We start from the raw sequence: 56,968 nt of genomic DNA on the forward strand, positions 1-56,968 counted from the left end.
GCTGGGCTTCTGCCTCGGCTTCCCGCTGGCGCTGGGCTTCTGCCTCGGCTTCCCGTTGGCGCTGAGCTTCTGCCTCGGCTTCACGTTGGCGCTGGGCTTCTGCCTCGGCTTCCCGCTGGCGCTGGGCTTCTGCCTCGGCTTCACGTTGGCGCTGAGCTTCTGCCTCGGCTTCCCGCTGGCGCTGGGCTTCTGCCTCGGCTTCACGTTGGCGCTGGGCTTCTGCCTCAGCTTCCCGCTGAGCCTCTTCTCTGGCTTGAGCTGCTACTTCTTGCTGTTCGGCTAGACGTTGCGCTTCTTCTTCTCGTCGCTGTGCCTCGGCTTCGGCCTGAGCTTGAGCTTCTTGCAGCTCGCGAGCTTGCTCTTCTGCTCGTGCTTGAGCTTGAGCTTCTTCTCTCGCAGCGGCCTCGTCTGCCTGCTGCTGCAATGCTTCTTGCTCACTTGCATCAGGCTCTGGTGCTGGCTCAGCCTCATCGGGGTCGGTTGAACTATTGAGAGCTGCTTGTTGATCCGTTGTTTGCTGTGCTTGGTCAGTGAATGTTTCAGTACTGACGAAGGTCGCTTGCACAATAGAGGACGAGTCTGGCTCTGCCGTAGAACTTGGCAGACTAACCAAACTAAAAAGCACAACTAATAGATGCACCGCAACCGCCAGGACAGTAGGCCAAGTATAGCCAACATCCTGTGGGTCACGGGGTGGTTTGATTGCCATTTGCGCGCTACGTTTAACCATCTTGTGGCGGCTCAGATAACAGACCTACATTAGCGACACCCGAGCGTTGCAGTGTGCTCATCAATACGACTATTTGTCCGTACGCAACGTTGCGATCGCCGCGAACCATGACAGGTGTTTCAGGTCGTCGCTGTAATATCGCTGTTACTCGCTCTGCCATTTGCTCAAGAGAAACAGCCGTTGAGTCTTCGCCAAGCGTGATGAAATAGCCTCCATCCTGATCGACCGAGATAATAATCGGATCGCTATCGTCTTGGCTTTCGATAGGCTCTGATGTGACTTGAGGTAGATCGACTTGCACCCCTTGAGTGAGCATTGGTGCGGTGATCATAAAGATCACCAGCAAGACCAGCATGACGTCAATAAAGGGGACTACGTTGATTTCAGCCATCGGCTTTTTATTGCCGCTGCGATTAAACGGGCCTTGCATAGCGTACTCCCTTAGCTAGCGCTGGACTTACTTTCACGACCTTGCAAATTACGGTGCAAGATAGCGTGAAATTCCTCGGCAAAGTCTTCATATTTGCCCAACAAACGAGCGGCATCATTCGATAGACGGTTATAGAAAATTACCGCGGGAATAGCTGCAAACAGGCCCATAGCCGTTGCAATTAACGCTTCAGCAATCCAAGGCGCAACGGTTGCCAATGTAGCTTGCTGGGTCATAGAAAGGGATTGAAATGAACCCATAATTCCCCAAACCGTTCCGAACAAGCCAATGTAAGGGCTCGCGGATGCCACCGTTGCGAGAAATACAAGATGCTGCGTTAGGCGGTCTTCTTCCCGAGACCAGGCGACTCGCATACTCCGCTGCACACCTTCTAAGATTGTGTCGGGGTTGCGTGTTTTTGGCATTAAACGATTAAATTCGCGAAAGCCCGCCTGGAAAATATGCTCTGCTCCATAGCGTGGGTCGTCAGCAGGAATTTCTCGGTATAACTCGTTTAAATCGACACCCGACCAAAAGGATTCTTCAAATTGGTTGTATTCCTGTTTTGCCCTGCGTAGGGCAATGCTGCGTTGGAAAATAACCACCCATGAGAGGATTGACCCCACCACCAGCAGTAACATCACCAGCTGAACAACCGTGCTGGCACTCATTATCAAGTGGGGGATGGACATGGTGTTATCGTTCACAGTTACCCTCATCAAGCTATTAATGTCGGAATTTCCGAACAGTGGTGGTATATAAAGGCCATGAAGTACGCACGCTACATCGCGCTATTACTCCATAGGTTTACACATGCCATAGGTTTACACATATCACAGATTTATGCGTGTTCTCGGTGTTCGCCTTAAACGAATCAACCCAGCACCTGCAATGTTTTTGGCCATGCTTTTGGCCGCATCTTATGCGCGCATAAGCAGGCTATCTCGACTGTAGCAGCGCATAAGAGTTCCTCATCTCGCTGCACTTGCTGCAAAAAAGTCATCCGGCATCGACCAACATTCTCAATATTTGTACTGACAATAAGTGAGTCATCCAAGCGTGCCGGCTTGCTGTAGTGACAGGCCAAGCGATATACCACTAGCTGGGTGCCATCGTCTAGCAAAGTTTGCTGATTAAGGCCTAGCGTACGTAACCATTCGCTGCGGGCGCGCTCCATAAACTTCAAGTAGTTAACGTAGTAGACAATTCCACCGGCGTCAGTATCTTCCATATAGACGCGCACCGGCATCGTGAACCCATTATTCATGGGCGCCGCTCTCCTTCTGGATCAATAGCATGTTCGTGAGGCGTTTTGTTGAAGTGTAGCCACGCTTGTCGCGTCACTACGCGCCCCCTTGGCGTGCGCATCATCAGCCCCTGCTGTATTAGGTAAGGTTCAATGACGTCTTCAATGGTACCGCGTTCTTCACTAATAGCGGCTGAGATTGAGTCAATCCCAACAGGTCCGCCATCAAATTTATCGATCATTGCCAACAAGAGCCGCCGGTCCATATGATCCAGCCCATGGTGATCGACATTTAGCATGTTGAGTGCCGCATCGGCGAGAGTAACATCAACAATGCCATTGCCCTTTATTTCTGCATAGTCACGTACGCGACGCAGCAGCCTATTGGCAATACGCGGGGTGCCTCTGGAGCGCTTGGCAACCTCTATAGCACCTTCATGGCTCGTTTCAACACCTAGCAAGCGGGCTGAGCGAGTGACAATCTCAGTCAGCTCTTCAAGGTTGTAAAACTCCAAGCGTTGCACAATGCCAAAGCGATCACGTAATGGAGAGGTTAGTAAGCCTGCGCGCGTTGTCGCACCTACCAAGGTAAAGCGAGGCAAATCTAGTTTGATTGAGCGGGCAGCGGGCCCTTCACCGATCATAATATCCAGCTGGAAATCTTCCATTGCCGGATAAAGCACCTCTTCTACCACGGGGGACAGCCGGTGAATTTCATCAATAAACAGCACGTCACCTGGCTCAAGGTTCGTCAGCATGGCGGCTAAATCACCTGCACGCTCAAGCACTGGGCCAGAAGTTGACTTCAGCCCTACCCCCATCTCGGTAGCAATAATATTCGCAAGCGTTGTTTTACCAAGCCCAGGGGGCCCAAATACCAAGGTATGATCTAGGCTTTCCTGCCGTAGCTTTGCGGCTCCCATGAAAATTTCAAGCTGCTCGCGTACTCGCGGTTGCCCAATATAATCCTTTAAATGTTTGGGACGAATAGCATGATCAATACGCCCTTCCCCTTGTTCGGGCTCAGCCGCGATTAATCGGTCATGTTCTAACATAAAGTGCGCACTATCAGTCGTTCCATGAAATAACCCACGTTGTTACCCAGTCATGCGTTTTGTCAGCGCGGCTTTAATAATCGCCTCTGTTGACTGCTTGGGATTAATGTCAGCCAGCATTTTTGAGGCTTCAGTAAGCTTATAGCCCAAGCTCACCAAGGCAGCTTCCGCATCTGCTAACGAGTCACGGGGAGCAGGCTCTCCATTCGCCGCTTCTAACGCGAGGGGCGCATCCGCCGCGTTCTCCCATTCAGGGAAACGGTCACGCATTTCAATAATTAACCGCTCGGCAGTTTTTTTACCAACGCCCGGAAGCTTCGTCAGTGCTTTACTATCGTCGTCACGGACGCAGCGCATAAAGGCGGCTTCATCCATTCCGGAAAGGATGGCTAGTGCAAGCTTTGGCCCTACGCCGTTGACTTTGATTAGGGCGCGAAACAGTGCACGCTCTTGTTCACGGCCAAAGCCGTAAAGCAAATGGGCATCATCACGAATTGTAAGATGCGTATACATGGATACGCTCTCTCCTACGGCTGGAAGTGCCACTAGGGTGTTCATAGAGGCTTCAAGCTCGTAACCGACACCATGCACATCAACCACAATCCAAGGGGGGTGCTTTTCTAACAAAAAGCCATTAATACGACCGATCATAGGTATGCTCGCAATAATAAAAAGCAGTCATTTACTATAAAGACACTCTGTACAAATGACCAGTAAGCAACTAAAGCCGCCACCGCCCTGTGCTGCGCCGACGACTGCCCTTAGCGGGTGTGGCAAGTAAGCCATGTCCTGCATACGCATGGGTAAGCGCGATAGCTAGCGCATCCGCGGCGTCCGCCTGTGGCGTTGAAGAGAGCTGCAGAATAGCGGTGACCATATGCTGCACCTGGCTTTTCTCCGCGCCTCCCTGGCCCGTAACGGCTTGTTTGATCTGCCTTGCTGCGTATTCTGCAATGTTCAGACCGTGATTCGCGATGCAGACGAGAGCCGTGCCCCGTGCTTGGCCAAGCTTCAATGCTGAATCGGGGTTTTTAGCCATAAAGACTCGCTCAACGGCGACGGCATTGGGCCGATGCAGCCCCACTACTTCGCTTAAACCTGCATAAATTTGCGCCAAACGCTGCTCTAAAGGGCCATCGGTCGTTCTAATGCAGCCACTGGCGACATAATGAGGCTTAGCACCTATTAAATCGATGACCCCATAGCCCGTGATACGCGAACCAGGGTCGATACCCAAAATCCTAATCGCGGGAGCGGGCTGTTTTTCATCCATGGCAGCTGTCCTATTGGTAGCGAGCGGTTCAAACAAAAACACCGACGCCTAAACGTCGGTGCTGAACTACTAGTTGGCGAACTTCTCGTTGCTGAGCTACAAAGCAGAGCTGAGCAATTATTCGCTGGCGGTCTCTGCTTTCGCTTTTTGGCGCAGACGGATGTTCAAGTCTTTCAACTGATCCGCGCTGACTTCACCTGGTGCATCAGTCAGTAAACAGCCGGCGCTTTGGGTTTTCGGGAAGGCAATCACTTCACGAATTGTCTTAGCTCCAGCCATCAGCATCACTAAACGATCCAAGCCGAACGCTAGGCCGCCATGGGGAGGCGCGCCGTATTGCAACGCATCCAGCAGGAAGCCAAACTTCTCTTGCGCTTCCTCTTGGCCAATGCCCAAAATTTCAAACACAGTGCTTTGCATGGTTTGATCGTGAATACGAATGGAACCACCACCAAGCTCGGTTCCGTTAAGCACCATGTCGTAGGCACGCGACAAGGCTTTTGCTGGGTCAGCTTTAAGCGCTTCTGGCGAGCAAGAAGGTGCAGTAAACGGGTGATGTAACGGGCTGAGGCGACCGTTGTCGTCCGCTTCAAACATCGGGAAATCGACAACCCATAGCGGCGCCCACGCCTGGGTATAAAGCTCAAGGTCGGCACCTAGCTTGACGCGTAATGCACCAATGGCTTCATTGACGATGCGCGCTTTATCCGCACCAAAGAAAATGATATCGCCATCTTCAGCGCCTACGCGATCAAGCAGCTCTTCAACCACATTTTCCATGAACTTAACAATGGGTGATTGAAGACCTTCAAGCCCTTTGGCACGCTCATTGACCTTAATCCACGCCAGCCCTTTGGCACCGTAAATACCAACGAACTTAGTATATTCGTCGATTTCTTTACGAGACAATTTGGCGCCACCTGGCACTTTCAATGCTGCTACGCGGCCGTCTTCCGCACTTGCAGGGCCCGAGAAGACCTTGAAATCAACCTGCTGCATCAGGTCATCAACATCGGTCAATTCTAACGGAATGCGCAGATCAGGCTTATCAGAGCCAAAGCGATCCATTGCTTCCTGCCAGGTCATGCGTGGGAACTCAGGCAGCTCAACGCTCAGCACTTCCTGGAAGAGTTGACGAATCATGGCTTCGGTAATGCCCATGATATCGTCTTCTTCCACAAAAGAGGCTTCGATATCGATTTGCGTGAATTCAGGCTGGCGATCAGCCCGCAGATCTTCATCACGGAAGCATTTAGCAATCTGGTAGTAGCGATCGAAACCGGCCACCATTAACAGCTGCTTAAACAACTGTGGCGACTGCGGTAGTGCAAAGAAGCTGCCTGCATGTGTCCGGCTAGGAACGAGGTAGTCGCGGGCACCTTCAGGTGTTGCGCGAGTCAATACCGGCGTCTCGATATCCAGGAAGCCTTGGTTTTCCAAGTAAGCGCGGACGTTGTGAGAAATACGCGAACGCAAGCGCAGCTTCTCAATCATATCTGGGCGTCGAAGGTCGATATAGCGATGCTTTAAGCGAACTTCCTCGCCTACTTTGTTGTGCTCATCCAACTGAAAAGGTGGTGTGGCAGCTGTGTTGAGCACCTCCACCTCTTTAGCTAATACCTCAATCATGCCCGTTGGCATGTTAGGATTTTGCGTTCCTTCAGGGCGCAGCCGGACACGGCCAGTAATACGAAGCACGTACTCACTGCGAGCACGGTCAGCATTAGCAAATGCCTCGGCGGTATCTGGGTCGACAACGAACTGAGCGATGCCATCGCGATCGCGCATATCCAGAAAGATGACCCCACCATGATCACGGCGGCGATGTACCCAACCGCAGACAGTGACCGTTTGTTCCACCAAAGTTTCGTTAAGCTGGCCGCAATAATGGCTGCGCATGTCTAATCCTGTTCTGTTACGTGGCAATGAGATTGTCGTGGGCCGTTGTGACCCTGACAACCGCGGCTAAGCCGCGGCGCCCTTTTTCGTTGATGCGCTACTGGTATCGCTTGTGGCACCAGTGCTAGAAGTAGATTGGCCTTCTGCTGCCAAGTTTTTCTTACTTCCTGTTTTAAAATCGGTTTCATACCAACCGCCGCCAGCAAGGCGGAAACCAGCCGCCGAGACCAAACGCTCAAGACTGGCTCGCTGGCACGCGGGGCAATCCTTCAGCGGATCCGCACTGATTTTCTGCAATTTTTCCATGCGATGACCGCAGGCCTTGCACTCGTACTCATAGATGGGCATGTTGATAACTCCTGAAAAGCTCAACTCCGACAGGCTAAGTTTGTATAAACTAGTGGCAAAACAACGCTTGCCAGGCAAAGAATATGTGGCCTGCTGGGATAAATTCCAAGACTGCGGTTGATAGAGCGACACATTATACCCTTTTGTGCCCCCTGCTGAGCAAGGCCAAGTGCCTTTCGGCAGATAATGGAGAAAAGAAAAATGCCCAATGCGGTAATGCTGGATGCCGAGAGCTTAGGCGCGGATATCGATCTAACAGCAATTCGAGACCTTGTTAGTCATTTAGAGGTGTACCAGCAAAGCACTGCCGAACAGGCAAGTGAGCGCTTGTCGGATGCGGACATAGCGATCGTCAACAAGGTTGTACTGAACGCAGAAACACTATCAGCCTTACCTAAACTCAAGCTTATATGTGTGCTGGCGACAGGGCTTAACAATATTGATCTCGACACAGCTAAAGCCCAAAACATTCTTGTAAAGAACGTCTCCGCCTACGGAACAGCAAGCGTTTCTCAGCATACATTACTGCTTATGCTGGCATTAGCAAACCGTTTGCCTCGCTATCAAGCTGACATCGCACAAGGCGAATGGCAGCGCAGCGATTTCTTTTGCTTACAAGCTCACTCGACGCTGCAGCTTTCCAATAAGCATCTGGTGATGGTGGGGCAAGGAGAGCTTGGCTCAGAAGTGGCACGTCTAGCTGAAGCATTTGGAATGAAGGTTACATTTGCTGCTCGCCCTGGCAATGAATCAAACGATAAACGGCCCTCTCTCGACGATTTATTACCGACGGCAGATATTATTAGCTTGCATTGCCCGCTTAACGAAACAACCAAGCACCTTATTAATCGCACACGCTTGGCAAACGCAAAGTCATCACTGCTATTAGTCAACTGTGCCCGGGGCGGCATCATCGATGAAGAAGCGGCACTTGAGGCGCTTCGTGCTGGCAAGATTGGAGGGTTAGCAGTTGATGTGCTGCCCACTGAGCCGCCGAAAGACGGACACCCTTTATTAACAGCATTAGCAGAAGGCGAGGCAGTTAATTTGATAGTGACCCCTCACAATGCCTGGATCACGCCTGAGGCTCGCCAGAACATTGTGGCGCTCACTGCTGATAATATTAAGCAATGGCAAACTGAGGCGAACGTATTGAGCACTGATTAATAGGTCGCAAAGTGATCGGGAGCGCGGTGGCCATCCAGCACTTCAATAGTGACATGGGTTACCTGCGCTCCTTCGGGCCCCTGCCATAACCATTCAGTTAGCGTAGATACGGCAGTGGAATTGCCACATAGCAACACCTCTACCCGCCCATCGGGTAAGTTTTTGGCGTAACCTGTTAGCCCTCGTTGAAGCGCTTGTTCCTGTGTTGAACGCCGAAACCATACTCCCTGCACTTTTCCTGTTACATAGGCACGTACACAACAAGTAGGCATAAACTGTCCTCTCAGTGTTTATACAATAGCGTTTATAGACTTCAGCCTGATAAATCGACAGGCTGAAATCTGTTGATATTCGCTCTTTTCAAAAGAGCCCTATAGAGGGCTCTTTCTACCACCTTTTTTAAACCAATTCTTGTCTTACACTAACTCTCTCTTCACCAGCACGGCACTATTACGTGGCACCAATGGCCGCCCACGACGAAGTAGCAAGGAGCGAGTAAAAGCGGCGCCAAATAGTAGAATTAATGAACTGTAATATACCCATAACAAAATCATCACAACAGACCCCGCTGCACCATAGGTCGACGCTGTGGCGGTATATGCTAAATAAATAGCAATAACGCTGCGCCCAATTGTAAACAACACAGCAGTTACTATCGCGCCAATCAGCACATCTTGCCAACGGAGAACAACATCCGGCAACACTTTGAAAATAGTAGCGAATAACAATGCCACCATCGCCAGTGAGATTAATGACTCAAGCGATGTCGTTAATAAACTGGCATAGGGTAATAAGTTACCGGCTCCGTGGAGCATCCCTCGCAAGACAACCCCCAGCACTAACGATACGAGTAGAATGAAGCCAATAGACAACACGACGGTTAAGGAAAGCAAACGATTTTTTATAAAGATAAGAGCACTGTTGGAGGTGGGTTTTGCAGTGACGCCCCAAATGGTATTGAGCGAAAATTGCATCTGCGCAAACACGGTTGTGGCACCCACTAACAAGGCTACAAAGCCAAGCACTGTTGGTAAGATACCTGACTCTTCGATACGTGACTGAGCAACAGCCTGCTCAATCGCAAGTGCTGCGTCAGCGCCTAACGTGTCCTGAAGCTGAGCAACTATTTGACCTTGAGCGGCATCTTCACCCAGCACCACGCCAATCACTGTTACCGCGATAATAACGGTAGGCGCCAAGGAGAAGAGTGTGTAGAACGCTAATGATCCGGCATAGCTGAAGGCATTTCGTTCAAGCCATAACGCCGTCGCATCTTGAACCACGTTCCACCAAAAAGTGATCGTTTTTTTCAGCATATTCATTCCCTTAACAAAAGAGTGTCCCTATCTAGCACTAGCGCAAGATACATCTAACAATCATACCGAACTAAAACGTTGAGCGCAGGCGGAGGCGCATTGCGCACCTTAACTGCCCACTTCATAATGGCTCTCTTTTCTCTGTTACTTTCTCACCCACGACCAAGGAAGCGTTATGAATTCGGATGCTGTTAAATCTACTACGGCTTACGACTTTGATTGCTTGGTGTTTATTGGTCGTTTTCAGCCTCCCCATCTTGGCCACCTTGCCATTATCCGAGAGGCGTTAAAACAGGCACGTCAAGTCATTGTATTAGTGGGATCTGCTTGGCAGGCTCGCTCTTTACGCAACCCGTGGACGTTCGATGAGCGACAGGCAATGATTCGTTCTGGGTTTGATGATCAAGACAATCAACGCCTGGAAATCACGCCACTACTTGATGCGCTTTATAACGATGATGTGTGGGTACGAGATGTGCAGCGCAAAGTGCGTGATTTGACGTCCCCTGCCAACGCTCGCTTACCCCGTATTGGTTTGATTGGCGCAAGCAGAGGACAATCAAGCTACTATTTATCGCTTTTCCCCCAATGGGAGTCCATTAGTGTGCCACTCGTTGAAGGTATTTCAGCGAGTCAAATACGTGAGCGGTTGTTTCGCTCGCCTGGTTCTACCGATGACTATTTGAGTACAGGTGCATACCACGACTTACCACCAGAAGTCGTCAAAAGCGTTGACAAGTTTTGCAAAGGTATTGCCTACCACGGCCTACTGGAAGAGCAGCAGCTACTCGATCAATACAAACAAGCCTGGGCACAAGCTCCCTATCCGCCCATTTTTGTGACTGTTAATGCGGTTGTCGTCCAATCAGGCCATATTTTGTTGGTAAAGCGAATGGCTGCGCCGGGTAAAGGGCTTCTTGCTTTACCCGGAGGTTTCATCAACCCTCATGAGCGCTTACTAGATGCTTGCTTAAGGGAGCTCCGTGAACGTTTAAGGCTTAAAGTGCCCGAACCCGTTTTAAAGGGCTCGTTACGTGGACAGCGCTTGTTTGATGAACCTCATCGCAGTTGGCGTGGACGAACGTTAGCAGAAGCCTTCTATTTTGCTCTCAGACCTGAGCAGCAGTTGCCCCGTTTAAAGCCAGTCAAGGGCGGCGATCATGCTCGCTGGGTCGCCCTTGCTGATCTAGAACCAGAAAGCTTGTTTGAAGATCACTTCTTTATTATTCAAAATTTTCTTGGATTACCGGCAGATTTAGGCACATTTTAAAATCTAAGGCTTTTTTCTAGTCGCTCTGCAGGCTAAGCCTGCAGAAAATCGCGTGGCAATTTCATCATTTGACGCCAGAGACGCTCAACGCCGGGTTTATGGACTAACGAACAGCGGTAAAGTCTAATTTCTAGAGGGATATCCCAATTTTCATCGCCAGCTCTTACTAATTTGCCGGTTTTGAGCTCTTCACGAATGCAAAAATCAGGAATCCAAGCAACCCCCACTCCTTGAAGCACCATGCCTTTTAATCCTTCCGCCATGGCCGTTTCATAAACCGTACGCAGCTTTAGTCGTAATGGATCGTTTTTGAGCAGCATGCGTACACTTCGTCCCAGAAATGCCCCCTGCGTATAAGCTAAATAGGGAATTGAACTGTCATTTTGAATCGAGAAAAGCGGTTTGCCGTCTTCATCTGGTAGTGAAACCGGCAACATTTTTACTTGGCCAATCGAGAAAGAGGGAAAGACTTCTGCGTCCAGCTGCATAGTGGCAAAGGGGTCATAATATGCCAGCATCAGATCACAGTTACCTTCGCGCAGAACATGGATAGCCTCCCCAACGTTCATGGCGACCAATCGTGTAGGCAGTTCACCCAAGCCTTTTTGTAAACGAGAAATCCAAGGTGGGAAAAAGCTTAATGCCAGCGAGTGTGCCGCGACGATATCAAGCGCTTCATTCGCAATAGAAACTCCCCGGAGATGGCTTAATGACTCGTTCAATTGCTCCACTAGGTTGCGTGCGGTGATCAAAAACAATTGGCCCTCTGAGGTCAGGCCAATCGGTGTTGTCGAACGATCTACTAAGATGACCCCTACCGCTTGCTCTAGCGCACGAATACGGCGACTGAATGCAGGCTGAGTAACATGGCGCTGCCTTGCAGATGCCGAAAAACTTCGTGTATTGGCTAATGCAACGAAATCCTCGAGCCATTTTGTTTCTAAATTCACCCAAAACTCCTTTTGCCTAATCGTTGTTAGCGGCGTGCAGGGTTATTATTGATTACTGAATAGGTGCGGTTAAATATGCCGCACGAGAAACTACTTTCTTCCACATTGGGCGCTGGCTAATTTCGTCAATTGTAACGCGTCGGCACTGAGCAAAATCTTGCTCTAACATGGCATGTACTTTACTAGCAAATGCGGCACTGGGTATGAAAGCCGTTATTTCAAAGTTGAGCCTAAAAGATCGATTATCCAGGTTTATTGTGCCGACAGTTGCTGCGTTGCTGTCAATAAGCATGACCTTTTGGTGTAAAAAACCAGGAAGATAACGGTATATTTTTACACCTGCTCTTAACATATCAGGCAGAAATGAAAATGCAGATAGAAACACCAATAAATGATCGGGGCGCTCGGGAATCATAACCCGTACATCTACGCCCCGCATTGCTGCTAACCTAAGCGCATCCTGTACTCCTTGATCTGGCACGAAGTACGGGCTGGTTACCCAGAGCCTTTCATTAGCACTATGAATTAACTGTTGGATTAAAAGGCTAGCCGTGTCCTGTTTATCGGCCGGGCCGGAGGGCACGATAACCACATGATGATCATCTTGCGGATGACTCTCGGCATGCCAGTTTAAGGTAATGACTTCCCCTGTTGCCCAGTGCCAATCTTCCCAAAAAGCTTCCTGTAAACCCAGCACACACGGGCCACCAAGCGCTAAATGGGTATCACGCCAGGGGCCATGCCGTGGATTTTGCCCAAGGTATTCTACACCAACATTAAAACCACCTACCCAGCCCTGCTTACCATCTACGACGGCTATTTTACGATGGTTGCGAAAATTAAGCTGAAAGCGATGTTTGAAGCCACGAGAAGAACGAAATGCTTTTACTTCGATGCCTTCTTTGATCATCTCATTTAAAAAGCCATCGTTTAGTTTCCGGCTACCCACTTCATCGTATAGAAAATAAACACGCACACCCCGCTGTGCAGCTTTAATCAAATGATGCTGCAATCGTTTGCCTAAAGCATCGTTACGTACAATGAAAAACTGCAGCAGAAGGTAATCTTTTGCCTGATCAATACCCTCAAAAAGGCTTGTGAAAGTGGCTTCACCATCGATCAACAAGTCGGCACTATTACCTTTAGTCAACGGCATCATTGCCAGCTGCTCCACTGCCTGAATATCAGTGCTAGTCGGCGATGAAAGGTGCGGCTTAATGTTATGGCGATAACGTACCAACACTCGACGTAATACGTTATCTCGTTCCCCTCTTGCTGTTACATAGCCATAGAAACGCGGGCGTCCGAAAAACCAATACGCAGGCAGCGCAACATAAGGAAACGTTAATAGTGAAATAATCCAGGCGATAGCCCCCTGGGACGTTCTGCTCGACATAAGCGCCATGACCGCTGACACGATACCCAATAGGTGTATCAGCATAATGCTGGTCCCTAGCAACCATGAGGTCATTGCCTGTTCCTCGCTATCAAGTGAGCTGTTGATCAGATTATTGCACTGCTAATGCACAAAAGCCCCGCGAGAGACGGGGCTTATTTGTCACTGACTGCGGTTCTACGCCATCAGTATGCTACGCCTTTTGAGCGATGATCTCCTTCCATTTGGCCGGGCCTGTCTGGTGGACGGAAGTTCCTTGGCTGTCGACAGCGACCGTGACCGGCATATCTTCAACTTCAAATTCGTAGATAGCTTCCATTCCTAGGTCTTCAAAACCAACAACACGTGACTTCTTAATTGCTTGGGCAACAAGGTAAGCAGAGCCGCCAACAGCCATCAAATAAACCGCCTGGTTATCGCGAATGGCATCAATGGCGACCTGACCACGTTCCGCTTTACCAACCATGCCAAGCAAGCCGGTCTCTTCAAGCATGGTGCGGGTGAATTTGTCCATTCGAGTCGCGGTGGTCGGACCAGCGGGGCCAACGACTTCGTCACCTACCGGATCAACAGGACCCACGTAGTAAATAAAGCGGCCTTTCATATCAACTGGTAATGGCTCGCCTTTGGCAATCATGTCCACCATGCGCTTATGCGCCGCGTCACGGCCGGTTAATAGCTTACCGTTTAACAGCAGCGTATCACCCGGCTGCCACGTTTTGACTTCTTCGGGAGTGACGCTATCCAGGTTAACGCGCTTGACGTTATCGCCTGCTTCGCGGGTGATTTCTGGCCAGTCTTCAAGCTTAGGAGCAGGAAGCGCCACGGGGCCACTGCCATCAAGCGTGAAATGCGCGTGACGCGTGGCTGCACAGTTGGGAATGATTGCCACAGGCTTATTGGCCGCATGGGTTGGATAGTCTTTAACTTTAATATCCAACACCGTGGTTAACCCACCTAAGCCTTGAGCGCCGATACCGCTCTTATTCACTTTATCGAACAGTTCCAGACGCAGCTCTTCAGCGCGGTTGCTAGGTCCTCGCGCCTGCAAATCTTGTATATCAATAGGGTCGAGCAGCGCTTCTTTGGCAATTATCATCGCCTTCTCAGCGGTGCCGCCAATACCAATTCCCAACATACCCGGCGGGCACCAGCCTGCGCCCATTTTGGGCAACTGCTCCATCACCCAGTCCACAACACTATCGGATGGGTTTAGCATCGCAAACTTAGATTTAGCTTCGCTACCACCGCCCTTCGCGGCGACGTGGATATCGACCTTATCGCCAGGCACAAGCGAATGGTGAATAATCGCGGGGGTATTGTCTTTGGTATTGGCTCGCTTACCGTCGGGATCAGCAAGAACAGAAGCACGCAGCACGTTATCAGGCAACTGATACGCGCGGCGCACACCTTCGTTAATCATGTCATCGAGGCTTAGCTCGGCGTCCCAGGTGACGTTCATACCCACGTGAACGAACACCGTCACAATGCCCGTATCCTGGCAAATTGGACGATGTCCCGTAGCACACATTCTTGAGTTAATTAAGATTTGTGCAATCGCGTCTTTCGCCGCGGGGTTCTCTTCACGCTCGTAAGCGGCTGACATTGCATCAATGAAATCTTTAGGATGGTAGTAAGAGATGTACTGTAGAGCATCGGCAACGCTCTGAATGACGTCGTCCTGGCGAATCACGGTCATGGACAAACAGCTCCTCGGTTATCGTCTTGGCTGCGGCCTTTTTAATGGCCGTCTAGATGTACCGGTAGTATACCGTATTGGTCTTATATGCGGCAGCCACAACCACGGCTAACCTACATCTGATAACTAGGGCATTAGTCTGATTTTCATCAGCGCATACAAGATAACGGTATAAATTATGGAGATTGGCACGTTGGGCATAAATATAAACGGCGAGAGCCAACCATTATGCGTTCGATTACTGAGCCGCAGCGGTGGCAGGAAAGGCCAGCGCGTTCAAACACACTAAAGCGCCATTGTCGGCGTGGCTCACCGGAGGCAATGGCTTGTTTAATCCAGGCCTCACGATTAGTAACACCCGCTTCCAAATACGCCTGACGCGTCGTTTCCACAATCATAGTGGCGAGAAGGTCTAACTGATTTTCAGTTAAGTCACATGGGCGCTTCTTAGGGTGAACGTTAGATAAAAAAAGAATTTCAGAGCGCAAGTAATTTCCTAACCCAGCGACAAGCCCTTGATCAAGTAACAATGCACCCAGGCTTCTGCGCATAAACGCTGAACCAGTCAGGCGTTGTTTCACATCATCAGGCGATACGTTTTGACTTAATAAATCAGGCCCCAAGCGAGACAAGAAAGGGTGATGGCTCAACTCACTCTCATGCCAGAGCGAAATATCAGACGCGCTATAAAGACTAGCCACCCTGCCCTCAGCAACCAGCCGAACTCGTAATGACCTTTTCGTGCTTGGCGGCCTATTCTCGCTATGTAGCTTCCATACGCCATAAAGCTGATTGTGGGAATACAGCACACGATGGTCTGCAAAACGGACGAGCATGGCCTTGCCCCACGTATCAACTGCCTGAACCCGTTGACCAATCAATGAATCCGCTTGCACGGCGAGTTCAGGAAATGCAAACCACGCATCATCAAGATGTTTGCCACCTATCTGCTGCTCAATTCTGTCTGCTGCACGGCGGATTTCAGGGCCTTCAGGCATCGATTACCCCAGCGCCAGCTGTTTTTCTTGCATTTGATGAAGCTGATCACGAAGTCTCGCCGCCTCTTCAAACTCCAGGTTCTGCGCGGCTTCAAACATGGCGTCCTCTAGCTTGCTGATAGCCGCCATTAGATCGTGCTTGCTCATCGTGGCCACATCATACTCAGCAGCACTCTCTGCCACTTTGCGCTCGCTGCCACGGCGACGGCTGCTCTTCTTGCCTGGTGCCTGGGCGGCTTCAAGAATATCCGCCACGGAGCGCGTCACGGTAGTTGGCGTGATACCATGCTCTTCGTTGTGAGCGGTCTGCTTGGCGCGGCGACGTTCGGTTTCATCGATGGCTTTGCGCATTGAGTCGGTGATTTTGTCACCATACAGAATAGCTTTACCATGGGCGTTACGGGCTGCACGGCCAATGGTTTGAATCAGTGAGCGCTCAGCACGTAAAAAGCCCTCTTTATCCGCGTCCAAGATGGCAACAAGCGACACTTCAGGAATATCTAAGCCTTCTCGAAGTAAGTTAATTCCCACTAAAACATCGAACTTACCAAGACGCAGGTCGCGGATGATTTCTACCCGCTCAACGGTATCAATATCCGAATGTAAATAACGTACACGGATACCGTGCTCATCAAAATATTCGGTCAAATCTTCCGCCATGCGTTTAGTCAACGTCGTCACCAGAACACGTTCACCTACGGCGGTACGTAAGCCAATTTCTGAGAGCAGGTCATCAACCTGTGTACTGGCGGGGCGCACTTCTATTTCTGGATCTAACAACCCCGTTGGGCGCACTACCTGTTCGACAATTTGACTGGCATGTTCTGCTTCATACTTGCCTGGCGTTGCCGACACAAAGATGGTTTGTGGCGAAATAGATTCCCACTCTTCAAATTTCATTGGGCGGTTATCTAGCGCTGAGGGTAGCCGAAATCCATACTCAACCAGGGTCTCTTTTCTAGAACGGTCGCCCTTATACATACCGCCAACCTGGGGTACGCTCACATGAGACTCATCAATAAACAGTAACGCGTCATCCGGCAGATAGTCGAAGAACGTCGGGGGTGGCTCGCCAGGTGCGCGGCCTGAAAGGTAGCGCGAGTAGTTCTCAATGCCGTTGCAGTAGCCAAGCTCTAGCATCATTTCAATATCGTAAAGGGTTCGTTGTTCTAAGCGCTGCGCTTCAACTAAACGCTCGTGCTTACGCATCCAGTCAAGACGCTCCTTAAGCTCTGCCTTGATCGCATCAATAGCACCTAAAATAGTTTCTCGCGGAGTAACATAGTGAGATTTAGGATAGATGGTCATGCGAGGCACATGGGTACGCACCTCGCCAGTTAATGGATCAAATAGGCGAATAGAATCAACTTCGTTGTCAAACAACTCCACCCGCACCGCTTCTTCGTCAGAGTCCGCGGGGAAAATATCGATCACATCGCCCCGCACCCGGTAGGTGCCTCGACGAAAATCCATATCGTTGCGGGTATATTGCAACTCGGCCAAGCGGCGTAAAAAAGCACGCTGATCAATTAGCTCACCACGGGTGAAGTGCAATCGCATCTTAAGATACTGATCCGGATCACCGAGACCATAGATTGCCGATACCGAGACAACGATAAGCGCATCACGGCGCTCGAGCAGCGCTTTCGTAGCAGATAAGCGCATTTGCTCGATATGGTCATTTATCGAGGCATCTTTCTCAATAAAGGTATCTGAAGAAGGGACATAGGCTTCCGGCTGATAATAATCGTAGTAAGAGACAAAATACTCGACAGCGTTATCCGGAAAAAACGATTTGAACTCACCATATAGCTGGGCAGCGAGCGTTTTATTGGGCGCCATTACAATCGTTGGGCGCTGCTGCTGCTGCACAACATTTGCCATCGTGAACGTTTTACCCGAGCCAGTCACCCCTAACAAGGTCTGATGGGCAAGCCCCGACTCAAGCCCACCAATCAGACTGCGTATCGCGGCGGGCTGATCACCAGCAGGCTTAAATTTGGACTGCAGCCGGAATTCCTTGCTCATCATTACTCCTTAAAAAGGAAGTGTACTACTCGGTAAACGTGGAAATTTCTACCGTCGCCTGGGTCATCAACCGCTGTATCGGGCAGCGATGGCTAATGTCTTCTAGCTTTGCCCGCTGTTCAGGATCATCAATACCGTGGAAAGTCATCGTCACGGCTAACTTATAGACGCCTTTTCTTTCCTCACTATCATCGCGCTGCACTTTAACGGTGATGCCTTCCAGCGGCCACTCTTTGCGCCTGGCATACATTTGCACGGTAATCGCTTTGCAGGTACCTAGGGCAATATCAAAGTAATCATGCGGGTCTGGTGCACTACCGTCTCCTCCAACTACCGGCGGTACGTCACCATAGAGGTCTTCCAAACCATCGACTTCAATACGCTGACGAAATGTATGGTTACGCTCACTAATAATCGTGATTGGCTTATGCATCAGGAAACCTTTATACCGAGGTTTAACTTCTCGACAGCTTTTATAAGCGCTTCACGCTTAGCTCGCCCTTCTACTTCTGCTCCGTGGCGCCCTACCTCAGCACTATCGACACCATCCAGCATCATCAGCGCCGTGGTAATCTTATTCACCTGATCGACTGTTGTGACACCTTGGAACGTTAATGATTGATATGCCATTCCTTGCCCTTTTCTACGCTGAATTGAAGTGAGTACGCTATTGAAAGCTATGCAAAACTGATACAGGCAAAGCAGTCTAGCATGCGCCAGGGCCCTTGCAATCTACTCGCAGTGCCCGCACCTTTGATACAAATGCGATTACGTTACGTTTACCCTATCTTCCCATATGGAGTCTATATGGCGACTGTCTCTTCGTTACTCAAGATAAATGGCTGCGTCCGTTTGCCTCACCTCGCCGCCTTAGATGTCAAAGGTGCAGATGCTGAGAAATTCCTGCAAGGGCAAACAAGCGCACAAGTTAGTTTAGCCAATGGTTTTTTTGCGCCTCTTACCTGCTTTTGCACACCAAAGGGAAGAATGCTGGCCAATGCTCAATTACTGAAAATCAGCAACGACCATTATAGGCTACTGTTGAGTACCTCATTGATCGATATGCTCGCCAGTCATTTAGCCAAATTTGCCGCTTTTTATCGCGTCGAATTGCAGGCTCAGTCATCGATGCTTATCGTAGGCGCCAGCGAAAGTGCCAACGAGGTTGCTCAGGCGTTTGGTTTAGCGCTTCCTGATCAACCTTATACCCATCACAGCAATGCCCAAGCAACAGCCCTATGCCAGCCAGGTGGCGGGCGTTGGTTAATCAGTATAGAAAATTCTGCTGAACAGAACACCATTGCAATAAATGATGATGAAGATGCGCTTAACACGTGGCAATTAGCAGATATCCGCAGTGGTTTGGCGTGGTTAACAGCCCCACAGCAAGATCACTTCCTCCCACAAATGCTGAACTGGGAAGCACTTGGGGGAATTAGCTTTAAGAAAGGTTGCTATACAGGACAAGAAGTCGTCGCACGGGCGCATTTCCGGGGCCAAGTGAAAAAACGCTTAGTGCGCGTTACCGCCAGTGTTAACAGCTTACCCCAGATCGGTGACACGTTAGTGGATGAGCAGGATAAAACCGTAGGTGAAGTCGTTAGCAGCGCATTTAGTGGCGACCAGCAAATTGAAATGCTCGCCGTTGCGAATACTAAAGCGATTGAAGCGCTCTCGCCCCTTTATTGGCAAGGTCACCTGATAACGCTCTGCGACCTGCCCTATACCGTTGAGCGTCTGGATCCTGAACAGCTGGCCAGCAGCCTAACCGCCTAGTAAGCTGAAATATGGGAGTTGAAATAAGCGAATAGCATTCGCACTGCTTAGTGCCGCTATTGTTTCAAATGGCTGATGCCGGAGTGCTGCCACCACGCCAGCCACCTTTGCCACCCTGCATGGTTCATTACGTTGCCCCTGATAGCCGCTAAGCGGCATATCGGGGCTGTCAGTTTCTAACACAAAGCCATCGTCAGGTAAGCGTGACACCACGCTACGAAGTCGTTGCGCGCGCTCGTAGGTAATCGCCCCTCCCAATCCCAGGGTATAGCCTAGATCGAGAAACTTAGCGGCCTGCTCATAAGAACCTGAGAACGCATGGATAAGCCCGCCACTGGGAAGCGCCAGCTGGCGTAGGCGTTTGCCTACCTGATCATTGGCTTTTACGCAGTGCACCACAACAGGTAAAGCGAACTGCTTTGCTAGACCGAGCTGCGCATCGAAATAGGCCCACTGTTTATCTAATGACACCGTAAAGCGGCCATCGATACCACACTCACCTATTGCCACAACGCGTTTTTCGGTTTCGACTTTCTGCTCAGCTAAAAGCTGCTCCAAGGCGACTAAATCGTGGTTAACGTGTTGATCAATGAAGTAAGGGTGAAGGCCAACACAGCTACTTACCTCCTTACGCGCGCCAAGCGTCAACACATTTGGCCATAGGGAGCGCGTCGTTGATGGCACAACAAAGTGTTCGACGCCCACCGCCTTGGCATTTTCGATGACCGCATCGCGATCATCGTCAAATGCCTCGAAATCCAGGTGGCAGTGGGCATCAATCAACATAGCAAGGCAGTCAACATAGTAAGGAAGACTCGATCAGTGCTCGCGAGTGGGCTGGAAACGAATATCCGGCCAGCGCTCTTGGGTCATCTGCAGGTTGACCCGCGTTGGTGCGATATACGTCAGGTAGCCGCCACCATCGATAGCAAGGTTGGAGCTCGCTTTACGCTTAAACTCTTCCAGCATCTTGGCGTCTTCGCAATAGACCCAGCGTGCGGTTTGTACATTGACCCCTTCATATAGACAGTCAACTTTGTACTCTTCCTTTAAGCGGTGGGCAACAACGTCAAACTGCAGCGTACCGACAGCACCAAGAATCAGGTCGTTGTTATCCATCGGCATAAAGACCTGCGTAGCGCCCTCTTCAGAGAGCTGCTGGAGCCCTTTTTGTAGCGCTTTCATTTTTAACGGGTCTTTTAAACGAACACGCTTGAACAACTCTGGCGCAAAGTGAGGAATGCCGGTAAAGCGCATATCTTCACCAACGGTGAAGGTATCACCAATCTGAATCGTGCCGTGGTTGTGTAAGCCGATAATATCGCCTGGCCAGGCTTCCTCTACCTGAGAACGGTCTGACGCCATAAACGTTAGGGCGTCGGCAATTTTCACATCCTTGCCTATCCGCACGTGGCGCATCTTCATATTCTTTTCGTACTTACCGGAACAGACACGCAAAAAAGCAATACGGTCACGATGGTTCGGATCCATATTCGCCTGAATTTTAAACACAAACCCCGTAAAGCGATCATCTTGAGCGGTTACTTCACGGATATCTGTCTCGCGTGGCTGGGGCGGAGGCGCGTACTCAACAAACCCATCCATCATCTCTCGTACGCCGAAGTTACCCATTGCGGTACCAAAGTACACGGGCGACAGCTCACCACGGCGATAGGCATCAAGATCAAACTCATGGGAAGCACCGCGCACCAATTCGACTTCCATGCGCAACTCTTCGGCCTGCTCTTCGCCAAGTACAGCGTCAACTTCCGGGTTATCTAAACCCTCAATTCGCTTGTCATCTGGAATACGGCTGCCTTGCCCCTGGGTATACAGATGAATGACATCGTTATAGAGGTGATACACACCCTTAAAGTGCCGTCCCATGCCAATCGGCCATGTCATCGGCGCACACTGGATGTTGAGTACTGTCTCGACCTCGTCCATGACCTCGATGGGGTCGCGGATATCGCGGTCCATCTTGTTGATGAACGTTAATATAGGCGTGGTGCGCAAACGGCAGACTTCCATCAGCTTAATGGTACGATCCTCAACACCTTTTGCACCATCAATCACCATTAACGCGGAATCCACCGCGGTTAATGTACGGTAAGTATCTTCAGAAAAGTCTTCGTGCCCCGGCGTATCCAGCAAGTTCACGATACGCCCACCATAAGGGAACTGCATCACCGACGTCGTGACCGAGATCCCGCGCTCTTGCTCCATCTTCATCCAGTCTGATGTGGCATGGCGATCATTACGCTTGCTCTTAACAGAGCCCGCTAACTGAATAGCATTCCCAAATAACAGCATTTTTTCGGTGATGGTGGTTTTACCAGCGTCGGGGTGCGAAATGATAGCGAACGTCCTTCTAAGTTCCGCCTCACGAGCTAACTGTGTATCTTTCATCTTACCTCTACAGAGATTTGTACTCAGCTATGCACTTAACCTAAAGGTCACCGACGCTGAGATGTTCAGAATGGGGCAGATTGTAACGTTATGAGGGGTTTGGTGCTATGTTCATTGAGTCAGCGCAGTGGTATGCCTAGCAAGTGTTTCTCAATTGCTTCAATCATAGATTTGGTGAGCGGCAAATGGGCTTTTTCTTTCGCCCATACTTCATGGAAACCAGCTACGGTTTGCTTGGCCGTATCCAACACCAACTTTTCTGGCAACATGGCTTTGGCCGCTAAATGCGATAGTTCATCCAGATTGAACTCACTGAACTTTTTGCTGCGGCTAACCTTTAACGCGGCACTATCATCAGCAATGTAGGGAATGGTCGAGACAAAGTCATATGCCGGTGCAATTGATGCAGAGCGCTTGTCTTTGTAAATCACAGACCAATTTTTCAAATGCATATCTGCATTGCCAATTAACGTATTGAATACCAACCTGCGAGTAAATTCAGCAATGTCTTCCTCTTGACCTTCTATGCCGATAACCTGCGCGATATTACGCATACTAGCCTTTTTGTATTTATCTTGAGGATACACGCCAAAGACTTGCGCAAAATCTTCAATATGTACTGCTTGCCCATCAGCACGGTCAAAACGCTTGATCACAAAGGCCTGAGCATTTTTAAACGAGCCGCCATACTTTTCGATTCCTTCCGGAATGTTGGCAATCTGGTTAATGGGTAGCAGCTGAATTTCTGGCACATCCATTCCTAACATTCGTGCCAATTCCATCATCGAATATTCATTTTCCGGCACGCCTTCAAAGCGAGGTGATGGCAATTTCACAATCCATGAGCCACCTCTACCCGTAGCTGGAATCGTCAAGCCTCTATTGGCATGTTGTACTGCTGAAAATTTCAACTGCACACCCGCTAATGAGAAGCGCATCGCTGCTTCACATTTGGTTCCATCTTCTATTTCTTGATGCACACTAGGCGGCAGCGTTTCACCATCGGCAGTTTCAACAGTGATCGCTCCCGCTAAGTCCTGCCCTAACACCCACAATAGGAAAAACTCCCGCGCTGGGTTCACGCCAGCACGCTCTGCCAGGTAGTTACGCATCGTTTCTTCTGGCAGTAGATTGGAGAAAAAAGGCGTTAATTTGGTTTGGGTAGGTTTGAAGTTAGTGAGCAAACCACCAAGTGAATCTTTAAAGCCAAGCCCTAACACAGGCCGAGATGCATCACTCGCGTAAGCATCCGTAAAGGCAAATAGCGTTCTGTCATTGCCGACGTTGGTGATCGTTGCGATAGGCTCGCCGTAGAGCAAAACGTTTAGAGTGGACACATTGTTAATCATCGCTGTCACCATCTAAATGGTATGCGGGTGACACCTCTTCACCCTCATCCTGATTACCTTTGCTACTTCGAATGATCGACTTTATCGCTGGCACAGATTTTTTAGGCGCGACAAATAACTCCAGGTCGAGTACACGCGCAAGTGCAATCAAGCTGGAAACCCTTAGGTCAACGCCTCCAGACTCGATTTTCGAGATATGGCTTTGAGGCACACCCGATCGAGCGCTCAGCTCTCTCTGGCTAAACCCCTTACGTGCGCGAGCCTCTCGAAGGCTCTCCAGTATTTGCTCTGTTGCGTAACTCATGCTTGATCTTCTTTAACATATCATTAACCATAAAATATATGTAAAAACATATCAAAAAACGCGAAACAACACAAGTTTGATCTACCATAGCACATCAATGCAGTACTATTGATATGCTATAGCAGATAAACAACGGTACATCGCGTTTGCCGACCAGGAATGCTTTTTAGCTCAATCTCAAGAAGAGTTACGGCATCCACTAGGAAAGTAGTTAAGGGAAATTTAAAAAAAAAGCGCCGAACATGTCGGCGCTTTTTTAGTACTGACGTTTACTTGGCTAGGCGTAAGTATTGACCTGAGTCCCAACGCTGCCCTCTTGGGCAAGGCTTGGCTGAGCGCCCATGTTAGCAGAGGCAAGCACTTCCGACACTTGCTGTGCTTGCATATCAAGAGCCTGCTTAAAAAGCTGCATCTGTGCTTGTTCAGCAGATTGTGCTTGATTCATATAGAGTGCGGTGCTCACTGCGTTGCTTACGGCAACATCCATCTTCCACCTCACGATTGCGATATGTTGCATCAAGATAGCAAACATCATGCTTTACTACCAAGCACCTCTCCCATTAAGTACTTAGTCAGCAGTACTAAGCCAACAGTACAAAGCCAACAGCTACCCACTGATTTAGAAACGGTCAGCCCTGAAAGGCGCCATATCAATCTCAGTCGGCTTACCTTCTATCATATCCGCCAGCAATTGCCCGGTAGCAGGACCTAGGGTAAATCCCTGATGCCCATGTCCAAAAGCTAACCACAGGCCACGATGCTTGGGAGCCGGCCCTATAACAGGCTTCATGTCAGGCAAACATGGTCGTGCGCCTTTCCAAGCAGAGGCGTCGCGACGCTCAGCGAGGGGGAATATCGTGCGCGCAACTTTTTCTGCAGCAGCTAACTGCTGCTCATCTGCTGGCGACTCAAGCCGGTCAAGCTCAGCCCCGGTGGTTAACCGAACGCCTGCATTCATAGGCGCAAGCAAGTAACCCACCTCCGCATCCATTAACCAGTAATGAAGCTTTTTAGAAGGCTGTGTGGCGTAGTGCATGTGATAGCCACGCTTAACAAAGGTCGGGAAATGATAGCCTAAGCCTTTCAGCCAGCTACCTGCCCATGGCCCTAGCGCAACGACAACCTCATCTGCTTCTAAGCACTCAGCAGCCGTATCGACTTGCCAGCGCTCTCCTTGTTGCTTCAACCCCTCAATATCAGTTTGCAAGATACGTCCACCCTGCTGGACAAAAGCATCGGCATAAGCGGCAACCAGCCCACCTGGGTCGGCAACTGTCCAAGGGTCAAGCCAGTGAATAGCACCAATAATATCGCTACCTAAATCTGGCTCTTTAGCCTCTAATGCAGCGCGGTCCAAAACGTCAAACTGAACACCAAAATTGTCACGGGCGTCCTGTGCTTCTTTTACACGTTTTGCTAGCTCTCCGGGCGTGCGATAAATTTCCAACCAGCCTTCCCGGCGAACCAAATGATCAGCCTTTGCCGCTTCAATCATGGGGCCGTGAGTCTTCAAGCAGAGCTGTATCAATGACGCATACTCAGGCACTATTTTTTTATAGTGTCGGCTGGAAGAGTTATGCCAGTAGCTCAACAGCGGCGAAGCAGCATTAATCATGCCGGCAGGCCGATAACGAATATCAACACGCTTGTTTGGCAGCACGCTCAGGATGGTTTTCATATCCCGCGGGAAAGCATAAGGACGAACCGCTTCGCGCTGGATAATGCCAGCATTGCCGAAAGAGGTTTCACGACCAGGTTGGCGGCGATCAACCAGCGTTACTTGATGACCACGCTGCTGCAAGTGCCATGCAATGCTGACACCGACCATACCTGCCCCTAACACCACCGTTTGACGCGCCATTGCGTTGCACTCCGTAAAAGAAAATACTGCCTACAGTTCAAATGATTATTTTCAACGAACAACTCGTTAAAAAATATCACTATCTAAACAGCATTAACATAGCTTAAAAAACTGTTTTAAGACCAAAAAGCAGCAACAAATATCGCATTAAAAAATAATATAGATGACTTCACTGCACGTATCGCCAAAGCCATCAAAATGCACCAGCGCTTCTTACTAAAGACCTTTTTAAGCGGTTCATCAAGCGCAGGCCTGCCCCCTACTAAGGCGGCATCGCGATAATAAGCCTAGGAAAATTTCGCAGCAATTTCAGGTAGAGAGACATTTTTCGGGCAGGAAATGAATCAAAGGCAAAACCCAGGAAAGGCATTGCGTAGCCAAATAAGGTGAAAGAGGCTTAAAACACGAGCGACCAAAACGCAAAAAAGCCGAACATAGGTCAGCTTGGTTTCAAACCAAATAATTAATAAAGGGGAAAAGTAATAATAACGCGAGAGGATTTTTTTAAGGATAACATCAAGGTTAATGGGGTGGATGATGGGGATCGAACCCACGACCACCGGAGCCACAATCCGGGGCTCTACCACTGAGCTACATCCACCACAACCTAAAACTAGAATTGCATATAATTAATACGAGTCATCAAATGGGGTGGATGATGGGGATCGAACCCACGACCACCGGAGCCACAATCCGGGGCTCTACCACTGAGCTACATCCACCATTGATGAAGTACTGACTTACATGTCTTACCGAATGCGTCCACCAAAAAGCCTTAATGGCACGCCCAGCAGGACTCGAACCCGCAACCTACGGCTTAGAAGGCCGTTGCTCTATCCGGTTGAGCTATGGGCGCACATAAAGCATTCTAAGAGACTGAATACTGATGAGCACTTGACCACAACCAATGTTCGGAAAAGCAAATTACCACCTTCCGCGCTAGGTATGTGGTCGGGATGGAGGGATTCGAACCCCCGACATCCTGCTCCCAAAGCAGGCGCGCTACCAGACTGCGCTACATCCCGATTTCTTACCTTAGACGCTGCTGCATGTCCCGTCTCAAGCGAGGCATATATTACTATTTCTGAGTTTAAAGTCAACACCTAAAGTGATTGATTCGTTAGAAGCTTTGCCTTGTCGCCCTAGCATGCGAAAATCAGCCCTTCTCGAAAGCCAGTGACCTCCTGCGCTCAGCCACACAATTCTAGGTGCTGAGTTATAGATAGCGAGGTTTAAGTATCGGTGTTCAACAGAGGTTCGGGGACGATGCTCACGCGCGGCCCTCCCATACTTTAAACGCCACGGCCTAGACATAGTCACTCAGCTTCGTTTCTAACCTTCACAGGGATTCTATTACATGACCGCCCAACTTATCGATGGCAAGGCCATCGCCGCTAATGTCCGCCAGCAAGTTGCCGAGAAAATCAGCGCGCGCCAGCAAGCTGGCGCTCGGGCACCTGGACTAGCTGTTGTTGTGGTCGGGGAAGACCCAGCCTCCCATGTTTATGTCAGCAACAAACACCGCGCCTGTGAGCAGGCAGGCATCCACTCTTTCCAACATGCGCTACCCGCTGATACGCAGCAGCATGAACTTGAAGCACTGGTCGATCAGTTAAACAACGATGCAACGGTTGACGGCATTCTTGTTCAACTGCCATTGCCAGAGCATTTAGACTCTCGCCCTATTCTTGAGCGCATTCGCCCAGACAAGGATGTCGACGGCTTTCACCCATACAATATTGGTCGTCTGGCGCAACGTATGCCCTCGCTCAGGCCCTGCACACCTAAAGGTATTATGACCATGCTTGCCCATAGCGGCATTTCCGTACGAGGGTTAGATGCCACTGTAGTCGGCGCGTCCAACATTGTCGGTCGGCCAATGGCGTTGGAGTTGATGCTGGCAGGTTGCACCACCACGGTATGCCACCGCTTCACGCTACAGCTTGAGTCTCATGTGCGCCGTGCTGACTTAGTTGTTGTCGCTGTCGGCAAACCCGGTATTGTCAAAGGGGAATGGATCAAACCAGGCGCCATCGTGATTGATGTTGGCATTAATCGCCAAGACGACGGCACGCTCACTGGTGACGTTGATTTTAAAGCCGCAGCAGAACGCGCCAGCTTCATTACACCCGTGCCTGGCGGCGTTGGGCCGATGACCGTTGCCACGCTACTTGAAAACACGCTAGAAGCCGCTGAACGGCACGACAAAGGCCTGGAGCAGTAGTGTTACGCACACCACTGCCGTTAACGATTTCTTAAGGAGTAATCACGAGTGCAACGTATTGGAATCATCGGCGCGATGGCGCAGGAAGTGGACATACTGGCAGGACAGCTAGAAGGCGCTGAACGCTACGAGCATGCTGGCTTCGTGTTTTATACGGGCACACGTCACGGCTTGGAAATTATTGTGCTGCAGTCGGGGATAGGCAAGGTCAATGCGGCGGTAGGCACCGCGATTTTACTTGAGCGGCACCAGCCTGATGCGATCATTAACACCGGTTCCGCAGGCGGCTTTGCGAGCGATCTTGCTATTGGTGATGTGATTATTTCGGATGAAGTTCGCCATCATGACGTTGACGCAGTGGTCTTTGGCTATGAGCTTGGTCAGGTACCTGGCATGCCGGCAGCCTACCAAGCAGACAAACAACTTCGTGATCTTGCCCGCAACGCCATTGCCGCATTAGGTGAAGTCAATGTACGTGAAGGGCTCATCGCCACAGGCGATGCCTTTATGGCCGACCCTGTTCGTGTCGCGACTACCCGTGAACAGTTTCCAACCATGCTAGCCGTCGAGATGGAAGGCGCCGCTATTGCTCAAACATGCCATCTTTATGGCTGCCCATTTGTGGTCATTCGCGCGCTGTCTGATATCCCCGGCAGCGGTGACAACCACCTGTCATTCGAGCAATTTTTAGACATCGCGGCAGACCATTCATCACGGATGGTGGATCAGATGCTGATCGAACTTGGTAAGATCAAGCAATAGACGTCAAGAAAGCGTGCTTAAAGCGTTAAGAAAACGGAGCCAGTCGGCTCCGTTTTTTTGATTTGCTATCTAGCTATACAAGCTACGCTTTCAGCTTCCATGCCAAGCTCTCGCCCGCCATTAGCGGAATAATATGCTGACCAGCCGCATAGGGATAATGCGCCGGCAGACTCCATGAACGACGCTCCAACGTCACGCTATCAGCATTAGCCGGTAATCCATAAAAGCGCGGTCCATTGAGGCTGGCAAACGCTTCTAACTTGTCTAAGGCACCCATTTCTTCGAAGGCTGCTGCATAGAGCTCAATGGCAGCAGGCGCCGTATATGCCCCTGCACAGCCGCAGCTAGACTCTTTGTCACCCTGGGCATGCGGCGCACTATCGGTGCCCAAGAAGAATTTAGGACTACCACTGGTCGCCGCTTTCAACAACGCCTGGCGATGCTGCTCACGCTTTAGAATGGGCAAGCAGTAATAATGCGGACGAATACCACCTGCCAGCATTTTGTTGCGGTTAAACAGCAGATGATGGGCTGTGATCGTGGCCGCAATATTATCAGGCGCAGCAGCAACAAACTCGGCAGCCTGCTGGGTCGTAATATGCTCAAACACTACCTTAAGCTTAGGGTGTCTCGCCAAAAGCGGTTTCATAACCTGCTCAATAAACACCGCTTCTCGATCGAAAATATCAATGTCATGATCGGTCACTTCACCATGCACCAACAGCGGCATACCAACGTTTGCTAGCATCGCAATCGTGTCATCGCAGTGGGCAATGTCGGTGACGCCCGATGCAGAGTTAGTGGTAGCGCCCGCGGGATAGAGCTTCACGGCTTTCACGACACCACTTTCAGCAGCACGCTCAATTTCTTCAGGGGGCGTCGTGTCTGTTAAATAGAGCGTCATCAAAGGTTCAAATGCACTCCCTTCGGGTAACGCAGCTAAAATTCTCTGCCGATATGCTAGTGCTTGCGCGGTAGTGGTTATCGGCGGCTTTAAATTAGGCATTATAATCGCACGCCCCATTTGGGCGGCGGTATGACCTACCACAGCGCTTAGCGCCTCATCATCACGTAAATGAAGATGCCAATCATCGGGGCGAGTCAACGTAATAGCGTCCACGGCAAGTCCTGTGCAGAAATGAATTTAGTCAAAGGGTCAGAACAGTATACCCAATACGGGTAATGGATAAATCTCCCCTATCCATCCCACAGCCGTTCCCAAGTGTCGTATCATGGCGACACTTTGTAAGGTCAAGGATTCAGTTTTTTATGCAGAATGTGCGTCGCTATGCGGACATTATCGCCAGTATTGAAGGATTACTTTGGCTTGGTCTTGCCTGGTCGATATCCTTTTCAATGTATTTTGGGAGTACCGAACCGACGCTGGCTGTCCTATTCGTTGTTGGTGCTCTCGTGCTGTTCGGCTGGGCGCACCGTCCAATGCGTTACTTGTTGAAACGCTACCATGTACGTAAGCGCCGTACTGACATGTGGATTCATACGCTAGCACTACCACTCTTGCTCGCTATGTTTTTCCATATCATGTTAGAAGCCGTTCTGGGCAGTGCCTGGCTACCTCCTAAAATGCTGCTATTCAACTTGCTTGCCTCAGCGGGATGGCTGACGTTCGTTATGACGTTATTTATTAAATATGTTATTCACAACGTGAAAGCATCGAGCAAATAAGCACGCTATGCCTACCCCCCTGCCTCTCCCGCTTTCGACGCCAAACCGTAACCTCGTTCGATTAACGATCGTCAGAGGTATCACCTGGACCGGCTTTTTACTGGCCATTATTGTTGGTATTGAGCTACTCGCTTTCGACTTGCCAGTGACTGCAGTCGTCAGTGTTGTGATTGCCATGGGGATACTGAATATCGTCACATGGTGGCGCTTAGGCAGACCCAAAGCGGTTAATCATTTCGAATATCTTGCCCACTTATTGGCCGATATTGCAGGCTTAACGCTGCTATTTTATTTTTCAGGCGGCTCAACAAACCCCTTTATTACTTACTATTTAGTGCCTGTCACTATCGCCGCCGCAACCCTTCCCTGGCGGCATGCTTGGATCATCGCCGCGTGTTCAATGGCAGGTTACACCTACCTGATGTTCTTTTATCACCCGATACCTCAGCTGGGCCACATTAACAGCGACGGCCCACTAAGCCTTCACGTATTGGGTATGTGGCTTAATTTTGGCTTATCAGCCGGACTGGTCACGTTCTTTATCTACAAAATGGCCCATGCACTGCGTAATCGAGATAAAGCACTATCTCGCACGCGAGAAGCGGCACTGCGCAATGAACAGGTGTTAGCCGTTGCTACTCAAGCCGCTGGCACGGCTCATGAGCTTGGCACGCCGCTTTCAACCATGGCCGTGCTGCTCAATGAAATGTACCAGGACGCGCCTAATGACTCCCCCTTGCAACAAGATATAGCCATTCTTCGCCAGCAAGTAGACGTGTGCAAATCGCGCTTACAACACCTTGTTGCGACGGCTGATCGTCGGCGCATGGCAGAACCAGAGATACTGGATGCTGAACTGTGGTTAGCCGCCGTTGTGCAACGCTGGCTCGTTATCAGGCCAGATGTTAGCCACTTTTTTGATGTTGCCGAGAAACGCGGCCGCCCCTGGTTGGCCGTCGATGCCACATTAGATCAAGCGCTAACCAATTTGCTGAATAACGCCGCCGACGCTAATCCAGAACAAATTGCTATTCGACTGGATTGGCAAGATGAAAGCGTTGTTATTGATATACGCGACCATGGACCCGGCATCGCCATGTCGATTGCTGACCAGCTAGGCGACACGTTTATTTCCACCAAAAGCAAAGGCATGGGGATTGGGCTGTTTTTAACCCATGCCACCATTAATCGTTTCGGTGGTGGAGTAAGCCTGTACAATCATCCTGAAGGCGGTACGTTAACGGAAGTGACGCTGCCGCTTTGTTCCGCCCCTGATAAGTAACAGCGACGCAGAGCATTCGCCAGAAAATCGAGGACATCATGCAGACGCAAGACCAACGCCTTCTAATCGTCGACGATGATGAAATGTTTTGTCACGTGCTAAGCAGAGCGCTTTCGCGTCGTGGTTTTGAGGTGCAAGTTGCCCACGATGCTGATCAAGCAATGGCGCTGATCACGCAGTTCATGCCAACGATGGCAACACTCGATCTAAAACTTGAGCATAGTTCCGGGCTTAAGCTACTGCCCGACATGCTGGCAAGCGCACCGAATTGCCGCATTGTGGTATTAACGGGGTATTCCAGCATCGCCACAGCGGTAGAAGCCATCAAACTTGGCGCTGTTAACTATCTATGCAAACCAGCGGATGCCGACGATGTTATTGCCGCTTTTGACCATCAGGATGGTGATCCGAATATTGAACTAGCCGACAACCCTCCCTCTATCAACCGTATAACGTGGGAGCACATTCAAAAGGTGTTGCAAGAGCATGATGGCAACATTTCAGCCACGGCTAGGGCACTCGGTATGCATCGGCGCACATTACAACGCAAATTACAGAAGCGCCCGGTACGTCGGTAATTCGCCCACTCTTTGCGCAACAACGCCGCAAAGAGTGGGTGTCAACTTGATGTTATTGGGCGGTCCATCCTAGATCAATGTTCCAACTGGCACCCGTTACAGCGCCTGCCGCATCGGAGGCTAAGTAAGCAACTAGCTGAGCAACCTCGGAAGGCTCAATCAAGCGCTTAACCGCTGCGTTTTTCAGCATGATTTTTTCAATCACCTCTTGCTCATCCATCCCATGTAGCTTGGCTTGGTCGGCGATCTGATTATCTACCAGCGGTGTTTTCACATAGGCGGGGCAAATAGTATTGGCGGTAATCCCCTGCTCACCACCTTCTAAAGCGGCGGTTTTCGTTAGTCCGATCATGCCGTGCTTGGCACTGATATAAGCGGCTTTGCCTGGTGAAGCCACCTGTGCATGCACAGACGCAATATTAATCACACGCCCCCAGCCTTTTTTACGCATATGTGGCCATGCTGCCTGGGTAAGCAAAAACGGCGCCGTCAGCATTAAATCGATGATTTGACGCCACTTCTCTTCGGGGAACGTCTCAATAGAAGCGACGTGCTGAATACCTGCATTATTAACCAAAATATCGACGCCACCAAAGCGTTTAACCGCGTCAGCAATCGCGCCACGGCACGCGTCGGGGTCGGTTAAATCCCCCTGATAAAACGCTGCGCCAGCCGCGTCAGCCACTTCTTTTCCAGCCGGGTTAAAGTCTACTGCTAACACTTGAAAACCCTGCTCACAGAAATGTTTCACCACCGCTTCACCAATACCGCTGCTAGTGCCAGTGACCACAGCAACACGGGGTGTGACAGCTTTTTCAGAGGACATAAACGTTCCTTTTGCTGAGATTATTCAGAGTAAAAATGTAAAAACAACAGTGTAGATAGAGGTAGACGTTTCTGCCTAACCAACCTCTGGAGAAGATTTATCAGACACCATTAACTGCATCATCATTCGCTGGGCCAGTCGCGCAGCTTCCTGCATACTTTCCAGATCACTTAGATCCTCCAGAATGGTGCGCTTATAAAGCTCACTGCCGTTGGGCAACGGTTCAAATGAAAGCGAATAGTGGCCAGAAGGAAGGTTGAGGCGCAATACATTCCCCAGAGGGGCATGCTGATCCAGACGTGGCACAGCAACTAGCCACATCGCACAAGGTGTTATTAATGCACCGACCAGTAGCGACGCATGCTCCTCTTCCCAAGGCTGGAAGCACAGCGCATCAACTCCAAGACGAGGGTTATAATGATCCGCCTGCTTCATTGAGCGCAGATGCGCATTTCGATAATGCAACGCTAATTCAGCTAAGCGTGCGTATTCTTGGGCAGCTAAGGTTTGCATACGCTCTTCCGATGATTAAACATTCGCCCATAACACGGCTTAATGAAGCGTGTAGTGTAGCGCTATTAGCCAAACTGCATGAGCTGCGCCACAATAGGCAACCCATTTTTAATAGATCTTTATCCTAAAGGAGTTTCTACGATGTTTGTGGTAATTTTTGGCCGCATGTCATGCCCCTTCTGCGTACGCGCAAAGCATCTCGCAGAGCATTTAGAGAGTAACGGAAAGATAGAAGGCTACCGCTACGTTGATATGCCTTCAGAAGGCGTTACCAAGGAAGATATTGCAAAAACAGCTGGCAAGCCTATTCATACCGTCCCCCAAGTGTTTGTTGACCAACAGCACATCGGCGGTTTTACTGAGTTCGACCATTTTGTGCGCCAACAGCAGCTGTTGGCTTCTTAACCCAGGCGTTAAAACTGACGTTTACACCCGTTGAACAACCAAATCTTCGCTTGCCTATACTGAAGTATCACAGCTTATATGACAGTTCATGTGACGTTCGATTAGGCGGCGAGGGTATCCCAATGCAGCGAGAGGAGTTTGTTCAACAGCTTTGGCTGGACTACATACATACACACCCAGACCTTGGCGGACTAAGATTGTGGCCACTAAGTACGTCAGCCGAGTATTTGACCTTGGTGACGCTAAATCATGGTCCCTTTGCTGCTAGCGAGCTCAACACCAGCCTTGCACATATGGGCTACCGATCAGTTGGCCATTACGCTATGGCAGATAAAGGCCTTTTGGTGCATTTACTTGCACCTAATGACAATAGCAGTTGGCTGGTATTAGCAGAGTTGCAGCTGGGTACGCTTTCAAAAGCACCCCGCGAAGCATTAACGCAGCTCGTGCTACAAAGCCATCCAGCCGATTGCCAAGGGCAAAATTTACTAAGCCGAGGACGCCCATGGCCAATGCCCTCTTGGGCGCTCTATCAGCAGCTACAACAGGCACATCCCCTCGCTGCCTGGCTAGCGATCATGGGCCCTAGACTGCACCACGCAGGTTTCGACTGCTCAACGATTGGCGAGCCCCTAGACACCTTGCATAGTCAGCTTGAAGCATGCGGCATGCCCAGTTTTGAGGGGCAACAAAACGGCGTATTTTCCGTGTCACCGTTACTTGAGCATCGATTTTATCCTGCAATGCCACAAAAAATCGTTTTCAGCTCAGGCGATGAGCATCGTCTTTGTCTGGGGGGACTAGCACTCGTGCAAAAACATGTCGGTGACGACCATGAGCGTATTGCTGAAATCCTGCTACCTTTCCACACCCGCTGTGAAATGGCGTGAGCTGATTAGCTCACGCCTGCTAAGAGTTTATTCAGCGTCAAACGTCATTTCAGGAACGTGATCGGGCACAATCAGCTTGCCAGCTGTTTTTTCAATAATTTCTTCAACACTGACACCCGGGGCACGCTCTTTGAGAATAAAAGCACCGTCTTTAATTTCCAAATAAGCCAGGTCGGTCAATACGCGATTGATGCAACCTGCCCCTGTTAGAGGAAGCGTGCACTTTTCCAGTAACTTGGACTCACCGTGTTTCGAGGCGTGCGTCATGGTACAGATAATGTTTTCTGCGCCAGCAACCAAATCCATCGCGCCGCCCATCCCTTTGATGAGCTTGCCTGGCACCATCCATGACGCAATATTTCCCTCTTGGTCCACTTCAAAAGCCCCCAGCACGGTCAGATCCACGTGACCGCCACGAATCATCGCGAATGATTCTGCTGAAGAGAAAATAGCAGCCCCAGGACGAGCGGTGACTGTCTGCTTACCGGCGTTGATCATATCAGCATCAACTTCTTCCTCAGTGGGAAAACGCCCCATACCTAGCAGTCCATTTTCGGACTGCAGCATGACATCAATGCCGTCAGGCACATAGTTGGCAACCAGCGTAGGTATGCCGATACCTAAATTGACGTAAAAGCCGTCTTCAAGTTCACGCGCAACGCGCTGTGCCATTTGCTCACGTGTTAAAGCCATGGTGTATACCTCTTATTGAGTGAAAATGTCTAAACCAGAGAGCGATCAGCTACGTACCGTGCGTTTTTCGATGCGCTTCTCGAATGAGCCTTGAATAATGCGATCCACATAGATACCGGGGGTATGGATCTGGCTTGGCTCCAATTCACCTGGTTCAACAATTTCCTCAACTTCTACAACCGTTATTTTTCCAGCAGTGGCTGCCATGGGATTGAAGTTCTGTGCCGTATGCCGATACATGACGTTGCCGTAGCGATCTGCTTTCCAGCCTTTAACAATCGCGAAATCACCGGTAATGGCTTCTTCTAAAATATAGTGGCGGCCGTTAAATTCACGCACCTCTTTACCTTCACCAATAGGTGTTCCGTAACCTGTGGCGGTATAGAATGCGGGGATACCCGCACCACCGGCGCGCATTTTCTCGGCCAGCGTGCCTTGGGGTGTTAGCACAACTTCAATTTCGTCGTTAAGCATTTGCTGTTCAAACATTGCGTTCTCGCCAACATAAGAAGCGAGAATTTTACGAATCTGACGATCTTCGAGCAGCACACCTAGCCCGAAACCATCAACACCGCAATTGTTAGATACTACCGTGAGGTCAGTGACAGCCCGACGTTTAATCTCAGCGATCAAATTTTCAGGAATGCCGCAAAGGCCAAAACCGCCAGCAATAACGGTCATGCCACTTTCGATACCTTCCATCGCTTCCTCATAGGAAGATACACGCTTGTCAAATCCTGCCATTGTTATGCCTCGCATTATTATCGGTGGTACGTTGCACGCGTCGTTATGATGCGGTTGGATCTGTATAGCCAGTGTTGTACCAGATGATATATTTGTTAAGTTTGTTTTTCTTATCAATTTATATAAAAAACTTATTAAAGGGTCCGTATGACCGTTAAGCAACTTCGCGCTTTTCTGGCGGTAGCCCAAACTCTGAGCTTTACCCAAGCCTGTGAGCGCCTGCACCTGTCTCAGCCAGCGCTCAGCTTGGCCATCAAAGGGCTTGAAGATTCGCTGGGGGGAAAGCTGTTGATACGCAGTACCCGTAGCGTCCGACTCACACCTGAGGGTGAAACCCTTATCCCACTGGCGAAGCATTTGCTTGCTCAGTGGGATAATACTGAAGAGCGACTGCGCCAACGCTTCACTCTCCAGCTTGGCCGTTTAAGCGTAGCAGCCATGCCCTCTTTTGCGTGTAATTTACTGCCCAGCGCCCTGGTTACCTTCCGTCGGCAATATCCTAAGATCAATATTACTGTCCATGATGTTATCAACGAAGAAGTCATCGACATGGTGCGCTCTCGCCAAGTGGAAATCGGCATTGCCTTTTTACCCGAAGGAACCGGCAGCTTAACGTTTACGCCACTCTTTGAAGATCAATTTATCGCTGTCGTCCCCCCCCAATCAGGATTGGCCCAGGCCAACACACTGAGCTGGGCCACCTTGTTACAACAGGATTTTATTACCCTTCAACGCCCATCAATGGTGCGTAGATTGTTAGAGCAAGGACTTGCCAAACAACACATTGACTTACCGGTCGCTTTTGAAAGCCATCAGCTCTCAACCGTTGGTAGAATGGTGGCCGATGGCTTAGGCGTAAGTGCCGTGCCTTCAATGTGTATTCAGCAAATGCACCAACTCGGCGCTCGTTGCGTTCCCTTAACCTCACCAGGCATTGCCTGCCGAGTGGGGATACTGACGCATCATGAGTTATCTGTCGCGGCACAGGCTCTGAGCAAAGTGCTAATCGAAGGTATCAACACACCGACACTGATGCCCTAGCACATCCATTAAGCATGCTAAGGTTTGGTAATATACTGGGCAGCGTGGGCGTGATCCTTTAGCATTTACGCGGGGTTGCCTATAAATTGGTCACCTAGCGCTAAAATTGCACCACTGGTGTCATCATACGTAAAAGGAACTGTGGTATGTCTACTGCCAAAGGAGTCGTCAGCCTGTTGCTGCTGACGCTAACGACACTGTTTTGGGGCGTGCCACTCATTTTGTTAACGCTGTTAAAAGTCATAACCCCAGGACGACATCAAAAACAGAGAATTTTTGATGGTCTGTGCCGCGTTGCGCTCAATTGGATTGGCGCAAATCTGTGGTGGATGCGCCGGTGGATCAAGCCTGATGTAAACATCAGCATTCCGGATTCACTCAGCCCACATCAATGGTGGCTGGTTATTTCAAACCACCGCAGTTGGACAGATATCTTCATTCTTTTTATGGCATTGCATCGCCGCATTCCAATGCCCCGGTTCTTTTTGAAACATCAGTTAATTTGGATTCCTATCGTCGGACTGGCATTTTGGGCGTTAGAATTCCCTTTTATGCGGCGCTTCAGTCGAGAGCAACTTGCCAAAAACCCTAAACTCGCCACTATCGACCGTGAGTCAACTGAGCGCGTTTGTCGGCAAGCTAGAAATGCCCCCATTGCAATATTTAATTTTGTCGAGGGGACACGCTTTACCGTAGCAAAACGGGAAAAACAGCAAAGCCCATTTCGGCACTTACTGAGACCCAAGGCTGGCGGTGTCTCTCAGGTGCTTAGCCTGCTTGGTGACAAACTGGATGGCATTTTGGATGTCACCATCAGCTATGAAAACCCAACGCCAACTTTCTGGGGTTTTCTATGCGGAAAAGAGGCTTGCATCACACTTAACGCAAGGCAACTCGCTATTCCCCAATGGATGAACGAAGCCAACTATCACGAAGAACAGCAGCACAAGGAACGGTTCCACGCATGGATCAATTCACTCTGGCAGGAAAAAGACGCCTTGCTAGCCAAGCAAACCAATCACGACTAGCTCGATGGTTAGCGGCCTGTTTGCTAGCAACGTTGTTAGCGGGATGTGCTGGTTCTCCCTCTTCAAATGATCAAAACAACCCTGTGCCCAGTAGCACTGCCGGTCAAATAAATGGTGAATGGGTAGCGGTACAGCGTGGCGATACGCTGGGAAAACTTGCCAACCGGGCAAACGTTCCACTGGAACGTCTTGAACGCTTCAACCCTGGAACAAATGCTCAACGCTTAAACGTTGGACAACGTCTATTAATACCTACCCAGCAAGAGCGAGCGCCCTCTGGCGGGCCCTATCGCTACCAGATTCGGCCTGGCGATACCTATTCAAGTATCGCGCGCCATTTTGGCACCACATCAGGGCGTATGCAGAGTGCCAATCCTGGCACCTCTCCCACAGCGCTCAGAGTTGGCCAAATTGTCAGTGTACCGCTGAGTAGCAGCACCACCTCAAGCAGCGCCAGCAGTTCCAGCACTAGCCAGCCAGCACCGACGCCAAGCGCAAGCTTGCCTGCATCTGCACGTCGTTGGCCTTGGCCCTTAGAGGACTATCGGATTGTGCGCCGTTTTGGTGCCGATAGCCGTGGTACGCTTCAACCTATGCTACTGGCCACCCAAGCCGGTGCCAAAGCCCAAGCAGTCGCGCCAGGTGAAGTGCGTTTTGCTGATGGAATGCGCCAGCTTGGCGAAGTTGTCATTATTCATCATGCGGATAACTTACAAACCGTCTACGCACTGTGCGAACGCATTTTAGTCCGTGTCGGCCAGCAAGTGAGTACAGGCGACCCACTTTGTGATGTCGGCCAAAGCAGTGCCTCACAGCGCTACGACCTGCTTTTTGACCTGCGCCAAGGCGGAAAACCTATCGCCCCCCGACAAGTATTAAGATGAAGTAAAAAAAGCCCCTGAATTTCAGGGGCTTTTTTCATGAACAGTGGCGGTGTTAGCCGCGATAATAGCCTGGCTTCACAAACGGAGTTGGTGTCACCACCATCGGCAGCTGTTTACCTCTCACCAACGCATAAACTGTGGTCTCCGGCGCTTCCCATTCACGCCCCACGTACCCCATGGCAATTGGCTTACCAACACTTGGCCCAAAGCCACCGGAAGTCACAACACCAATTTCATTGCCCTTTGCATCAACTAAAAGCGCGCCCTCTCTTACTGGTGCACGCCCTTCTGCCACTAGCCCTACCCGCTTACGCGTGTGATCTTTCGCGGCTACTTGGTGCAGAATAAGCTCCGCCCCTGGGAAACCTGCCGGACGCTCCCCAGCCTGTCGGCGAGGCTTACCAATCGCCCAAATAAGCCCAGCTTCTACAGGCGTCGTTGTCATATCCATATCGTGCCCGTACAAACACAGCCCTGCTTCTAGGCGAAGCGAGTCGCGCGCACCCAAGCCAATTGCTTCAACTTCGGGTTCAGCTAACAGCTGCTCTGCCAATGCCTGGCATGCATCAGAAGCCACTGATATTTCAAAGCCATCTTCACCGGTGTAACCGCTACGACTAATCCAGACTTCCTGCCCCGCCATCGTGAAGCGGCCATGCTGCATAAACGTTAACTCACACGCTTGGGGGCACAGACGTTCCATGACATCGCGGGCTTGCGGGCCTTGCAGAGCCAGTAGCCCACGGTCGAGTACCTCTATGTGATGTGTAGCAGAAAGATTGGTGCGCAGATGGGCAATATCCTGCTCTTTGCAAGCAGCATTGACGACCAGATAAAAATGATCACCTGCATTGACGGCCATTAGATCATCGATAATACCGCCATCAGTCCCGGTTAATAGTCCATAGCGCTGCTCACCTTTGCTTAACCCCACTAGGTCTGCTGGGATGAGTGACTCAAGCGCCTCAGCAACATTGTCGCCAGAAACCGCTATTTGGCCCATGTGAGAAACATCAAACAGCCCACATTGTTGACGCGTGTGCTCATGCTCTTTTTTGACACCCAATGGGTATTGCACCGGCATGTCATAACCCGCAAAGGGAACCATTTTGGCTCCTAGCGAAAGATGCAATTCATGAAGTGGCGTCTGTTTAAGGTCGGTCATGGGATTTCCTCGGTCGAGAAAGAGAAACGGGAAGCCATGACTGGCTTCCCGGCTCTATTACATCTTATCGGCCCATATTACGTTGAATAGGGCTTACTTATCATGATCCAGCGCTTCACCTGGCAGCACGTCTTTGCCTGCAAAGTAATCACGGGTAAGTTTGAATACCACTGGCGAAAGTAGCGCCAACGCGATCAAGTTCGGAATGGCCATCATAGCGTTAAAGGTATCAGCCATCAGCCAAATAAAACCAAGCTGCGCGATAGCACCCAGCGGGATTGCCAGAACGAACAGCACGCGATACAGCATAATCGAACGTGTACCGAACAGGAACTGACAGCACTTCTCGCCGTAGAAAGACCAGCCAAGAATCGTGGTGAAGGCAAACACAGCCAGGGCAATCGCAACAATCTGGTTACCAAAACCGGGCAAGGCAGCATCGAACGAAAGTGCCGTCAGCGATGCACCCGCCTCACCATCAATCCATACTGTGGAGGTCAAAATAACCAGTGCCGTAATGGTACAAACGACAATCGTATCGATAAAGGTACCCAGCATGGCGATGAGGCCTTGGCGAACCGGGTTTTTGGTCTGCGCTGCTGCGTGTGCAATGGGTGCACTACCTAAACCTGCTTCGTTAGAGAAAATACCGCGTGCTACACCAAACCGGATAGCAGCCATGACTGCCGCACCGGCAAAGCCACCCGCTGCTGCCATCGGATTAAAGGCGTAATAGAAAATCAAACCAAACGCTTCACCAATTTGGCTTGCATTCACGATCAAGACCAACAGCCCGGCAATCACGTAAGCAATCCCCATGATGGGCACTAGTTTACCGGCTACTTTTGCAATGCGCTTAATGCCGCCGAGGATAACAGCCCCCGCCAGCACCATGATAATTACGCCGGTTAGCCAATGCGGAACACCAAAGGTAGAGTCCATTGCATCCGCTACAGAGTTTGACTGTACGGTATTACCGATCCCGAAAGCCGCTACCGCACCAAAGAATGAGAACAGCCCACCCAGCCAGAGCCATTTCTTACCGAGGCCATTCTTTATATAGAACATCGGGCCACCAACGTGGTAGCCAGTGCTATCGGTTTCACGATAACGCACAGCAAGAACTGCTTCGGAAAATTTAGTGGCCATCCCCACTAACGCAGTGATCCACATCCAGAACACCGCGCCTGGGCCACCAAGCGCAATAGCCGTTGCCACACCCGCGATATTACCTGTGCCAATCGTCGCGGATAGCGCCGTCATCAGTGCATCAAAAGGTGAAATCTCACCGTCTTGGTCAGCAGACGTCTGGTCAGCATCTGCTTTGCTAGGCTTAGTGTCGCGGCCCTTCCACATGAGCTTGAAACCCACACCAAGCTTTCTAATCGGCATCAGCTTCAAGCCAATCTGTAAGTAAATCCCTACGCCTAGCAGTAGGACCAACATTATCGGGCCCCAAACGACACCGTTAATTGCCCCTAGGAGGTTGGTTAGTATTTCCACGTGTTTCTCCTTACCCTGTTCGTTAGCTCGTTTATTATGGGTACCGGGCAGTCAAGCTGCCTTGTTTTATGCTGCTGAGGTTATCAAACGTTTCCACCATAGCGCGTCTCACGCTTTGAAAAAACGCATAATTGGCATGTTTTACACCATTTTCCTAGTGCGCATCCATTGTCATGTCGCAACTCAGTAGAGAAAGCATCTGTTTTCAAAAAAACTAGCAGATATAAAGCATCAGGAAACACGACGTGTTTTTTTTGCCACCATGGGGCGTTGAAGAAATTTGTTTCCGATCGGAAACACGTTAACATAGGGCACAGATCGCCTGACTTAGAACTGGCCAATAGTCGCCAAGGCGAACGACAGGCGTTAGTATGCTCCTGTCCAGACAACTGTTTCATAAAGGGAATCATCATGAGCAATCTTCCTGCCAATCTTCGTTATGCCGCAAGCCACGAATGGGTACTTGACCACCAAGACGGTACCGTCACTATCGGCATTACTGATCATGCCCAAGAAGCGCTGGGTGACGTTGTTTTCGTTGAACTGCCAGAAGTCGGTCAGGCACTCAACAAAGGCCAAGAGTTCGGCGTTATCGAGTCTGTTAAGGCGGCTTCTGACCTTTACTCGCCGGTTAACGGTGAAGTTATCGAAGTGAATGAGGCGCTTGAAGATTCGCCGGAGACAGTCAATGAAGCGCCTTATGAAGGTGGTTGGATCATGAAGGTGCGCCTGACAGACACAGCCCTTGACGGGTTGCTAGACGCAGATGCTTACCAGGCAACACTTAGTTCAGACGATTAATTAGTCGGAAAGCCTGCGTAAAGCAGGCTTTCTAGTTTCACCCTGCGCGGTTTTCTCATTACGTTCGGAACCCTCCCATGCCATTTGAAACACGCCGTTTGGCCGAACTGGCCGACCATGATGCTTTTATCAAACGCCACAATGGGCCTAGCCCCGCTGATGTCGACACTATGTTAAAAGCGCTCAATTTGAAGCGCATGGAAGATCTTATTGAGCAAACCGTGCCAAGCGATATCCGCCTTGGCCGTGAGTTAGCCCTGGACGACCCACGCAGCGAAGCAGAAGCGCTAGACTACCTAAGCCAGCTGGCGCGCCAAAATCGTGTGGCTAAGAGCTACATCGGCCAAGGTTACTACGGCACCCACATGCCAGCGGTCATTCAGCGCAATGTGCTGGAAAATCCGGGCTGGTACACCGCTTATACGCCTTATCAGCCTGAGATCTCTCAAGGCCGACTAGAGGGCCTGCTTAACTTTCAGCAGGTCATTATGGATTTAACCGGCATGGAGCTTGCTAATGCTTCATTGCTGGACGAAGCGACCGCTGCAGCGGAAGCGATGGCACTATGCAAGCGCAGCAACAAGAAAAGTAAGTCAACAACCTTCTTTGTTGCCGATGATCTATTTCCGCAAACGTTAGACGTTATTAAAACTCGCGCGGAGTTTTTTGGCTTTGAGCTAATCAGTGGCCCCGCTGAAACGCTGGCAGAACACGATGTGTTTGGTGCCCTGGTGCAATACCCTTCCGCCAGTGGCAACATCACGGACCTTTCTCCGCTACTAAGCGCCGCCAAAGAACGCGGCATCATGACGTGCGTCGCCACGGATCTATTGAGCCTCGTGTTGCTTAAAGAACCAGGTGCAATGGGCGCTGATATCGTTGTCGGTAACTCCCAGCGTTTTGGTGTCCCCATGGGCTTTGGTGGACCGCATGCGGCTTTCTTCGCCACATCCGATAAGCTAAAGCGCTCGATTCCTGGCCGCATTATTGGTGTCTCCAAAGATAGCCGCGGTAACACTGCATTGCGCATGGCCATGCAAACCCGCGAGCAGCATATCCGCCGCGAGAAAGCGACCTCCAATATTTGTACTGCTCAGGCACTACTAGCAAATATTGCTGGCTTCTACGCCACCTACCATGGTGCAGAAGGTCTTCGCAAAATTGCAGGCCGCGTGCATCGCCTCACTACTTTATTAGCGGAAGGCCTTAAGCAAGGTGGGGTCACGTTAGCGAACGACAGCTGGTTTGATACGCTCCGCCTGACTCAAATAGATGCGGGTAAAATTCATGGCCGCGCCATGACGCATGATATCAACCTTCATTACTTCGCCAATGGCGATGTGGGCATTAGCCTGGATGAAACGACAACGGCTCACGACGTCGCGACGCTGTTTGATGTGCTGTTAGGCGATGAGCACGGCTTGTCCGTCGCAGCGCTTGATGGACAGGTCATTAGTGACGAGCTCAGCGGCATTCCTGCGCTGTATCGGCGTGAAAGCAGCTTTTTGGAACACCCCACGTTTACCCGTTATCGCAGCGAAACCGAGATGCTGCGTTATTTGAAGCGTCTCGAGAATAAAGACCTTTCCTTGGCTCATGCCATGATCCCGCTGGGTTCGTGCACGATGAAGCTAAACGCTACCAGTGAAATGATTCCGATCTCCTGGCCTGCGTTTGCGCACCTCCACCCGTTCGCCCCTCGCGACCAAGTGGCGGGCTATCATCAAATGATTGATGAGCTAGCCGCCTTCTTAGTGGAAGTGACGGGGTATGACCATATCTCCATGCAACCCAACTCGGGTGCCCAGGGTGAATATGCGGGTCTGCTGGCCATTCGTCGCTATCAGGCAGCACAAGGTGAAGCTCATCGTGATGTGTGCTTAATCCCCAGCTCCGCCCACGGCACTAACCCAGCGTCGGCCGCCATGCTGAGCATGGACGTTGTCGTAGTTGAGTGTGACGCCAACGGCAACATTGACCTGGATGATCTAACGCGCAAAGCCGAGCAACACAGTGATCGCCTATCTGCCGTAATGATCACGTATCCCTCTACTCACGGTGTATTTGAGTCCCATGTTCGCAAGGTTTGCGAGGTAGTACATCAGCATGGCGGCCAAGTGTATGTGGATGGTGCCAACATGAATGCTCAGGTGGGGTTGACGCGGCCCGGTGACTTCGGCGGCGATGTCTCGCACCTCAATCTGCACAAAACATTTTGTATACCCCACGGTGGCGGTGGCCCGGGCATGGGCCCGATTGGTGTCAAAGCTCACCTTGCTCCCTTTGTTTCCAATCACGTGGTTACGCCTATTAATGGTGTTAACCCAGAAAACAGTGCGGTTTCCGCTGCAGCATTTGGCAGCGCGTCAATTCTGCCAATTTCCTGGGCTTACATTAAGATGATGGGCGCACGTGGGCTTCGCGAAGCAACAGAGCTGGCTATTCTTAATGCCAATTATATTGCCAAGCGATTAGAGAGTGCTTATCCGATTCTCTACCGTGGCCAGAACGGCAATGTCGCCCACGAGTGCATCATCGATATTCGTCCGCTCAAGAGTGCTTCCGGTATCAGTGAAGAAGATATTGCCAAGCGTCTGATGGACTACGGCTTCCATGCGCCGACCATGTCGTTCCCAGTGCCAGGCACACTGATGATCGAGCCTACAGAGTCTGAGTCACTCTACGAAATTGATCGCTTCTGTGATGCCATGATCGCGATTCGAGAAGAGATTGCGCGCGTCGAAAAGGGTGATTGGCCGCTGGATAATAACCCGTTGGTGAATGCCCCTCATACCCAAGCAGATTTGATGGATAGCGAGTGGCAACGCCCTTATGACCGTAAACTGGGCGCCTTCCCAACAGAGGCTGTTGCTGCGTCAAAGTATTGGCCTGCGGTTAACCGCGTTGATAACGTATTCGGTGATCGGCAACTTATCTGCACTTGCCCCAGCATTGACGAATACCGTCGTTAATACTCAACGCATACACTATTAAACGACAAGACATCCCTGTCTCTTAAACGCCCTTGGCGCTCGTTATTCGGGCACCAGGGGCGTTTTTTCTTGCAGGCGTTGGTGATGAAACCCCTCCAGTAACTTTTCATAACGTTTCGGCAAGACCGAATCTCGCCGGCGCAGCAGATAAAGCACTTCATTAATCCCTTGAGGTAACGCCAACGCTTTTACTTGGCGTTGCCAAGGAGAGGTTTCTAACACCAAGCGTGAGACAACGGTAAAACCTAGCCCTCGCGCGACCGCATCCAGCACCATGCTCACTTCGTTAGTAAACCCCTGATGCCGAAAATGCGTCATTGAACGAAATTCGTCTGGATAATTGGCGCGCAGCAGTGCATTGGCGTGATTAATGCCGTCGTAGTAATTAAGAAAACCAATGCCCATCAGGTCGGTTAGCGTGCTGCCAGCAAAATCAGCAGGCACGACTAAACATAATGGCTCTTTGTGCCATACCGTGCAGGTCAGTTCGGTATGGTTGACCTGCTCAGTCACGATGCCAATATCGTAGCGGCCTTCAAGCAGGTCATTAACGATTTCGTGATTAAAAGCAAAACTGTAATTGACCGTTAAGTTGGGGTGCATCTGCTGCTGGCCAAGAATAAAAGGATAAAACATCAACCCAACACTTCCTGGGGATGCAATCCGGCATTCACCGCTATCCAGCGAGTCGTCATCTAAACCATGGCGAAACTGCTCATGCTCGGCAAATAGCTTCAACGCATAATCATAAGCCCTTCGTCCAGACTCCGTTAGCGTAAAACTTCTGCCCTTTCTCTCTATCAGCGGTTTATCTAAATAGCTTTCTAACTTGCGGATATGCTGGCTGACGCCAGGCTGCGTCATCTCCAAACGGCGCGCAGTTCGTGTGAAACTCCCCGTTTCCACTAACGTTATAAACGTCCGAAAATACTGGGCATTAAACATAATAAAGCGCCATCTTGACTAGCCACCGTGTGCTCTTAACGAGAGCACAGAGTAGCACAATCCGACTCTTAAACGGACGCTAAGGACCATCACTACCCTTATTGCTTGAATTCAGTTAGTAAAGGCCATGATAGTATGTGGTTTCGTTAACAATATGATTAGGGACAGCCAGACTAATGACGCAACTCCCAGTGCCGCGCGCCACCATTTCCAGCATTATTTCCCCGGAAGGCAGCCTCGAAGTGCTTTCCCAGCATGAGGTCAACCGTTTAAAAAGCACCTCTAAAAGTGGCTTGCATGATCTGCTACGCCGCTGTGCACTCGCGGTGCTTAACTGCGGCAGCCCAACGGATGATAGTTTGGCCATTATGGAAGCCTACAAAGACTTTGATATTGAAGTCTTACAGCAAGACCGAGGCATCCGTCTTAAGCTAACCAATGCGCCCGCCGAAGCCTTTGTCGACGGACGAATGATTCGTGGTATACGCGAACATTTATCATCCATTCTTCGCGACATTGTTTATGTTTACAACGAAATCCAACACCACAAGCGGTTTGATTTAACCACGGGTGAAGGCACAACTAACGCCGTGTTTCATATCCTGCGCAAGGCGGGCACGCTGAAGCCAGGACGCGACCCAAGCTTGGTGGTGTGCTGGGGTGGCCACTCGATTTCCAGAGAAGAGTATGAATATACCAAGGACGTTGGTTATCACCTTGGCTTGCGAGATCTAGACATCTGTACCGGCTGCGGCCCTGGCGCCATGAAAGGCCCCATGAAAGGAGCTAACGTTGCCCATGCCAAACAGCGTCGTAAAGATGGCCGCTATTTAGGTATTTCTGAGCCAGGCATCATTGCAGCCGAAGCGCCCAACCCTATCGTTAATGAGCTAGTTGTCATGCCAGACATCGAAAAACGGCTCGAAGCATTCGTGCGTTTAGGGCACGGTATTATTGTTTTCCCCGGAGGGGTGGGTACTGCAGAAGAAATTCTTTACCTACTGGGAATTCTGCTGCATCCAAGCAATCACGATATTCCCTACCCACTCGTGTTTACTGGTCCAGCTGATTCCGCCGAGTACTTCCAGAAAATCGATGAATTCTTAGTTTATACGCTGGGCGAGGATATCCGCCGCTACTACACGATTATTACCGGCAACCCTGTGGCCGTCGCACGTAAAATGCGTGAAGAAATTGACGAGATTGCAGACTTCCGTCGCACGCATCAGGACGCTTTTTACTACAACTGGCGTCTTACCATTGCACGTGACTTTCAGGCGCCCTTCGAGCCCACCCACGAAGCTATGCGTGGTCTAGCGCTTCATCGTCAGCAGCCTACCCATGAACTAGCGGCCAACTTGCGGCGTGCTTTTTCTGGCATTGTGGCGGGTAACGTTAAAGAGCCAGGGATTCGAGCAATTGAAGCCCATGGACCTTTTGAGTTAACTGCTGAACCAGAACTCATGCAGCGCTTAGACGAGCTATTAACCTCATTTGTCGCCCAAGGACGTATGAAACTTGATGGACAAGCATATACACCCTGCTATGTTCTCAAGTAACTAATTTAGCAAGCACAGCCTTTATCAGGCGCAACCCAGTCGCGCTGCGCCTGATACATTAGGAAATTCCCCGTGATTATTGCTCTTTTAACGCTGATTGCAGCAGGTATCATCAAAGGTGCCATCGGGTCTGGCGTGCCAGTCATCGTAGTCCCTGTACTCACCATGCTCTACGACGTGAAGCTGGCTATTGCCGTGTTAATAGCCCCCAATTTGTTCAGCAACATTTTACAAGTATGGCAATATCGGCACCATTTGTTACCGCTGCGTTTTCTCGCCGCCTTCTCTCTTTCTGGCGGGCTAGGCATTGTGCTGGGCACATGGGGCTTAGTCGTGTTATCACCCACTCTTTTATCGCTTGGGGTGGCCGCGTCGATCGTGCTCTATTTGATCATCAAAATAGCTAGGCGAACGATCGCCCTTCCTTTCGCGACTGCCAACCGCATCGTGCTGCCTGTCGGTTTGCTCGCTGGCGTTCTGCAAGGCGCGGCGGGCATGTCAGCACCCGCATCTGTGACGTTTCTAAACGCAATGCAATTGGAGCGCCGCGTATTCATCGGCTCCATCTCTGTGTTTTTTGTTGCTATCACCTGCGTGCAAATACCCGCGCTGCTGAGTGCGGAAATACTCACACTGGAACGTACGCTTTACAGCTTTATAGCACTATTCGTAATTCTCGCCGCCATGCCCATCGGCGCACAGCTCGGCAAACGCCTACCGCACCGCTGGTTTGATAATCTCATTATGCTGTTGCTGGCAGGTATTGCAGTCAAAATTATTGTGGATGCTGTGTTTTAAACCAAGCCTTACCACTAGACAGAAATGGCGCACAGGGAAATTACCTTAGCGCCACCTATGATTTGTTATCCCCCTAGGTGGCGCTGATCTTTTATAAACAGGGCATTACAATTAGCCCATGCTCAGTTTCTATTTAGCCTTGAGCATGCGCCAGCCCACCTTCTCAGCTTCAATTAACAGATAAATCATTCCGCTACTTAAAATGATAGCTAGCCAATGCGTAATGCTTAACCCTTCGCTACCAAAGATAAGCTGCATAAAGGGTAAATAGGTAAACGCCATTTGCAGCAACATCACCATCATAATAGCGATCCATACCGGCCGACTGCCAAAAATACCGGCAAACGACAGCGTACTATTAATTAAAAAGCGGCTATTGATTAAATAAGCGGCACTGCCAGTGACCAGCATATTGACCGCCCCTGCCCGCGCTAACGCTTCACTGCCCCCTTGGTTGAGTATCCAGGAGAACATGCCGAAGACGCCGACGAGCAGCAGCACAGACACAAAAATCACTCGCCACAATAAAAATAGATCAAGCAGCGGTGCTTTAGGGTCTCTGGGCTGGCGTGCCATTAAGTCTTTCTCCCCGCTCTCAAACGCTAATGCCAAGCCTAGCGTAATCGCTACCACCATATTTACCCATAATGCCTGTAACGGCGTTACCGGCAGCACCGAGCCTGATAGCACGGCAAGCATAATCGCCAAGCCCTGAGCAACATTGGTCGGCAGAATAAAGGTGATCGTTTTACGGATGTTATCGTAGACTTTGCGGCCTTCTTCAATAGCACTGACAATGGTTGCGAAGTTATCGTCCGCCAATACCATTTCAGAAGCATCTTTCGCTGCCTCAGTCCCCTGCACGCCCATAGCAACGCCGACATCAGCACGCTTTAAGGCTGGCCCATCATTAACGCCATCCCCAGTCATGGAGCAAACCCCACCCCGTGCCTGCATCGCTTTTACTAAGCGCAGCTTATGTTCTGGAGATGCTCGAGCAAAGACATCAATCTCTAAAATAGTGTCTTCTAACGCTTGATCGGACATCGCTTCAATTTCTCGCCCGGTAAGCGCTTTCTGGGTTTGTGCAAAACCCAGTTGTTTAGCAATAGCCAGCGCTGTCGAAGCATGATCACCGGTAATCATAACGGGACGAATACCCGCTTGTTGGCAACGCTTAACCGCCTCGATTGCCTCTTCTCTTGGTGGGTCCAGCAAGCCAATAATTCCCAGTAAGCGCAACCCGCCTTCTATATGGTGATGGTCTAGCTCATCAATAGCAGCAGGTTTATCCGCAATGGCCAGAACGCGTAAACCTCGCGAAGAAAGCTCGTGAATACGGTTTTCCCACTCATTACGATCAATAGCGACAGTGCCTTTTGTAGTAGCAACGCTGTCGCACATTTCTATCAAACGATCAGGCGCTCCCTTTACGATGATACGCTGGCCATCAGCTTCTGCATGCAGAGTGGCCATATACTTAAAGTCTGACTCGAAAGGAATCGCATCTACCCGCGGAAACTGCTGGCGCACCTCTGACGTTTTTATACCTGCTTTTTCACCGGCAACCACTAACGCGCCCTCTGTTGGGTCACCATAAATCTGATACTGTCCCGCCTGCTGTTGCAGCTCAGTGTCGTTACACAATACGCCAGCACATAAAAAATCGCTTAACGGTTGGGCACTGTCCATATCGACACATTCTGTGTCTTGTTCACCGCTGACACGCAGTCGATAAAAAGCCCCCTTGGGCGTGAAACCGATACCCTCGACGAGAAACTGCTCGTCACCCAGCCATACCGCTTGAGCCGTCATTTCATTGCGCGTCAATGTGCCCGTTTTATCGGAAAAAATAGTCGAGATGGAGCCTAACGTTTCTACTGCAGGAAGTCGTCGAATAATGGCGTTACGCTTCGCCATGCTTTGCACGCCAAGCGCGAGCCCGATGGTGACAATGGCGGGTAGACCTTCGGGAATCGCGGCCACCGCTAGACCGACAGCAGCCATAAACATATCCGCAGCGGGCTGGTCATGAAGAAGCGTGCCTAACAACGCGGTAATAGCGGCGGCACCTAAAATAAAAATTGCCAGCACCCTGCCCGCACGATCAAGCTGCTGAAGCAACGGCGTTTTAATTTTTTCCACACCACGCAGAAGTTCGGAAATTTTGCCGATTTCAGTGTAGCGCCCCGTCTCAACGACCAAACCACGGGCATTACCTTGCACCACAATCGTACTGGCAAACGCCATACTGCTTCGCTCCGCAAGATCCACATCTGCACTCACTGGGTGCGACTGCTTCTCTACAGGCACCGACTCTCCAGTTAAAGCCGCCTCGTCGGTGCGAAAACGCCGCGCTTCAATCAGTCGCACGTCCGCAGGTATCCGATCACCACTTTCCACCAGCACGATGTCCCCAGGTACTAACGCTTCGGCAGGAATGGTAGTGCGCTTCCCGTCACGTATGACATTAGCCTGAGGAGAAAGCATATTGCGGATGCTATCAAGCGCCTGTTCAGCTTTTCCTTCCTGGATAAAACCAATCAGCGCAATCACGGCCACTACCCCCACAATGGCTGCCGCATCGATGACATGCCCAAGCAGGAAACTGGCAATGGCAGCAACCAGCAGTATAAGAATTAAAATATTATTGAGCTGATCCAATAAACGCCGATACCAAGGACGTCCCTGAACCTGCTGAAGACGATTCGGCCCGTAGCGCTCTAAACGCGCCTGAGCCTCTGCGGTGGATAGGCCATCGACGGTAGCGGCCTGCCACGCCAGCGCTTGATCTATCGAGGCACAATGCCACTTTCGAGAAGGCTTCACTGGTGTTTGAGGGTTTTCCATCCATAAGCTCCCTTGTTAACTATACGGTCAGCTTACCGCAGGTTGCTGCACCGCAACACTGCTAATATTTATAAACTAACAAGGAAATGATGCAACGCAAATAAAGCTTCAAAATCAAGACTGAGTACGCCGATTAAAACATCATAATGAATATTTTCTATAGATATGAGGGGCTGTCACTAGCGGTGAAAGTTGGTGTTTTTATTATATTGCGACCAACCAATGAAGTAAGCAAAGATCAATATTACACCATTCAAATACTCGTATAATATTTTAAAAATAAATTAACTAAAAAACAAAAAATCATCATAGCCATGAAATATGACCCGCATCAAATAAACAGCCATTAACTACAATCACTCTATTAATGGTGGCTATACTATTCCTATCTGTCTACGAGGGACCAATACAATGACAACGTTACTGTTTCCCAATCTGACAGCAAAGTCCATCAGCAGCGAGTCTATGCTGGCGCTTTGGTATCAGCCTTGGGTGGAAACCACGCATTCGATCGCCAAGCTACAACGTATCTGGCTAGCAGCCGCCAATGGGGCACTTCGTCATGAACTGGATTTTATTTCAGCGGTGACTCCTATCTACAGCAAGCTAACCTGCTGCATGCTCGGCTTTGAAGGACCTCAAACCCTCTCATCAATGGCAATTTGCTACCACAACACTGCAGAAGATATGACACAAGCAACGTTCAATCGCATGCGCAAAGTATCAGAACTCAGTGAAGACATACGCGAGCGGATATGGAGTGAGCTGTAAGCTGCGGCTAGGCTAACCTGAGGGTTGTAGCAATGATTCAACGGCCCTCTTACCCCAGGAAAGTACGAGGCCTCGATATGCCAACCCCAAGTCGTGAAAGTCTACTTAGTGACCATCATCCTGATGCAGTGCGCAAACGGCTAGCGACTCCAGTAAAAGCATCAACACTTCCCGATGCTGTGCTCGGCGGTATCGATGGTTGCGTGACGACTTTTGCGGTTGTATCAGGGGCATTTGGCGCAGGTTTTTCACCACAGGTGGCACTTGTACTCGGTTTCGCCAACTTACTCGCTGACGGCTTCAGCATGGCAGTAAGCAATTACGAAGCCGGGCAGGCACAGCTTGCTCAGATCGCCAGTACTGAGCGTATCGAACGGCAACATATTGACCTAGTGCCTGAGGGCGAACGCGAAGAGATTCGCCAACTTTTTCACGCCAAAGGTTTCGAAGGAGAACTACTTGAACAAGTAGTGGAAACGCTATGTCGTGAACCAGATAGATGGGTGACTACCATGTTACAAGAAGAGCATGGGCTTTCATCTGTTGGACTTAACCCTCTTCGAGCAGCGTTAGTCACCTTTAGTGCTTTTTTGATCGTGGGCGCTCTACCGTTACTTCCGTATACAATACCAAATATAGCAACCACAACGCAGTTTCTAGCTAGTCTAGGGCTGGCTTGCGGCGTATTCCTTGCTATTGGCATGCTCAAGAGCGCCGTCTACGGCCTACCAGCTTGGCGCTCAGGCCTGCGTACTCTTTCCATGGGTGCCGCCGCGGCCGGGCTTGCTTTTGCAACAGGCTATCTCGCGCAGCGTCTATTAGCAGGCTAGGCCTATAAGATCTGCTTGGTTAGATAATCCATAGTGTGTCAGAAAGCTCCGCAACTTATGCTAATGATTGCTAATCCAGAATTAAGCTTTAAACAAAAAAACGGCCACCGCTGTAATAGCTAAGTGACCGTTTTATCTGTTTGGTCGGAGTGACAGGATTCGAACCTGCGACCTTTGCAACCCCATTGCAACGCGCTACCAAGCTGCGCCACACTCCGATATCTTGGATTAGCAACGAATGTTAACCAACATCGTTTGCCTCAAGACGGTGCGTATACTAGCGCTTTCTTAACCAAATGAAAAGCTCTTTTTGCGCTTTCTTTTCAATTGCTTGCCGCTTGCAGTTAATCGATGCGCTTAAGTAGCGATGCCATGGCATCATATACCTTGGGCGTTGTGACGAGCAGTTGCTCTGGGTAGAGGTCGGCTGGCACGCCGTCAGGCACCTCAGTTAAGTGGCCTACTTTCGCGCCTGCCTCGCGAGCAATGACCCAACCCGCGACAAAGTCCCATGGTGAAACGCTTTCGTAATACGCGTCTAAGCGGCCGCAGGCGACATCACAGAGGTCAATCGCAGCTGCACCATTGCGACGAACATCCTGACAGTTCACCAACACGGCTTCCAAACGTGGTAGAAGCTGTTTGCGGGCCTGTTTATCGTAGGGAAAACCGGTAGCCACCAGAGTGCTTTCAAGCGTATCAGCGTCACTCGGCTTGATTGGTTGCTGATTGCAGTACGCACCTAATCCTTGCGCGGCACTGAAGGTATCACCCAAGAAAGGGGCATGAACGACGCCTACTTTACCGATGCCGTTCTCTATCCAGCCAATCGATACCGCCACATGGCGCAGGCCTTGAGCAAAGTTGACGGTTCCATCGATAGGATCTACCACCCACAGCCGCTCGGCGGGGGTATGCAGCGCACGCTCAGGGCTTAGCTCTTCACTCAATCTCGCTTCACCAGGAAAATGCTCCTCCAGGCGCTGGCTAATTAGCGTATCAACTGCCACATCAACATCGGTAACCAGCTCAATGCCAGCTTTTAAACGTTGACTGAAATCTTGCTGTTCGCGGGCGCGGCGAATCATATCGCCTGCCTCCTCCGCAATACGCACTGCCAGCGCCAGCCGCTCTTCTAGGGTGTAGGCCGTCATTAACGCTCCTTACTTGGTAGTTTCACATTGCCTGAAGTAAGCCCAGCTTAAGCGGTGACGCATGGCATTACCATGAGCCATGCGAAACAACCTTTAACGAAGCGCATCAACCAGCACATCGACAACGATACGGGTCGCCGCCTCAATGAGTACGACATCGGCTCCTACGCGCTCCCATTCGTAGCCGGGGTAATGGGGAAGTTGAGATGCCAACGGGCCATCAAAACGTTTTGCAATTCCCGGGGGAAGGGGTTTACCGCGTTCTAAGTTGCGCTGAATACCTGGTGGCAATGGCTGAGCACGTGGCGCATCGTATTGCCGCAAGAGATGAAGCAGTTCACGTTCGTTGATACGAGGAAGATCTACAACGCGTTCGTCGCGATGGCGACGCTCATGTCGGCCTATATCCTGCCCGCCACGCTGGCGCTCGGAATGTGGGCTGTTGTCTCTAGCACCATGGGCGGGTGCGTGTGCTGGCTGTGCGACTGCCGCCACTTGCCACAATAGGGTGCAAGCTAACAGGCAAGCGCTAATAGGGATTGATTTCATTATCGGCTCCTTATGACCAGGAGCATTGAGTATAGAGAGCAAATGCGCAGGCAGTGTGAAGATTGAACAATATTAAAAATACGGGCAAAAACCTGCAGATAAAAAAACCATTAGCTGGCACCACAACCAAAGCTAATGGTTAGATTTTAAGGTGCTGTACACTATCCCTCAGCAGTCATAGAAATTATCCCGTCTCCAGATACATACACAGTTTCCTGGCGATCCTGAGTTGAAACTTCAATAGTTTCTGATAGTTCGATATCTGCAGCGCCTGAAAATACAGTGAACAGCTTCTCAACATCCGTATTTTTAGCACATGACTGAAAGCTAAATTCAGGCGCGCCCTCTCCGAGAGACGCTTCCGCGACTGAAAGTGTTCTATATGAGTTGAGTTCTCCAACACATGCAGAAGCCTCTGAGCGGTCCAAGTAGCTTCCATACTTGGGCACGCCGATGGCAGCCAAGATGCCGATAATAGCAATGACTACCATCAGTTCAATGAGAGTAAAACCACTTTGCTTGTGAATTGTAGTTATTTTAAAAATTTTTTTATTCATAACACTGCTCCTTTGTGCTATTAAATTTCCTCTTCAATAACATGAATGCGATAAGTGCGCTAAACAAGCCCGTGCCACAATGTTTAACAATACCAACAGCTTCTCGATGCTATATTGAATCAACAATAGCAATCACATCGTTACATTTCCGTTGACTATTAATAATAATTAATACTTAGCATAAAGAAATAAAACAAACATGATTGAATTTAGCCATGAACGATTTAACCCCCGGGCCGACGCTGAGCAAGGCGGCCATGCATAGCGGCCTGCAGGGTATCGCTAAACGGCTGGTAGAACATGGCGTGCTGACCGATGCTCAGGCGACTGTTGCGGAAAACACAGCGGCAGAGCTTGAAATGTCGCTGTTACAGCACGTGGTCGATAGTGGGCTAGTAGAATCAGGCGCAGCAGCGCTGGCCGCTGCCTGGGAGTATGGTTTACCGGTCGTTGACCTAGATGCCATTCGTATAAACGCGCTACCACCCGCCAATGACTACCCCGTTAAAATATTAGAGCGTCTAGATATTCTTCCTCTGGCACGCCACGGGCACCGTCTTACTGTCGCTGTCCCCTACCCCGCTACGCTAACCCAGCTGAATGAACTTCAATTTGCTACCGGGCTAAGTGTAGATGGCGTACTGGCTCCCGCTGATCAACTTAAAAACACTCTAACGCAATATCTAGCGCAAAATGAGCGCAGCATGCTAGATGAATTGGAAAACGTAGATGATGCGGTCAGCGCGTTGAATATTGTTCAGTTGGACGAAGATGAGGCGACATTAGACAAAGCAGCAACAGATAGCGAAGATGCCCCTGTCGTTAAATTCGTCAATAAAATACTGCTAGACGCTATCAGCCGCGGCGCTTCCGATATTCACTTTGAGCCCTACGAAACCCAGTACCGGGTGCGCTTTCGTATTGATGGCATGCTGCTTGAAATTGCTCGCCCACCTTTTGCGCTGCGGCACCGCATCGCAGCACGTGTAAAAATCATGTCTCGGCTGGATATTTCTGAGCGGCGTCTGCCTCAGGATGGCGCAATCAAGCTGCAGCTTTCACGCACGCGCTCAATTGATTTTCGAGTGAACTCACTACCCACTGTGTTTGGTGAAAAAATAGTACTGCGTTTGCTAGACCCTGCCACTGCTCAACTCGCTATCGAGCAGCTAGGTTTTAGCCCTGAACAGCAGGCTGTTTATGAACACGCACTTAAGAAGCCTCAAGGAATGATCCTGGTTACCGGGCCGACGGGGAGCGGTAAAACAGTGACGCTTTACACAGGCATCAACATTCTTAACCAAATTGAACGCAATATTTGCACCGCCGAGGACCCAGTAGAAATTAAAGTGTCGGGGGTCAATCAGGTGAACGTTCTCCCTAAAATCGGTCTGAACTTCGCCAGTGCTCTGCGCGCCTTTTTACGCCAAGAC

At 50.3% G+C, this 56,968-nt stretch carries 56 protein-coding genes and 5 tRNA genes (2 of these 61 only partly in view); 20 read left to right on the top strand and 41 right to left on the bottom strand.

Going from position 1 to position 56,968, the window contains the following annotated elements; genetic code table 11:
• The 9 genes from tolA to CEK60_RS06880 form a co-directional block, all read right to left on the bottom strand.
• Window positions 1-709 carry the 5' portion of a cell envelope integrity protein TolA gene (gene tolA / locus CEK60_RS06840; protein WP_089040871.1) on the bottom strand. It extends 434 nt beyond the left edge of the window, so only the first 709 of its 1,143 coding nucleotides appear in the window; the start codon lies at window positions 707-709; its stop codon lies off the left edge, out of view.
• 13 nt (window positions 710-722) lie between these two features.
• The gene (gene tolR / locus CEK60_RS06845; protein WP_089038393.1) at window positions 723-1,160 is read right to left on the bottom strand and encodes a protein TolR; all 438 of its coding nucleotides are present in this window, start codon (window positions 1,158-1,160) and stop codon (window positions 723-725) included.
• A gap of 11 nt (window positions 1,161-1,171) precedes the next feature.
• Window positions 1,172-1,852, bottom strand: coding sequence for a protein TolQ (gene tolQ / locus CEK60_RS06850; protein WP_226912576.1), 681 nt, complete (start codon window positions 1,850-1,852; stop codon window positions 1,172-1,174).
• 182 nt (window positions 1,853-2,034) lie between these two features.
• Window positions 2,035-2,427 carry a tol-pal system-associated acyl-CoA thioesterase gene (gene ybgC, locus CEK60_RS06855; protein WP_089038394.1) on the bottom strand — a complete coding sequence of 131 codons (393 nt, stop codon included), beginning with the start codon at window positions 2,425-2,427 and terminating at the stop codon, window positions 2,035-2,037.
• Window positions 2,424-3,461, bottom strand: coding sequence for a Holliday junction branch migration DNA helicase RuvB (ruvB, locus tag CEK60_RS06860; RefSeq protein WP_089038395.1), 1,038 nt, complete (start codon window positions 3,459-3,461; stop codon window positions 2,424-2,426). The genes ybgC and ruvB overlap by 4 nt, the downstream gene beginning before the upstream one ends.
• Before the next feature lie 42 nt (window positions 3,462-3,503).
• A complete protein-coding gene (gene ruvA / locus CEK60_RS06865; protein WP_089038396.1) occupies window positions 3,504-4,112 on the bottom strand; it encodes a Holliday junction branch migration protein RuvA in 609 nt (202 codons plus the stop codon).
• Window positions 4,113-4,182: 70 nt separating this feature from the next.
• Window positions 4,183-4,734: a crossover junction endodeoxyribonuclease RuvC gene (ruvC, locus tag CEK60_RS06870; RefSeq protein WP_089038397.1), complete on the bottom strand. Its 552-nt coding sequence runs from the start codon at window positions 4,732-4,734 to the stop codon at window positions 4,183-4,185.
• A 117-nt stretch (window positions 4,735-4,851) separates the two neighbouring features.
• A complete protein-coding gene (aspS, locus tag CEK60_RS06875; RefSeq protein ID WP_089038398.1) occupies window positions 4,852-6,633 on the bottom strand; it encodes an aspartate--tRNA ligase in 1,782 nt (593 codons plus the stop codon).
• Window positions 6,634-6,699: 66 nt separating this feature from the next.
• Entirely contained in the window at window positions 6,700-6,981 is a 282-nt protein-coding gene (locus CEK60_RS06880) for an FmdB family zinc ribbon protein (RefSeq protein ID WP_038484338.1), read from the bottom strand.
• A gap of 201 nt (window positions 6,982-7,182) precedes the next feature.
• On the opposite strand from CEK60_RS06880, the gene CEK60_RS06885 reads away from it, so the two are divergent.
• The gene (locus CEK60_RS06885) at window positions 7,183-8,148 is read left to right on the top strand and encodes a D-2-hydroxyacid dehydrogenase (RefSeq protein WP_089038399.1); all 966 of its coding nucleotides are present in this window, start codon (window positions 7,183-7,185) and stop codon (window positions 8,146-8,148) included.
• Here the strand turns inward: CEK60_RS06885 and CEK60_RS06890 are convergent.
• Complete coding sequence (locus tag CEK60_RS06890) at window positions 8,145-8,420, bottom strand: acylphosphatase (RefSeq protein WP_089038400.1); 276 nt, start codon at window positions 8,418-8,420, stop codon at window positions 8,145-8,147. The genes CEK60_RS06885 and CEK60_RS06890 overlap by 4 nt on opposite strands.
• Before the next feature lie 144 nt (window positions 8,421-8,564).
• Window positions 8,565-9,464, bottom strand: a complete 900-nt coding sequence (locus CEK60_RS06895) for a YihY/virulence factor BrkB family protein (protein ID WP_089038401.1) — start codon at window positions 9,462-9,464, stop codon at window positions 8,565-8,567.
• A gap of 175 nt (window positions 9,465-9,639) precedes the next feature.
• On the opposite strand from CEK60_RS06895, the gene CEK60_RS06900 reads away from it, so the two are divergent.
• Window positions 9,640-10,734: a bifunctional nicotinamide-nucleotide adenylyltransferase/Nudix hydroxylase gene (locus CEK60_RS06900; protein WP_089038402.1), complete on the top strand. Its 1,095-nt coding sequence runs from the start codon at window positions 9,640-9,642 to the stop codon at window positions 10,732-10,734.
• A gap of 32 nt (window positions 10,735-10,766) precedes the next feature.
• Here the strand turns inward: CEK60_RS06900 and CEK60_RS06905 are convergent, their stop codons facing one another.
• The 7 genes from CEK60_RS06905 to CEK60_RS06935 all read right to left on the bottom strand — a co-directional run bounded on the left by CEK60_RS06905 (window position 10,767) and on the right by CEK60_RS06935 (window position 18,435).
• Window positions 10,767-11,684 (bottom strand): LysR substrate-binding domain-containing protein, encoded by a 918-nt coding sequence (locus CEK60_RS06905; RefSeq protein WP_089038403.1) that lies wholly within the window; start codon window positions 11,682-11,684, stop codon window positions 10,767-10,769.
• A gap of 52 nt (window positions 11,685-11,736) precedes the next feature.
• Entirely contained in the window at window positions 11,737-13,155 is a 1,419-nt protein-coding gene (cls, locus tag CEK60_RS06910) for a cardiolipin synthase (protein WP_089038404.1), read from the bottom strand.
• 118 nt (window positions 13,156-13,273) lie between these two features.
• Window positions 13,274-14,779 (bottom strand): fumarate hydratase, encoded by a 1,506-nt coding sequence (locus CEK60_RS06915; protein WP_089038405.1) that lies wholly within the window; start codon window positions 14,777-14,779, stop codon window positions 13,274-13,276.
• Between the two features lie 176 nt (window positions 14,780-14,955).
• Entirely contained in the window at window positions 14,956-15,777 is an 822-nt protein-coding gene (nei, locus tag CEK60_RS06920; protein WP_089038406.1) for an endonuclease VIII, read from the bottom strand.
• Between the two features lie 3 nt (window positions 15,778-15,780).
• Window positions 15,781-17,805 (bottom strand): excinuclease ABC subunit UvrB, encoded by a 2,025-nt coding sequence (gene uvrB, locus CEK60_RS06925; protein ID WP_089038407.1) that lies wholly within the window; start codon window positions 17,803-17,805, stop codon window positions 15,781-15,783.
• Window positions 17,806-17,830: 25 nt separating this feature from the next.
• Window positions 17,831-18,238: an OsmC family protein gene (locus CEK60_RS06930; protein ID WP_038484368.1), complete on the bottom strand. Its 408-nt coding sequence runs from the start codon at window positions 18,236-18,238 to the stop codon at window positions 17,831-17,833.
• A complete protein-coding gene (locus CEK60_RS06935) occupies window positions 18,238-18,435 on the bottom strand; it encodes a hypothetical protein (protein ID WP_038484371.1) in 198 nt (65 codons plus the stop codon). Before CEK60_RS06935 ends, CEK60_RS06930 begins: the two co-directional genes overlap by 1 nt.
• Window positions 18,436-18,612: 177 nt before the next feature.
• Between CEK60_RS06935 and ygfZ the strand changes: the two genes are divergently transcribed.
• Window positions 18,613-19,581, top strand: coding sequence for a CAF17-like 4Fe-4S cluster assembly/insertion protein YgfZ (gene ygfZ / locus CEK60_RS06940; protein WP_089038408.1), 969 nt, complete (start codon window positions 18,613-18,615; stop codon window positions 19,579-19,581).
• Here ygfZ and CEK60_RS06945 read toward each other — a convergent pair.
• The 10 genes from CEK60_RS06945 to CEK60_RS06995 all read right to left on the bottom strand — a co-directional run bounded on the left by CEK60_RS06945 (window position 19,570) and on the right by CEK60_RS06995 (window position 26,529).
• Window positions 19,570-20,367 (bottom strand): TatD family hydrolase, encoded by a 798-nt coding sequence (locus CEK60_RS06945; protein WP_089038409.1) that lies wholly within the window; start codon window positions 20,365-20,367, stop codon window positions 19,570-19,572. The genes ygfZ and CEK60_RS06945 overlap by 12 nt on opposite strands.
• A 33-nt stretch (window positions 20,368-20,400) precedes the next feature.
• A complete protein-coding gene (locus CEK60_RS06950; RefSeq protein ID WP_089038410.1) occupies window positions 20,401-21,990 on the bottom strand; it encodes a peptide chain release factor 3 in 1,590 nt (529 codons plus the stop codon).
• A gap of 119 nt (window positions 21,991-22,109) precedes the next feature.
• Window positions 22,110-23,339, bottom strand: coding sequence for a type II toxin-antitoxin system HipA family toxin (locus tag CEK60_RS06955; protein WP_089038411.1), 1,230 nt, complete (start codon window positions 23,337-23,339; stop codon window positions 22,110-22,112).
• A complete protein-coding gene (locus CEK60_RS06960; protein WP_089038412.1) occupies window positions 23,332-23,643 on the bottom strand; it encodes a helix-turn-helix domain-containing protein in 312 nt (103 codons plus the stop codon). The genes CEK60_RS06955 and CEK60_RS06960 overlap by 8 nt, the downstream gene beginning before the upstream one ends.
• A 277-nt stretch (window positions 23,644-23,920) precedes the next feature.
• Entirely contained in the window at window positions 23,921-24,130 is a 210-nt protein-coding gene (locus CEK60_RS06965) for a putative motility protein (protein ID WP_089040872.1), read from the bottom strand.
• 132 nt (window positions 24,131-24,262) lie between these two features.
• A complete protein-coding gene (locus CEK60_RS06970) occupies window positions 24,263-25,504 on the bottom strand; it encodes an NAD(P)/FAD-dependent oxidoreductase (protein WP_089038413.1) in 1,242 nt (413 codons plus the stop codon).
• Window positions 25,505-26,030: 526 nt separating this feature from the next.
• Window positions 26,031-26,105, bottom strand: a tRNA-His gene (locus CEK60_RS06980).
• A gap of 46 nt (window positions 26,106-26,151) precedes the next feature.
• Window positions 26,152-26,226, bottom strand: a tRNA-His gene (locus tag CEK60_RS06985).
• Window positions 26,227-26,283: 57 nt separating this feature from the next.
• Window positions 26,284-26,360: transfer RNA gene (locus CEK60_RS06990), tRNA-Arg, on the bottom strand.
• Window positions 26,361-26,452: 92 nt separating this feature from the next.
• Window positions 26,453-26,529, bottom strand: a tRNA-Pro gene (locus CEK60_RS06995).
• Between the two features lie 332 nt (window positions 26,530-26,861).
• On the opposite strand from CEK60_RS06995, the gene folD reads away from it, so the two are divergent.
• Complete coding sequence (folD, locus tag CEK60_RS07000) at window positions 26,862-27,728, top strand: bifunctional methylenetetrahydrofolate dehydrogenase/methenyltetrahydrofolate cyclohydrolase FolD (RefSeq protein ID WP_089038415.1); 867 nt, start codon at window positions 26,862-26,864, stop codon at window positions 27,726-27,728.
• 48 nt (window positions 27,729-27,776) lie between these two features.
• The gene (gene mtnN / locus CEK60_RS07005) at window positions 27,777-28,490 is read left to right on the top strand and encodes a 5'-methylthioadenosine/S-adenosylhomocysteine nucleosidase (protein ID WP_089038416.1); all 714 of its coding nucleotides are present in this window, start codon (window positions 27,777-27,779) and stop codon (window positions 28,488-28,490) included.
• Between the two features lie 82 nt (window positions 28,491-28,572).
• Here mtnN and pyrC read toward each other — a convergent pair whose 3' ends face one another.
• Complete coding sequence (gene pyrC / locus CEK60_RS07010) at window positions 28,573-29,610, bottom strand: dihydroorotase (protein ID WP_089038417.1); 1,038 nt, start codon at window positions 29,608-29,610, stop codon at window positions 28,573-28,575.
• Window positions 29,611-29,759: 149 nt separating this feature from the next.
• On the opposite strand from pyrC, the gene CEK60_RS07015 reads away from it, so the two are divergent.
• From CEK60_RS07015 to CEK60_RS07025, 3 genes are read left to right on the top strand one after another with little or no spacing between them, the layout of a single operon-like run.
• Window positions 29,760-30,176, top strand: coding sequence for a hypothetical protein (locus tag CEK60_RS07015; RefSeq protein ID WP_083004445.1), 417 nt, complete (start codon window positions 29,760-29,762; stop codon window positions 30,174-30,176).
• 7 nt (window positions 30,177-30,183) lie between these two features.
• Complete coding sequence (locus CEK60_RS07020) at window positions 30,184-31,458, top strand: ATP-binding protein (RefSeq protein WP_089038418.1); 1,275 nt, start codon at window positions 30,184-30,186, stop codon at window positions 31,456-31,458.
• 38 nt (window positions 31,459-31,496) lie between these two features.
• Complete coding sequence (locus tag CEK60_RS07025) at window positions 31,497-32,036, top strand: response regulator transcription factor (protein ID WP_089038419.1); 540 nt, start codon at window positions 31,497-31,499, stop codon at window positions 32,034-32,036.
• 52 nt (window positions 32,037-32,088) lie between these two features.
• Here the strand turns inward: CEK60_RS07025 and CEK60_RS07030 are convergent, their stop codons facing one another.
• Window positions 32,089-32,862, bottom strand: coding sequence for a 3-hydroxybutyrate dehydrogenase (locus CEK60_RS07030; RefSeq protein ID WP_038484408.1), 774 nt, complete (start codon window positions 32,860-32,862; stop codon window positions 32,089-32,091).
• A 75-nt stretch (window positions 32,863-32,937) separates the two neighbouring features.
• Complete coding sequence (gene hybE, locus CEK60_RS07035) at window positions 32,938-33,375, bottom strand: [NiFe]-hydrogenase assembly chaperone HybE (protein WP_089038420.1); 438 nt, start codon at window positions 33,373-33,375, stop codon at window positions 32,938-32,940.
• 141 nt (window positions 33,376-33,516) lie between these two features.
• On the opposite strand from hybE, the gene CEK60_RS07040 reads away from it, so the two are divergent.
• A complete protein-coding gene (locus CEK60_RS07040; protein ID WP_038484415.1) occupies window positions 33,517-33,780 on the top strand; it encodes a GrxA family glutaredoxin in 264 nt (87 codons plus the stop codon).
• A gap of 122 nt (window positions 33,781-33,902) precedes the next feature.
• The gene (locus CEK60_RS07045; protein WP_089038421.1) at window positions 33,903-34,670 is read left to right on the top strand and encodes a DUF1338 family protein; all 768 of its coding nucleotides are present in this window, start codon (window positions 33,903-33,905) and stop codon (window positions 34,668-34,670) included.
• Window positions 34,671-34,697: 27 nt separating this feature from the next.
• On the opposite strand, the gene CEK60_RS07050 is transcribed toward CEK60_RS07045, so the two are convergent.
• Both CEK60_RS07050 and CEK60_RS07055 read right to left on the bottom strand, forming a co-directional pair.
• Entirely contained in the window at window positions 34,698-35,363 is a 666-nt protein-coding gene (locus CEK60_RS07050; RefSeq protein WP_038484421.1) for a CoA transferase subunit B, read from the bottom strand.
• 45 nt (window positions 35,364-35,408) lie between these two features.
• Complete coding sequence (locus CEK60_RS07055; RefSeq protein WP_009724478.1) at window positions 35,409-36,107, bottom strand: CoA transferase subunit A; 699 nt, start codon at window positions 36,105-36,107, stop codon at window positions 35,409-35,411.
• Window positions 36,108-36,254: 147 nt separating this feature from the next.
• On the opposite strand from CEK60_RS07055, the gene CEK60_RS07060 reads away from it, so the two are divergent.
• From CEK60_RS07060 to CEK60_RS07070, 3 genes are all read left to right on the top strand, one after another.
• Window positions 36,255-37,148, top strand: a complete 894-nt coding sequence (locus CEK60_RS07060) for a LysR family transcriptional regulator (protein ID WP_089038422.1) — start codon at window positions 36,255-36,257, stop codon at window positions 37,146-37,148.
• A 146-nt stretch (window positions 37,149-37,294) separates the two neighbouring features.
• On the top strand, window positions 37,295-38,176 hold the full coding sequence (locus CEK60_RS07065) for an acyltransferase (protein ID WP_089038423.1): 882 nt from the start codon (window positions 37,295-37,297) through the stop codon (window positions 38,174-38,176).
• Window positions 38,113-39,060 (top strand): LysM peptidoglycan-binding domain-containing protein, encoded by a 948-nt coding sequence (locus tag CEK60_RS07070; RefSeq protein WP_446718654.1) that lies wholly within the window; start codon window positions 38,113-38,115, stop codon window positions 39,058-39,060. Before CEK60_RS07065 ends, CEK60_RS07070 begins: the two co-directional genes overlap by 64 nt.
• 52 nt (window positions 39,061-39,112) lie before the next feature.
• Here the strand turns inward: CEK60_RS07070 and gcvT are convergent, their stop codons facing one another.
• Together gcvT and CEK60_RS07080 are read right to left on the bottom strand one after the other, a co-directional pair.
• A complete protein-coding gene (gene gcvT, locus CEK60_RS07075; protein WP_089038425.1) occupies window positions 39,113-40,225 on the bottom strand; it encodes a glycine cleavage system aminomethyltransferase GcvT in 1,113 nt (370 codons plus the stop codon).
• Window positions 40,226-40,318: 93 nt separating this feature from the next.
• Window positions 40,319-41,728: an alanine/glycine:cation symporter family protein gene (locus CEK60_RS07080; protein WP_089038426.1), complete on the bottom strand. Its 1,410-nt coding sequence runs from the start codon at window positions 41,726-41,728 to the stop codon at window positions 40,319-40,321.
• Between the two features lie 411 nt (window positions 41,729-42,139).
• On the opposite strand from CEK60_RS07080, the gene gcvH reads away from it, so the two are divergent.
• Together gcvH and gcvP are read left to right on the top strand one after the other, a co-directional pair.
• Window positions 42,140-42,529, top strand: coding sequence for a glycine cleavage system protein GcvH (gcvH, locus tag CEK60_RS07085; protein ID WP_089038427.1), 390 nt, complete (start codon window positions 42,140-42,142; stop codon window positions 42,527-42,529).
• A gap of 77 nt (window positions 42,530-42,606) precedes the next feature.
• A complete protein-coding gene (gcvP, locus tag CEK60_RS07090) occupies window positions 42,607-45,501 on the top strand; it encodes an aminomethyl-transferring glycine dehydrogenase (RefSeq protein ID WP_089038428.1) in 2,895 nt (964 codons plus the stop codon).
• Between the two features lie 63 nt (window positions 45,502-45,564).
• Here the strand turns inward: gcvP and CEK60_RS07095 are convergent, their stop codons facing one another.
• Window positions 45,565-46,467: a LysR family transcriptional regulator gene (locus CEK60_RS07095; RefSeq protein WP_038484441.1), complete on the bottom strand. Its 903-nt coding sequence runs from the start codon at window positions 46,465-46,467 to the stop codon at window positions 45,565-45,567.
• A 176-nt stretch (window positions 46,468-46,643) separates the two neighbouring features.
• Between CEK60_RS07095 and ppnN the strand changes: the two genes are divergently transcribed.
• Window positions 46,644-48,026, top strand: coding sequence for a nucleotide 5'-monophosphate nucleosidase PpnN (ppnN, locus tag CEK60_RS07100; protein WP_089038429.1), 1,383 nt, complete (start codon window positions 46,644-46,646; stop codon window positions 48,024-48,026).
• 72 nt (window positions 48,027-48,098) lie between these two features.
• Window positions 48,099-48,824: a sulfite exporter TauE/SafE family protein gene (locus CEK60_RS07105; RefSeq protein WP_089038430.1), complete on the top strand. Its 726-nt coding sequence runs from the start codon at window positions 48,099-48,101 to the stop codon at window positions 48,822-48,824.
• A gap of 129 nt (window positions 48,825-48,953) precedes the next feature.
• Here CEK60_RS07105 and CEK60_RS07110 read toward each other — a convergent pair whose 3' ends face one another.
• Entirely contained in the window at window positions 48,954-51,674 is a 2,721-nt protein-coding gene (locus CEK60_RS07110) for an HAD-IC family P-type ATPase (RefSeq protein ID WP_089038431.1), read from the bottom strand.
• A gap of 411 nt (window positions 51,675-52,085) precedes the next feature.
• On the opposite strand from CEK60_RS07110, the gene CEK60_RS07115 reads away from it, so the two are divergent.
• Both CEK60_RS07115 and CEK60_RS07120 read left to right on the top strand, forming a co-directional pair.
• The gene (locus CEK60_RS07115; protein ID WP_089038432.1) at window positions 52,086-52,445 is read left to right on the top strand and encodes a hypothetical protein; all 360 of its coding nucleotides are present in this window, start codon (window positions 52,086-52,088) and stop codon (window positions 52,443-52,445) included.
• Window positions 52,446-52,522: 77 nt separating this feature from the next.
• Complete coding sequence (locus tag CEK60_RS07120; protein WP_089038433.1) at window positions 52,523-53,275, top strand: VIT1/CCC1 transporter family protein; 753 nt, start codon at window positions 52,523-52,525, stop codon at window positions 53,273-53,275.
• Window positions 53,276-53,416: 141 nt separating this feature from the next.
• Here CEK60_RS07120 and CEK60_RS07125 read toward each other — a convergent pair.
• The 4 genes from CEK60_RS07125 to CEK60_RS22785 all read right to left on the bottom strand — a co-directional run bounded on the left by CEK60_RS07125 (window position 53,417) and on the right by CEK60_RS22785 (window position 55,535).
• Window positions 53,417-53,493 (bottom strand) — tRNA-Pro (locus CEK60_RS07125).
• 126 nt (window positions 53,494-53,619) lie between these two features.
• Window positions 53,620-54,429, bottom strand: coding sequence for an inositol monophosphatase family protein (locus CEK60_RS07130; RefSeq protein ID WP_038484635.1), 810 nt, complete (start codon window positions 54,427-54,429; stop codon window positions 53,620-53,622).
• 93 nt (window positions 54,430-54,522) lie between these two features.
• Window positions 54,523-54,978, bottom strand: a complete 456-nt coding sequence (locus CEK60_RS07135) for an anti-virulence regulator CigR family protein (protein WP_089038434.1) — start codon at window positions 54,976-54,978, stop codon at window positions 54,523-54,525.
• 161 nt (window positions 54,979-55,139) lie between these two features.
• Window positions 55,140-55,535, bottom strand: a complete 396-nt coding sequence (locus tag CEK60_RS22785; protein WP_269768698.1) for a prepilin-type N-terminal cleavage/methylation domain-containing protein — start codon at window positions 55,533-55,535, stop codon at window positions 55,140-55,142.
• Window positions 55,536-55,750: 215 nt separating this feature from the next.
• On the opposite strand from CEK60_RS22785, the gene pilB reads away from it, so the two are divergent.
• Window positions 55,751-56,968: the 5' portion of a type IV-A pilus assembly ATPase PilB gene (gene pilB, locus CEK60_RS07145; RefSeq protein ID WP_089038435.1), read on the top strand. Its footprint extends 537 nt past the window's final position; 1,218 of the gene's 1,755 nt are visible here — the first part of the coding sequence; its start codon is at window positions 55,751-55,753; its stop codon lies off the right edge, out of view.

The sequence above is a fragment of the Halomonas sp. N3-2A genome, from assembly GCF_002216165.1.
Classification (GTDB): Bacteria; Pseudomonadota; Gammaproteobacteria; order Pseudomonadales; family Halomonadaceae; genus Vreelandella.

Coding starts and splice junctions, on each gene's coding strand:
- ybgC (WP_089038394.1), bottom strand. CDS start 2,427: ATGAATAATGGGTTCACGATGCCGGTGCGCGTCTATATGGAAGATACT.
- CEK60_RS06915 (WP_089038405.1), bottom strand. CDS start 14,779: ATGACCGTGATTCGCCAGGACGACGTCATTCAGAGCGTTGCCGATGCT.
- CEK60_RS07020 (WP_089038418.1), top strand. CDS start 30,184: ATGCCTACCCCCCTGCCTCTCCCGCTTTCGACGCCAAACCGTAACCTC.
- CEK60_RS06970 (WP_089038413.1), bottom strand. CDS start 25,504: ATGGCGCGTCAAACGGTGGTGTTAGGGGCAGGTATGGTCGGTGTCAGC.
- CEK60_RS07050 (WP_038484421.1), bottom strand. CDS start 35,363: ATGGCTTTAACACGTGAGCAAATGGCACAGCGCGTTGCGCGTGAACTT.
- CEK60_RS06930 (WP_038484368.1), bottom strand. CDS start 18,238: ATGCATAAGCCAATCACGATTATTAGTGAGCGTAACCATACATTTCGT.
- CEK60_RS06965 (WP_089040872.1), bottom strand. CDS start 24,130: ATGGATGTTGCCGTAAGCAACGCAGTGAGCACCGCACTCTATATGAAT.
- CEK60_RS06895 (WP_089038401.1), bottom strand. CDS start 9,464: ATGCTGAAAAAAACGATCACTTTTTGGTGGAACGTGGTTCAAGATGCG.
- gcvP (WP_089038428.1), top strand. CDS start 42,607: ATGCCATTTGAAACACGCCGTTTGGCCGAACTGGCCGACCATGATGCT.
- CEK60_RS07045 (WP_089038421.1), top strand. CDS start 33,903: ATGCAGCGAGAGGAGTTTGTTCAACAGCTTTGGCTGGACTACATACAT.
- ygfZ (WP_089038408.1), top strand. CDS start 18,613: ATGGCGACTGTCTCTTCGTTACTCAAGATAAATGGCTGCGTCCGTTTG.
- CEK60_RS07095 (WP_038484441.1), bottom strand. CDS start 46,467: ATGTTTAATGCCCAGTATTTTCGGACGTTTATAACGTTAGTGGAAACG.
- CEK60_RS07130 (WP_038484635.1), bottom strand. CDS start 54,429: ATGACGGCCTACACCCTAGAAGAGCGGCTGGCGCTGGCAGTGCGTATT.
- ruvC (WP_089038397.1), bottom strand. CDS start 4,734: ATGGATGAAAAACAGCCCGCTCCCGCGATTAGGATTTTGGGTATCGAC.
- CEK60_RS07025 (WP_089038419.1), top strand. CDS start 31,497: ATGCAGACGCAAGACCAACGCCTTCTAATCGTCGACGATGATGAAATG.
- CEK60_RS06950 (WP_089038410.1), bottom strand. CDS start 21,990: ATGAAAGATACACAGTTAGCTCGTGAGGCGGAACTTAGAAGGACGTTC.
- ppnN (WP_089038429.1), top strand. CDS start 46,644: ATGACGCAACTCCCAGTGCCGCGCGCCACCATTTCCAGCATTATTTCC.
- CEK60_RS06935 (WP_038484371.1), bottom strand. CDS start 18,435: ATGGCATATCAATCATTAACGTTCCAAGGTGTCACAACAGTCGATCAG.
- CEK60_RS06945 (WP_089038409.1), bottom strand. CDS start 20,367: ATGTTGATTGATGCCCACTGCCACCTGGATTTCGAGGCATTTGACGAT.
- CEK60_RS07030 (WP_038484408.1), bottom strand. CDS start 32,862: ATGTCCTCTGAAAAAGCTGTCACACCCCGTGTTGCTGTGGTCACTGGC.
- CEK60_RS06900 (WP_089038402.1), top strand. CDS start 9,640: ATGAATTCGGATGCTGTTAAATCTACTACGGCTTACGACTTTGATTGC.
- CEK60_RS07120 (WP_089038433.1), top strand. CDS start 52,523: ATGCCAACCCCAAGTCGTGAAAGTCTACTTAGTGACCATCATCCTGAT.
- CEK60_RS07040 (WP_038484415.1), top strand. CDS start 33,517: ATGTTTGTGGTAATTTTTGGCCGCATGTCATGCCCCTTCTGCGTACGC.
- aspS (WP_089038398.1), bottom strand. CDS start 6,633: ATGCGCAGCCATTATTGCGGCCAGCTTAACGAAACTTTGGTGGAACAA.
- CEK60_RS06890 (WP_089038400.1), bottom strand. CDS start 8,420: ATGCCTACTTGTTGTGTACGTGCCTATGTAACAGGAAAAGTGCAGGGA.
- gcvT (WP_089038425.1), bottom strand. CDS start 40,225: ATGACCGACCTTAAACAGACGCCACTTCATGAATTGCATCTTTCGCTA.
- CEK60_RS07015 (WP_083004445.1), top strand. CDS start 29,760: ATGCAGAATGTGCGTCGCTATGCGGACATTATCGCCAGTATTGAAGGA.
- folD (WP_089038415.1), top strand. CDS start 26,862: ATGACCGCCCAACTTATCGATGGCAAGGCCATCGCCGCTAATGTCCGC.
- CEK60_RS22785 (WP_269768698.1), bottom strand. CDS start 55,535: ATGAATAAAAAAATTTTTAAAATAACTACAATTCACAAGCAAAGTGGT.
- uvrB (WP_089038407.1), bottom strand. CDS start 17,805: ATGAGCAAGGAATTCCGGCTGCAGTCCAAATTTAAGCCTGCTGGTGAT.
- CEK60_RS06960 (WP_089038412.1), bottom strand. CDS start 23,643: ATGAGTTACGCAACAGAGCAAATACTGGAGAGCCTTCGAGAGGCTCGC.
- hybE (WP_089038420.1), bottom strand. CDS start 33,375: ATGCAAACCTTAGCTGCCCAAGAATACGCACGCTTAGCTGAATTAGCG.
- cls (WP_089038404.1), bottom strand. CDS start 13,155: ATGACCTCATGGTTGCTAGGGACCAGCATTATGCTGATACACCTATTG.
- CEK60_RS06955 (WP_089038411.1), bottom strand. CDS start 23,339: ATGATTAACAATGTGTCCACTCTAAACGTTTTGCTCTACGGCGAGCCT.
- CEK60_RS07065 (WP_089038423.1), top strand. CDS start 37,295: ATGTCTACTGCCAAAGGAGTCGTCAGCCTGTTGCTGCTGACGCTAACG.
- CEK60_RS07135 (WP_089038434.1), bottom strand. CDS start 54,978: ATGAAATCAATCCCTATTAGCGCTTGCCTGTTAGCTTGCACCCTATTG.
- ruvA (WP_089038396.1), bottom strand. CDS start 4,112: ATGATCGGTCGTATTAATGGCTTTTTGTTAGAAAAGCACCCCCCTTGG.
- gcvH (WP_089038427.1), top strand. CDS start 42,140: ATGAGCAATCTTCCTGCCAATCTTCGTTATGCCGCAAGCCACGAATGG.
- tolQ (WP_226912576.1), bottom strand. CDS start 1,852: ATGTCCATCCCCCACTTGATAATGAGTGCCAGCACGGTTGTTCAGCTG.
- tolR (WP_089038393.1), bottom strand. CDS start 1,160: ATGCAAGGCCCGTTTAATCGCAGCGGCAATAAAAAGCCGATGGCTGAA.
- nei (WP_089038406.1), bottom strand. CDS start 15,777: ATGCCTGAAGGCCCTGAAATCCGCCGTGCAGCAGACAGAATTGAGCAG.
- ruvB (WP_089038395.1), bottom strand. CDS start 3,461: ATGTTAGAACATGACCGATTAATCGCGGCTGAGCCCGAACAAGGGGAA.
- CEK60_RS06880 (WP_038484338.1), bottom strand. CDS start 6,981: ATGCCCATCTATGAGTACGAGTGCAAGGCCTGCGGTCATCGCATGGAA.
- CEK60_RS07055 (WP_009724478.1), bottom strand. CDS start 36,107: ATGGCAGGATTTGACAAGCGTGTATCTTCCTATGAGGAAGCGATGGAA.
- CEK60_RS07110 (WP_089038431.1), bottom strand. CDS start 51,674: ATGGAAAACCCTCAAACACCAGTGAAGCCTTCTCGAAAGTGGCATTGT.
- CEK60_RS07070 (WP_446718654.1), top strand. CDS start 38,113: ATGGATCAATTCACTCTGGCAGGAAAAAGACGCCTTGCTAGCCAAGCA.
- CEK60_RS06885 (WP_089038399.1), top strand. CDS start 7,183: ATGCCCAATGCGGTAATGCTGGATGCCGAGAGCTTAGGCGCGGATATC.
- CEK60_RS07115 (WP_089038432.1), top strand. CDS start 52,086: ATGACAACGTTACTGTTTCCCAATCTGACAGCAAAGTCCATCAGCAGC.
- CEK60_RS07060 (WP_089038422.1), top strand. CDS start 36,255: ATGACCGTTAAGCAACTTCGCGCTTTTCTGGCGGTAGCCCAAACTCTG.